50 protein-coding genes, 1 tRNA gene and 1 pseudogene (1 of these 52 cut by a window edge) are annotated in these 56,113 nt (G+C 73.1%); 20 read left to right on the forward strand and 32 right to left on the reverse strand.

Annotated elements, in window-relative coordinates; genetic code table 11:
* The 5 genes and pseudogenes from ACFO9I_RS13760 to ACFO9I_RS13780 form a co-directional block, all read right to left on the reverse strand.
* Positions 1–1,085, reverse strand: a pseudogene (locus ACFO9I_RS13760) (hypothetical protein); the annotation flags it as partial.
* Positions 1,082–1,540, reverse strand: a complete 459-nt coding sequence (locus tag ACFO9I_RS13765) for a hypothetical protein (RefSeq protein WP_379181753.1) — start codon at positions 1,538–1,540, stop codon at positions 1,082–1,084. The pseudogene ACFO9I_RS13760 and the gene ACFO9I_RS13765, both read right to left, overlap by 4 nt.
* 97 nt (positions 1,541–1,637) lie before the next feature.
* A complete protein-coding gene (locus tag ACFO9I_RS13770) occupies positions 1,638–1,934 on the reverse strand; it encodes a WXG100 family type VII secretion target (protein WP_379181755.1) in 297 nt (98 codons plus the stop codon).
* Between the two features lie 29 nt (positions 1,935–1,963).
* On the reverse strand, positions 1,964–2,287 hold the full coding sequence (locus ACFO9I_RS13775; RefSeq protein ID WP_379181757.1) for a WXG100 family type VII secretion target: 324 nt from the start codon (positions 2,285–2,287) through the stop codon (positions 1,964–1,966).
* 126 nt (positions 2,288–2,413) lie between these two features.
* Complete coding sequence (locus ACFO9I_RS13780; RefSeq protein WP_379181759.1) at positions 2,414–3,784, reverse strand: hypothetical protein; 1,371 nt, start codon at positions 3,782–3,784, stop codon at positions 2,414–2,416.
* 113 nt (positions 3,785–3,897) lie between these two features.
* Here ACFO9I_RS13780 and ACFO9I_RS13785 point away from each other — a divergent pair, with 113 nt between their 5' ends.
* The 3 genes from ACFO9I_RS13785 (at position 3,898) to ACFO9I_RS13795 (ending at position 8,822) form a co-directional block, all read left to right on the forward strand.
* A complete protein-coding gene (locus tag ACFO9I_RS13785; protein ID WP_379181761.1) occupies positions 3,898–4,497 on the forward strand; it encodes a hypothetical protein in 600 nt (199 codons plus the stop codon).
* A 67-nt stretch (positions 4,498–4,564) separates the two neighbouring features.
* Positions 4,565–8,545 carry a type VII secretion protein EccCa gene (eccCa, locus tag ACFO9I_RS13790; protein WP_379181763.1) on the forward strand — a complete coding sequence of 1,327 codons (3,981 nt, stop codon included), beginning with the start codon at positions 4,565–4,567 and terminating at the stop codon, positions 8,543–8,545.
* Between the two features lie 106 nt (positions 8,546–8,651).
* Entirely contained in the window at positions 8,652–8,822 is a 171-nt protein-coding gene (locus tag ACFO9I_RS13795) for a hypothetical protein (protein ID WP_379181765.1), read from the forward strand.
* A gap of 22 nt (positions 8,823–8,844) precedes the next feature.
* Here the strand turns inward: ACFO9I_RS13795 and ACFO9I_RS13800 are convergent, their stop codons facing one another.
* Positions 8,845–10,464: a helicase HerA-like domain-containing protein gene (locus tag ACFO9I_RS13800; RefSeq protein ID WP_379181767.1), complete on the reverse strand. Its 1,620-nt coding sequence runs from the start codon at positions 10,462–10,464 to the stop codon at positions 8,845–8,847.
* An 85-nt stretch (positions 10,465–10,549) separates the two neighbouring features.
* Between ACFO9I_RS13800 and ACFO9I_RS13805 the strand changes: the two genes are divergently transcribed.
* Both ACFO9I_RS13805 and ACFO9I_RS13810 read left to right on the forward strand, forming a co-directional pair.
* Positions 10,550–10,846 (forward strand): type II toxin-antitoxin system VapB family antitoxin, encoded by a 297-nt coding sequence (locus ACFO9I_RS13805; protein ID WP_379181769.1) that lies wholly within the window; start codon positions 10,550–10,552, stop codon positions 10,844–10,846.
* Positions 10,846–11,355, forward strand: coding sequence for a LytR C-terminal domain-containing protein (locus tag ACFO9I_RS13810; protein WP_379181771.1), 510 nt, complete (start codon positions 10,846–10,848; stop codon positions 11,353–11,355). Before ACFO9I_RS13805 ends, ACFO9I_RS13810 begins: the two co-directional genes overlap by 1 nt.
* 10 nt (positions 11,356–11,365) lie before the next feature.
* Here the strand turns inward: ACFO9I_RS13810 and ACFO9I_RS13815 are convergent, their stop codons facing one another.
* A complete protein-coding gene (locus ACFO9I_RS13815; protein ID WP_379181773.1) occupies positions 11,366–12,880 on the reverse strand; it encodes a potassium/proton antiporter in 1,515 nt (504 codons plus the stop codon).
* Positions 12,881–12,981: 101 nt separating this feature from the next.
* Here ACFO9I_RS13815 and ACFO9I_RS13820 point away from each other — a divergent pair, with 101 nt between their 5' ends.
* Positions 12,982–14,154, forward strand: a complete 1,173-nt coding sequence (locus ACFO9I_RS13820; RefSeq protein WP_379181775.1) for a pyridoxal phosphate-dependent aminotransferase — start codon at positions 12,982–12,984, stop codon at positions 14,152–14,154.
* A gap of 10 nt (positions 14,155–14,164) precedes the next feature.
* Here ACFO9I_RS13820 and ACFO9I_RS13825 read toward each other — a convergent pair whose 3' ends face one another.
* Entirely contained in the window at positions 14,165–15,421 is a 1,257-nt protein-coding gene (locus ACFO9I_RS13825) for a YncE family protein (protein WP_379181777.1), read from the reverse strand.
* 157 nt (positions 15,422–15,578) lie between these two features.
* On the opposite strand from ACFO9I_RS13825, the gene ACFO9I_RS13830 reads away from it, so the two are divergent.
* From ACFO9I_RS13830 to ACFO9I_RS13840, 3 genes are read left to right on the forward strand one after another with little or no spacing between them, the layout of a single operon-like run.
* Entirely contained in the window at positions 15,579–16,022 is a 444-nt protein-coding gene (locus ACFO9I_RS13830; protein WP_379181779.1) for a hypothetical protein, read from the forward strand.
* A gap of 1 nt (position 16,023) precedes the next feature.
* Positions 16,024–16,950: a hypothetical protein gene (locus ACFO9I_RS13835; RefSeq protein ID WP_379181781.1), complete on the forward strand. Its 927-nt coding sequence runs from the start codon at positions 16,024–16,026 to the stop codon at positions 16,948–16,950.
* Positions 16,947–18,281, forward strand: a complete 1,335-nt coding sequence (locus ACFO9I_RS13840; protein ID WP_379181783.1) for a hypothetical protein — start codon at positions 16,947–16,949, stop codon at positions 18,279–18,281. Before ACFO9I_RS13835 ends, ACFO9I_RS13840 begins: the two co-directional genes overlap by 4 nt.
* Positions 18,282–18,284: 3 nt before the next feature.
* Here the strand turns inward: ACFO9I_RS13840 and ACFO9I_RS13845 are convergent, their stop codons facing one another.
* On the reverse strand, positions 18,285–19,661 hold the full coding sequence (locus ACFO9I_RS13845; RefSeq protein ID WP_379181784.1) for a vWA domain-containing protein: 1,377 nt from the start codon (positions 19,659–19,661) through the stop codon (positions 18,285–18,287).
* 18 nt (positions 19,662–19,679) lie between these two features.
* On the reverse strand, positions 19,680–20,558 hold the full coding sequence (locus tag ACFO9I_RS13850) for an AAA family ATPase (RefSeq protein WP_379181786.1): 879 nt from the start codon (positions 20,556–20,558) through the stop codon (positions 19,680–19,682).
* Positions 20,559–20,659: 101 nt separating this feature from the next.
* Here ACFO9I_RS13850 and ACFO9I_RS13855 point away from each other — a divergent pair, with 101 nt between their 5' ends.
* Complete coding sequence (locus tag ACFO9I_RS13855) at positions 20,660–22,192, forward strand: hypothetical protein (RefSeq protein ID WP_379181788.1); 1,533 nt, start codon at positions 20,660–20,662, stop codon at positions 22,190–22,192.
* A 56-nt stretch (positions 22,193–22,248) separates the two neighbouring features.
* Positions 22,249–22,626 (forward strand): hypothetical protein, encoded by a 378-nt coding sequence (locus tag ACFO9I_RS13860; RefSeq protein WP_379181790.1) that lies wholly within the window; start codon positions 22,249–22,251, stop codon positions 22,624–22,626.
* A gap of 12 nt (positions 22,627–22,638) precedes the next feature.
* On the opposite strand, the gene ACFO9I_RS13865 is transcribed toward ACFO9I_RS13860, so the two are convergent.
* The gene (locus tag ACFO9I_RS13865) at positions 22,639–23,403 is read right to left on the reverse strand and encodes a crotonase/enoyl-CoA hydratase family protein (RefSeq protein WP_379181792.1); all 765 of its coding nucleotides are present in this window, start codon (positions 23,401–23,403) and stop codon (positions 22,639–22,641) included.
* Positions 23,404–23,708: 305 nt separating this feature from the next.
* Here ACFO9I_RS13865 and ACFO9I_RS13870 point away from each other — a divergent pair, with 305 nt between their 5' ends.
* From ACFO9I_RS13870 to ACFO9I_RS13890, 5 genes are all read left to right on the forward strand, one after another.
* The gene (locus ACFO9I_RS13870; RefSeq protein ID WP_379181794.1) at positions 23,709–24,614 is read left to right on the forward strand and encodes an ABC transporter ATP-binding protein; all 906 of its coding nucleotides are present in this window, start codon (positions 23,709–23,711) and stop codon (positions 24,612–24,614) included.
* Positions 24,611–25,447, forward strand: a complete 837-nt coding sequence (locus tag ACFO9I_RS13875) for an ABC transporter permease (RefSeq protein ID WP_379181796.1) — start codon at positions 24,611–24,613, stop codon at positions 25,445–25,447. Before ACFO9I_RS13870 ends, ACFO9I_RS13875 begins: the two co-directional genes overlap by 4 nt.
* 38 nt (positions 25,448–25,485) lie before the next feature.
* On the forward strand, positions 25,486–25,692 hold the full coding sequence (locus tag ACFO9I_RS13880; protein ID WP_379181798.1) for a DUF1918 domain-containing protein: 207 nt from the start codon (positions 25,486–25,488) through the stop codon (positions 25,690–25,692).
* Positions 25,655–28,225 carry a cation-translocating P-type ATPase gene (locus ACFO9I_RS13885; RefSeq protein WP_379181800.1) on the forward strand — a complete coding sequence of 857 codons (2,571 nt, stop codon included), beginning with the start codon at positions 25,655–25,657 and terminating at the stop codon, positions 28,223–28,225. Before ACFO9I_RS13880 ends, ACFO9I_RS13885 begins: the two co-directional genes overlap by 38 nt.
* 142 nt (positions 28,226–28,367) lie before the next feature.
* Complete coding sequence (locus ACFO9I_RS13890; protein WP_379181802.1) at positions 28,368–29,522, forward strand: alkaline phosphatase family protein; 1,155 nt, start codon at positions 28,368–28,370, stop codon at positions 29,520–29,522.
* 17 nt (positions 29,523–29,539) lie between these two features.
* Here the strand turns inward: ACFO9I_RS13890 and ACFO9I_RS13895 are convergent, their stop codons facing one another.
* Positions 29,540–29,809 (reverse strand): dsRBD fold-containing protein, encoded by a 270-nt coding sequence (locus ACFO9I_RS13895; protein ID WP_379181804.1) that lies wholly within the window; start codon positions 29,807–29,809, stop codon positions 29,540–29,542.
* A gap of 114 nt (positions 29,810–29,923) precedes the next feature.
* Here ACFO9I_RS13895 and ACFO9I_RS13900 point away from each other — a divergent pair, with 114 nt between their 5' ends.
* Positions 29,924–30,178, forward strand: a complete 255-nt coding sequence (locus ACFO9I_RS13900; protein WP_379181806.1) for a GlsB/YeaQ/YmgE family stress response membrane protein — start codon at positions 29,924–29,926, stop codon at positions 30,176–30,178.
* 12 nt (positions 30,179–30,190) lie between these two features.
* Here the strand turns inward: ACFO9I_RS13900 and ACFO9I_RS13905 are convergent, their stop codons facing one another.
* The 14 genes from ACFO9I_RS13905 to ACFO9I_RS13970 form a co-directional block, all read right to left on the reverse strand.
* Entirely contained in the window at positions 30,191–30,976 is a 786-nt protein-coding gene (locus ACFO9I_RS13905; protein ID WP_379181807.1) for an MBL fold metallo-hydrolase, read from the reverse strand.
* A gap of 41 nt (positions 30,977–31,017) precedes the next feature.
* Entirely contained in the window at positions 31,018–32,466 is a 1,449-nt protein-coding gene (locus tag ACFO9I_RS13910) for a glycoside hydrolase family 32 protein (protein WP_379181809.1), read from the reverse strand.
* Between the two features lie 68 nt (positions 32,467–32,534).
* Positions 32,535–32,624, reverse strand: a tRNA-Ser gene (locus ACFO9I_RS13915).
* A 50-nt stretch (positions 32,625–32,674) separates the two neighbouring features.
* Positions 32,675–34,597, reverse strand: a complete 1,923-nt coding sequence (locus ACFO9I_RS13920; RefSeq protein ID WP_379181811.1) for a CocE/NonD family hydrolase — start codon at positions 34,595–34,597, stop codon at positions 32,675–32,677.
* Between the two features lie 164 nt (positions 34,598–34,761).
* On the reverse strand, positions 34,762–35,820 hold the full coding sequence (locus ACFO9I_RS13925; RefSeq protein WP_379181813.1) for a PLP-dependent cysteine synthase family protein: 1,059 nt from the start codon (positions 35,818–35,820) through the stop codon (positions 34,762–34,764).
* Positions 35,821–35,856: 36 nt separating this feature from the next.
* Entirely contained in the window at positions 35,857–37,086 is a 1,230-nt protein-coding gene (locus ACFO9I_RS13930; RefSeq protein ID WP_379181815.1) for an alpha-hydroxy acid oxidase, read from the reverse strand.
* Entirely contained in the window at positions 37,083–38,609 is a 1,527-nt protein-coding gene (locus tag ACFO9I_RS13935; RefSeq protein WP_379181817.1) for a rhamnulokinase, read from the reverse strand. The genes ACFO9I_RS13930 and ACFO9I_RS13935 overlap by 4 nt, the downstream gene beginning before the upstream one ends.
* Positions 38,606–40,666 (reverse strand): bifunctional aldolase/short-chain dehydrogenase, encoded by a 2,061-nt coding sequence (locus tag ACFO9I_RS13940; RefSeq protein ID WP_379181819.1) that lies wholly within the window; start codon positions 40,664–40,666, stop codon positions 38,606–38,608. The genes ACFO9I_RS13935 and ACFO9I_RS13940 overlap by 4 nt, the downstream gene beginning before the upstream one ends.
* Positions 40,657–41,835: an L-rhamnose isomerase gene (gene rhaI / locus ACFO9I_RS13945; protein WP_379181821.1), complete on the reverse strand. Its 1,179-nt coding sequence runs from the start codon at positions 41,833–41,835 to the stop codon at positions 40,657–40,659. The genes ACFO9I_RS13940 and rhaI overlap by 10 nt, the downstream gene beginning before the upstream one ends.
* 6 nt (positions 41,836–41,841) lie before the next feature.
* The gene (locus tag ACFO9I_RS13950) at positions 41,842–42,228 is read right to left on the reverse strand and encodes an L-rhamnose mutarotase (protein WP_379181823.1); all 387 of its coding nucleotides are present in this window, start codon (positions 42,226–42,228) and stop codon (positions 41,842–41,844) included.
* 75 nt (positions 42,229–42,303) lie between these two features.
* A complete protein-coding gene (gene rhaS / locus ACFO9I_RS13955) occupies positions 42,304–43,329 on the reverse strand; it encodes a rhamnose ABC transporter substrate-binding protein (RefSeq protein WP_379181825.1) in 1,026 nt (341 codons plus the stop codon).
* Positions 43,330–43,333: 4 nt separating this feature from the next.
* Positions 43,334–44,440 (reverse strand): ABC transporter permease, encoded by a 1,107-nt coding sequence (locus ACFO9I_RS13960; protein WP_379181827.1) that lies wholly within the window; start codon positions 44,438–44,440, stop codon positions 43,334–43,336.
* Complete coding sequence (locus tag ACFO9I_RS13965) at positions 44,437–45,504, reverse strand: ABC transporter permease (protein ID WP_379181829.1); 1,068 nt, start codon at positions 45,502–45,504, stop codon at positions 44,437–44,439. Before ACFO9I_RS13965 ends, ACFO9I_RS13960 begins: the two co-directional genes overlap by 4 nt.
* Complete coding sequence (locus ACFO9I_RS13970; protein ID WP_379181831.1) at positions 45,501–47,051, reverse strand: sugar ABC transporter ATP-binding protein; 1,551 nt, start codon at positions 47,049–47,051, stop codon at positions 45,501–45,503. Before ACFO9I_RS13970 ends, ACFO9I_RS13965 begins: the two co-directional genes overlap by 4 nt.
* 183 nt (positions 47,052–47,234) lie before the next feature.
* Here ACFO9I_RS13970 and ACFO9I_RS13975 point away from each other — a divergent pair, with 183 nt between their 5' ends.
* Entirely contained in the window at positions 47,235–48,263 is a 1,029-nt protein-coding gene (locus ACFO9I_RS13975) for a LacI family DNA-binding transcriptional regulator (protein WP_379181833.1), read from the forward strand.
* Positions 48,264–48,364: 101 nt separating this feature from the next.
* Here the strand turns inward: ACFO9I_RS13975 and ACFO9I_RS13980 are convergent, their stop codons facing one another.
* From ACFO9I_RS13980 to ACFO9I_RS14005, 6 genes are all read right to left on the reverse strand, one after another.
* A complete protein-coding gene (locus tag ACFO9I_RS13980) occupies positions 48,365–48,958 on the reverse strand; it encodes a prolyl hydroxylase family protein (RefSeq protein WP_379181835.1) in 594 nt (197 codons plus the stop codon).
* Complete coding sequence (locus tag ACFO9I_RS13985) at positions 48,955–49,818, reverse strand: GlcNAc-transferase family protein (RefSeq protein WP_379181837.1); 864 nt, start codon at positions 49,816–49,818, stop codon at positions 48,955–48,957. Before ACFO9I_RS13985 ends, ACFO9I_RS13980 begins: the two co-directional genes overlap by 4 nt.
* A gap of 55 nt (positions 49,819–49,873) precedes the next feature.
* Complete coding sequence (locus ACFO9I_RS13990; RefSeq protein WP_379181839.1) at positions 49,874–50,632, reverse strand: hypothetical protein; 759 nt, start codon at positions 50,630–50,632, stop codon at positions 49,874–49,876.
* A gap of 12 nt (positions 50,633–50,644) precedes the next feature.
* Complete coding sequence (locus ACFO9I_RS13995; RefSeq protein ID WP_379181841.1) at positions 50,645–52,387, reverse strand: FG-GAP-like repeat-containing protein; 1,743 nt, start codon at positions 52,385–52,387, stop codon at positions 50,645–50,647.
* Between the two features lie 199 nt (positions 52,388–52,586).
* Positions 52,587–52,856, reverse strand: a complete 270-nt coding sequence (locus tag ACFO9I_RS14000; RefSeq protein ID WP_379181843.1) for a DUF2218 domain-containing protein — start codon at positions 52,854–52,856, stop codon at positions 52,587–52,589.
* Positions 52,857–52,908: 52 nt separating this feature from the next.
* Positions 52,909–54,060 (reverse strand): alpha/beta hydrolase family protein, encoded by a 1,152-nt coding sequence (locus ACFO9I_RS14005; RefSeq protein ID WP_379181844.1) that lies wholly within the window; start codon positions 54,058–54,060, stop codon positions 52,909–52,911.
* A 109-nt stretch (positions 54,061–54,169) separates the two neighbouring features.
* Between ACFO9I_RS14005 and ACFO9I_RS14010 the strand changes: the two genes are divergently transcribed.
* A complete protein-coding gene (locus ACFO9I_RS14010) occupies positions 54,170–55,429 on the forward strand; it encodes a glycoside hydrolase family 1 protein (RefSeq protein ID WP_379181846.1) in 1,260 nt (419 codons plus the stop codon).
* A 23-nt stretch (positions 55,430–55,452) separates the two neighbouring features.
* Positions 55,453–56,113, forward strand: the 5' portion of a protein-coding gene (locus tag ACFO9I_RS14015; protein ID WP_379181848.1) for a lipoate--protein ligase family protein. It continues 89 nt past the right edge of the window; only the first 661 of its 750 coding nucleotides appear in the window; the start codon lies at positions 55,453–55,455; the stop codon falls past the right edge of the window.

A 56,113-nucleotide genomic window follows, 5' to 3' on the forward strand; every position in this document is an offset into this window, starting at 1 on the left:
GTCCCGGTCGCCGATCGGCCCAGCGCGCCGCCGGAGGCGCCGGCGCGTGCGGTGCTGCCGAGCGCGCGACCGCCGGCTGCGGACGCCGAGCCGGCGCCGCCGGTCGGGACGCCGAGCGGACCGCGCACCGCACCGGAGATGCCGGTGAGCCCGCCGAGCGCACCACCCCCGACGGCGCCGGTCGGCCCGCCTGCGGCGGGCGCAGGGCCACCGGTCGTGGTCCCCCCAGCCGGGGTCCCGCCCGGGACTCCCGCCCCGGGCGTCGTCCCGGCCGGTGGCGTCGACGACCCCGTGGTCGAGGCCGTGCCGCCCTGCGAGCTTCCGGGCGGCAGCGAGTGGTCGACCGGCTCCGCTGTGCTGTGGGTCGTCGTGAGGCCGGTCGTCGTGTCGTCCGTCGTGTGGACGGTGGTGTGGTGCGTGCCCGTGGTCTGCGAGGTCGTCGCGGTGTGGTCGCTGCGACCGCCGGGCCCGGGGACGTAGCCGCCCCGACCTCCGCCCGAGGGGGTGCCACCGGTGCGGTCACCGCCGCCGTCCCCGCCGTCGACAGGCACCGGCGGCCGGTCGGGCTCGCCGTGCACCTTCTTCATGGTGGCCGTGGAGTCGTCGTACACCGCGTCCAGGTGGTCCGCCGCGGCCCGGGCCTGCGCCTCCCGGTCGGCCACCGCGGCGTCGTACGCCGCCTTGTCGGTGTCGTACTTCTGGCTGGCCTTCACGTCCTCGGGGCTGCTCGCCCCTGGTGCCGTCCTGGGTCGGGTGGGCTCGGAGAGCGGGTGGCTGTCGAACGTCGCCTGCAGCCGCTCGGCGTGGGCGAGCGCACCGTGTGCTGCCAGGAGCGCCGAACCCGCGTCGAGCATCTGCTGCGACCGGGTGTCGACCTTCGCGGACACCTTGCGGAAGGCGGCGGCAGCGGCCTTGCCCGTCTCGCCGATCTGGTCCTGGATGTTCGGGGCAGCGTCCTCGAGGGCCCGGGCCACGTTGGCGAGCAGCCGGGCTCCGGCCGCCCACTCCGCCCGGGCGGTGTCGACGAGCCCGCTGTTGGCGCCCTGCACCGACGCGCGGAGGCGCTCCTGCTGGGGCCCCGTCACGAGGACGCACCTCCGTCGCCGAGGAGCTGGTTGCGCGCCTCGTGGTTGCGGCGATCGCCCTGGGACCGGTGGGCGACGTCGACCAGGATGTCGGCGGCGCGCTTGCGGTCGAGGTCTGCTGCCGCGGACTCGTCCGCACCGCGCACGAGCTTCTCGGCCCTGACCAGGCCGTCCTTGAAGGCGTTGAGGTCGGCGAGCACCCCGTGCAGGGTCTCGCGGATCACCTCGTGGGCCTTGGCGTGGTGGTCACCGAGCTCCAGGCCCTTGCTCGAGGCGCCGAACGCCGACGTCGGCACGGACAGGCTGGTGAACCGACTGTGGTGGACGTCGATGGCGCGGTCGTCGAGCGTCGCCATCACGTTGTCGATCGCGGCCTGGTCGATCTTGAGCTCGAGCTGGTCGTTCAGCTCCTGCAGGGCGTTCCTGAGGTCGCCGTACAGATCCGGTAGTGCCATGACGTGCTACCTACCCCCGTGTGTGTCATGTCGCGAACAGCGTCGACGGGGCCGGGTGCATGGTGAGCACCCGACCCCGTCGCGGACGACCCTGTCGTCAGATGTCGAACGACGCCGCGCCGCGCTGGTCCGCGGCCTTGTACTCGGCGTTCGACTGGTAGACCGTCTTGCTGGTCTCGTCGAGCAGGTTGCGCATCTCCTGGATGGCGCCGTCCCACTTGGCCTTGGCCGTCTGGTACGCCTGCTGGGCGTTACCGGTCCAGTCGCTGCGCAGCGGCGCGAGCTCCTGCTCGAGGCGGTTCAGGCGGTCGTCGATGTCCTTGACCGTGCGGTACATGTCCTCGGCCGCGGTGTCGAGGCCGGCGTGGTTGACGCGAAGTCCGTCGAGGTTCATGGGTCTCTCCTCAGTCCTGGTCGTGGCGGTCAGCCGCCGAGGCGACCGGCGGTCCGGTTGTAGTTGGCCGACTGAGCCTCGTCGGTGTTGATGTTGTCCCGCTCGGTGGACGTGAGGGACGCCTCGAAGTCGTTCAGGGCGTTCGTGATGACCTTCTGCTTCTCGGTCCAGGCCTGGTGCAGCGCGAAGAACGCCGAGCCGCCGGCGCCGGCCCACTTGTTGCGCAGGCCGCCGATCTGGCCGTCGAGACGATTGCTCATCCCGTCGAAGTCCTTCTTCGCGTCCGAGACCATCCCGGCTGCGCGGGTGAGTGTCTTCTCACCCTGTCCCATCTCAGGAGAGCTGTTCGACATGTGCCATTCCTTCCCCCGTGGCGGCGGCATGTCGCCGCTCGAGTTTCGTGGTGTTTCTCTGCCCTGTCAGTCCGACCCGGTTCAGCGCGACTCGGACACGGTGGCGTTTACCCGACGGGTTTGCACCTAAACATCGAGATGGACCGATTCCCACAGGCTGCGGAAAACCCCGGCCGCGACCAGCAGGGTGGCCACCGCCGCGGACCCGCACAGCGCCTCGGCCACCTCTGCGCGACGCGACCACCAGGCCGAGCGCCAGCCGCGCCCCGTCGCGACCGCGACGACCACCAGCAGCACCGCGGCCACGACGGAGACGACGGCGACGACCAGCCCGGTCCGGCCGGAGAGGGTCGGCAGCACGGCGACCGCCAGCGTGACCCAGCACGCCAGCCCCGCGGTCCGCAGCAGGGCGCGCGCGGCGCTGTGCCGGTAGCTGCGCGCCGCCAGCAGCAGGCCACCCCCGCAGAAGAGGACCAGGCACCTCGCGCCGATCCTGTCGATCGGGAGGGTGACGGTCAGCAGGAGCAGCGGCGCCGACAGCGTCGCCACGACCAGGATCGCCACGCTGTAGGCCGTGACGATGCGGGTGCCCCGGGAGGCCACGGCGGCGACGGCGGACCTGGACACCACCGCCCGGCCCCGACGGCCAGGCCGCCGGTCCCGGGCCGACCACGCGGTGACCGCGAGCCGCTCGAGGTCGATGAGCACGTTGTCGGGGACGTCGATGGCGAAGCCCGGCACGAAGCGGGCGGCCAGCATGGTCGCCAGCAGCAGCACCGCCCACGGCACCTGCGGGGCGAGGCCCAGCAACGCGGCGACGGCGGTCAGGAGGAAGACGCCCACACCGACGGCGATCCACACCCGCAGGGCCTCCTCCGTCCGGCGGTCGAGCGCCCGGGCGACGGCGGCGGCGACGGCTGCGACCAGCGCAGCGACCCCGATCACGGTCGGGAGCCGCTCCGGGGCGGGGTCCCAGGCCACTGCGAACGCGGCCGCGCCGGCGAAGGCCGGGGCAGCGACGGCACGATGGGCCGCGAGCGGACCGACGGGCAGCACCCCGATGACGGCGGCGACGGCGAGCAGGGCCACGGCGACCTGGTGCAGCGACGAGGACTCGGTGCGCGCCGCGAACCAGCCGGAGAGCACGGCGGCACCGACCGCGAGGCAGAGCCAGAGGACCGCGACCGGTCCCGGCCCCCCGGCCACCGAGCGGACCCCAGCGCCGCGCTCGGTGGACACCTCCGCGGGTGGGGTCGCTGACGTGGTCGCGACCAGGAGGTCACCGGTCGAGATGCCCACGGTGGCCAGCGCCGTGTCGGCGCCGAGCGGACTGCCGAGGCTGGTGAACAGGAACGGGACGGTCTGGAGGCCGGACTGCTGGGCGTACTCCCGGGCGACGTCGACCGCGGCAGCACCGGCGGGGACCACGAGGTCCAGGACGCCCAGCGGCCCGTGGACACTCAGGGCCAGTCCGTCGGCCCCCGCACCAGCGACCACGCTGCCTCCCCCGATCGATGCCCGGGCGCCCGCCGCCCGCGGAGTGCAGGGTAGTCGGTGTCCTGGGCCACGCCTATCATCGAGCGACCACACGACGAGCGGGGAGTGGGGACGTGACATCTCGGGACCGGGCCGGTGCGACGCGCGCCGGCAGCGCCTCGATCGCGCTCGCGCTGGCAGCGCTGCTGCTGACCGGGTGCACCGGCTCCCAGGACTCCGCTGCCGGTGAGAGCGGCCGACCGCCGTCCTCCGCGACCGGCTCGCCGCAGTCCGGGCCGCCGACCCCGAGCGTGCCACCCGCCTCGGGCAAGGCCGTCGACACCAGCTACTTCACCGCGCACGTGCCCCGGGGCTTCACCGTGGACGTGACCGCCGAGGACTTCTCCATCTACACCTACGACCCCGGCGGCAGGACCGAGATCTCCTTCGGGATCACACCGACCTACGGCAAGCAGCCCACCCTCGACCAGCTCGCGCACAGCACCCTGCGTCACGGGCTGTGGGAGCGCGACCCCCGGATCGCAGACGAGACGACGCTGGCCGGTGAGCCGGCGTACCACCTCACCGGCCCGGTGGGCCTCGGACGGCACACCGAGACCTACGGTGCCGCCTACCGGGACCGGCACATCGACGTGACCATCGACAGCGTCCTGCCGGTCCCGGAGCTGCGTCGGCTCGCGGACTCCGTCCTCGCCAGCTGGCAGTGGAAGTGACGCGCACGGCCGGCACGGCGCCGGCCGCCTCTATCATCGGGCGACGGCGAGACCACAGGGGGACTTGGTGAGTACGACGCTTCGCGGGACCCGGCTCGACGAACCCGAGATGCCCACCGGGCAGATCGTGCTCCAGCCGCCACCGCAGATCGAGCCCAACGAGGGCGCCAGCGGCGTCCTGATGAACGCGATCCCGATGCTGGGCAGCCTCGGCTCGATCGTGCTGGTGGCGACGATGGGCAACGCGACCGGCGGGCGCAGCTACATCGCGGCCGGCATGTTCCTCTTCGCCACCCTCGGCTTCATCATCGTGCAGCTGGACCGGCAGCGTAAGCAGCGCACCCAGCAGGTCAGCGGGTCGCGCACGGAGTACCTCCGCTACCTCGCCAACGTCCGCAAGGTCGCGCGCGAGGCCGCCGACCAGCAGCGCCGCGCCCTGACCTGGCACCACCCCGAGCCCAGCGCGCTCCCGGCGCTGGCCGAGGAGCGGACCCGCGTGTGGGAGCACGGCAGCGCCGACGCCAACTTCCTGCACGTCCGGTACGGCGTGTGCGCCCAGCCGCTCTCGCTGGAGCTGGTCCCGCCGGAGAGCGCGCCCATCGACCAGGTCGACCCCGCTGCCGCCTCGGCGCTGCACCGGCTGCTGGTCGTGCACCGCCTGCAGCCGGACCTGCCGGCGTCGGTGGACCTGCGCGCCTTCGACCGGGTCGAGGTGTGCGGCCCGGAGGAGCCGGCCCGGTCCCTGGCCCGCGCGATGATCTGCTCGGCCACCACGTTCCACTCCCCCGAGCACCTCGTCGTCGCGGTGCTGTGCTCGGAGCAGAACCTCGCGCACTGGGACTGGATCAAGTGGCTGCCCCACGGCCTGAGCGCGCGCGCCTCCGACGCGGTCGGCCCGATGCGCATGGTCTCGACGTCGCTGACCGACCTCGCCGCGCTCCTGCCCCCGGACCTGAGCGACCGGCCGCGCTTCGGCGCCGCCGAGCGGCCGGCCACCCCCCACATCCTGCTCGTCACCGACGGCGCGGCCCTCCCGCCGGGCAACCACGTCATCCCGCCAGACGGGCTGCACGGCGTCACGCTGCTCGACCTGCCGGCCCGCTGGGACGAGCTCGACGACGCGACCCGCCTGCGGATCCAGTTCGAGGGCGAGGCCGCGTCCGACGGCCGCTTCCCGGTCCGGGCGCTGCGACTGCGCGAGGAGCCGATCCGCGCCCGGGTCGACCAGTGCGACCTGGCCACCGCCGAGGCGTTCGCCCGGCGGCTCACCCCGCTGCACACGATCGCGTCCGGTCCCAGCGAGGACACGTCCGGCGAGATCAACGGTCCCTCCGACTTCATGGAGCTCCTCGCGCTCGGCGACGTCCGCTCGTTCGACCCGGCGGCGGCCTGGCGCCCGCGTCCGGCACGCGACCGGCTGCGGGTGCCGATCGGGCTCGGCGAGGGTGGCTCGGTGGTCCACCTCGACATCAAGGAGTCGGCACAGCAGGGCATGGGCCCGCACGGCCTGGTCATCGGCGCGACCGGCTCCGGCAAGTCCGAGTTCCTGCGCACGCTGGTCCTCGGGCTGGCGCTGACCCACTCCCCCGAGCAGCTCAACATGGTGCTCGTCGACTTCAAGGGTGGCGCGACGTTCGCCGGCATGGCGGAGATGCCGCACGTCTCCGCGGTGATCACCAACCTCGCCCAGGAGCTCACGCTGGTCGACCGCATGCAGGACGCACTGTCCGGCGAGATGGTGCGGCGCCAGGAGCTGCTCCGCGAGGCCGGCAACTTCGCCTCGGTGCGGGACTACGAGAAGGCGCGTGCCGCCGGCGAGGACCTGGCGCCGCTGCCGTCGCTGTTCCTGGTGGTCGACGAGTTCTCCGAGATGCTGTCGGCCAAGCCGGAGTTCATCGACCTCTTCGTGGCCATCGGCCGCCTCGGCCGCTCGCTCGGCCTCCACCTGCTGCTCGCGTCGCAGCGGCTCGAGGAGGGTCGGCTGCGCGGCCTGGAGTCCCACCTGTCCTACCGGGTCGGCCTGCGCACGTTCAGCGCCGGCGAGTCCCGCTCGGTGCTCGGCGTCCCCGACGCCTACGAGCTGCCGGCCGTGCCGGGCCTGGGCTACCTCAAGCCCGACCCCTCCACGCTGCTGCGGTTCAAGGCGGCCTACGTGTCCGGTCCGCCGTCGGGCCGGGTGCGGGTACGTCGCGACGAGGGCGGCCACCTCAAGGGCATCCTGCCCTTCACGATCTCCGAGGTGCACACCCTCGAGACCTCCGAGCCGGAGCCCGAGCCGGTGGCGGCGCCCGACCACGGCGACCAGCAGTCGCTGCTCGACATCGCCGTCGACCACATGGTCGGCCAGGGTCCGGCGGCCCACCAGGTCTGGCTGCCGCCGCTGGACGTCCCCGACACGCTCGACGAGCTGATGGCTGACCTCACCGAGGACCCCCAGCTCGGCCTGGTCTCCCCGCAGTGGCGCGGCCTCGGCGGCCTGGTCATCCCGCTCGGGACCGTGGACCGGCCGCGTGAGCAGCGCCGCGACACCCTCACCGTGAACCTCAGCGGCGCCAGCGGGCACGTGGCCGTGGTGGGCGGCCCGCGCAGCGGCAAGAGCACCCTGCTGCGCACCATCGTCACCAGCCTGGCGCTGACCACGACCCCGCTGGAGACCCAGGTGTTCGTCCTGGACTTCGGCGGCGGCACCTTCGCGCCCCTGACCAAGCTGCCGCACGTCGCCGGCGTCGGCACCCGTTCCGAGCCCGACGTCGTCCGCCGCATCCTCGCGGAGGTGCAGGGCGTCGTCGACCGGCGCGAGGCCTACTTCCGGGCCCAGGGCATCGACTCGATCGAGACCTACCGCTCCCGTCGTGCCGCCGGCCGCGCGGACGACGGGTACGGCGACGTGTTCCTCGTCGTCGACGGGTGGAGCACCCTGCGCGCCGACTTCGACGACATCGAGATGGAGCTGCAGCAGCTGGCCACGCGGGGTCTCACCTTCGGCCTCCACATCGTGGCCGGCGCCGCGCGCTGGGCGGACTTCCGCGCGGCGATGCGCGACATGTTCGGCACCCGGCTCGAGCTGCGTCTCGGCGACCCGATGGACTCCGAGATCGACCGCAAGATCGCGGCGCTGGTGCCCAGCGGTCGGGCTGGTCGCGGCCTGGTCCCCGGCAAGCTGCACTTCCTCGCCGCGCTCCCGCGGGTCGACGGCGCCCCCGACGCCGACACCCTCGGCGACGGCGTGGACGACCTGATCAAGCGGGTCTCGGCCGCGTGGCACGGCCCGTCGGGCCCCAAGCTGCGCCTGCTGCCCGAGCGCATCGACCTCGCCGACGTGCTGGCGCAGGCCGGCCCCGCCGACACCGACAAGCGCCTGCTGCTCGGCATCAACGAGAAGGAGCTGGCGCCGGTCGGGCTGGACGCCGACAGCGAGCCGCACCTGCTGATCTTCGGTGACGGGCAGTCCGGGAAGAGCGCGGTGCTGCGGACCTACGTGCGCGAGATCATGCGCACGCGGACACCGCAGGAGGCGCAGATCGTCATCGTGGACTACCGCCGCTCGCTGCTGGGCGAGGTCCCCGACGAGTACCTCCTCAACTACCTGACCTCGGCCACCCAGGCCCAGCCCGCGATCCGCGACCTCGCCAGCTACCTCGAGAACCGCATCCCCGGACCCGACGTCACCCCGGAGCAGCTGCGCAACCGCGCGTGGTGGAAGGGCGCGGAGGTGTTCGTCGTCGTCGACGACTACGACCTGGTCGCCACCCAGCAGAGCTCGCCGGTGCAGGCGCTGCAGCCGCTGATGGCCCAGGCACGCGACGTCGGGCTCCACATCGCCGTCGCCCGCCGGTCCGGAGGCGCGTCTCGCGCGCTCTACGAGCCCGTGCTCCAGTCGATGCGCGACCTGGCCATGCCGGGGCTGCTGCTGTCCGGGTCCCCCGACGAGGGCCCGCTCATCGGCAACATCAAGCCGCTGCCGGCGCCGCCCGGCCGTGGCCGGCTCGTGTCGCGGGACCGCGGCATCGAGGTCGTGCAGATGGCCTGGACCGACCAGGCGCTGTGAGCCGGTCCGGCGAGACGTACTTGTAACTCCCAGTCAACCTCCCGGCGATCTGGACCCTGCAGGCTGGTGCCACGTCAACCGCACACGCACCACCCTGGGGGCCGACATGGAGAACAACGCCACGACCGGGCACGACGTCGACCGCGTCGCCGAGCAGCGCGACCTGCGCACGCGGCACGCGCAGGCGCTCACCAGCCTGATGGAGTCCCGCGCCGACCTGCGCGGCGTCAACGCCTGGGCCGACTTCGTCGACGACTCGGTGCGCTGGTCCGCCTGAGCGACGGGACCGGCCGGCGCCGTCAGCGCCGGCCGGTGCGGAACATCCCGCGCGCGATCTCGCGGGCGGCGGTGCGCACGAGATCCTTGAAGACCGGTGAGGTGACCACGTCCGTGACCAGGTCACCGGTGTCCTCGGGCGCCCGCGAGCCGCTCCTGCCGGTGCCCTTCCTCGCCGGCGGTCGCGGCGTCCGGGTCCGCGGCTGCCGACCGGCAGGCTCCCGGTCGGCCCGCTGCTCCTCGGCCTGCTTGCGGGCGCCCTCCTCGAGACGGGCGGCCAGCATCTCGCGGGCGGAGTCCCGGTCGACGGGCACGCCGTACCTCGCCTGGCCGGGGCTGGCCGCGACCGCGGCCTGCATCGCGGCGGCGTCGGCCGGGCCCATGAGGGACTCGGGCGCGCGCAGCCGGGTCCAGGCGACCGGGGTGGGGGCGCCACGTTCGTCCATCACGGTCACGACCGCCTCCCCGATCCCGAGTCCGGTGATGACCTCGCCGAGGTCGTCGTACGCCGACCGCGGGTAGGTGTCGACCGTCGCGCGCAGCGCCTTGGCGTCGTTGGGCGTGTGCGCCCGCAGCTGGTGCTGCACCCGCGAGCCGAGCTGCGCGAGCACGTCGTCGGGGACGTCGGTGGGGCTCTGCGTCACGAAGAAGACGCCCACGCCCTTGGACCTGATCAGCCGCACCGTCTGCGCGACCTGGTCGAGGAACTCCTCGGACGCGTCGTCGAAGAGCAGGTGGGCCTCGTCGAAGAAGAACACGAGCTTCGGCTTGTCGACGTCGCCGACCTCGGGGAGGTCGTGGAACAGGTCCGCGAGCAGCCACATGAGGAACGTCGAGAACACGGTCGGCCGGTCCTGCAGGTCCGGCAGCTCGACGAGGCTGATCACGCCACGCCCGTCGGCTGCCGTGCGCAGCAGGTCGGCGGTCTCGAATTCGGGCTCGCCGAAGAACGCGTCGGCGCCCTGGTCCGAGAACGCGATCAGCTCGCGCAGGATCACCCCGGCCGTCGCGGTGGAGAGCCCACCGAGACTCTTGAGCTCGGCCCGGCCCTCGTCGCTGACCAGGTGCGCCACCACCGCTCGCAGGTCGGCGAGGTCGAGCAGCGGGAGCCCGGCACCGTCGGCGTAGTGGAAGACCAGCCCGAGGCTGGAGGCCTGGGTGTCGTTGAGGCCGAGCACCTTGCTCAGCAGCACCGGGCCGAACGCGGACATCGTCACCCGCAGCGGGACGCCCGTGCCCCGCCCGCCCAGGGCGTAGAGCTCGACCGGGAACCCGGTGGCGCGCCACTCCTGGCCGACCGAGGCGGCCCGCTCCGCGACCTTCTCGCTCGGGGTGCCCGGAGTCATCAGGCCGGACAGGTCGCCCTTGACGTCGGCGGCGAACACGGGGACCCCTTGGGCGCTGAGCTGCTCGGCGAGCAGCTGCAGGGTCTTGGTCTTCCCCGTCCCCGTCGCGCCGGCCACGAGGCCGTGCCGGTTCACCATGGCCAGGGGGATCCGGATGCGTACGTCGCTGAGCCGGTCGGCGTCCAAGACCAGCCCGCCGAGGTCCAGCGCCGGCCCCTCGAACGCGTACCCGGGGGCGACCGCCGCGGCGATCGGGCTCTCACCTGCGGCGGCTGCGGGCGGCGGCATGTCGGTCATGGCCCCGAGACTACGAGCGTGCGTCCCCCGGCCGCGCGATCTCGCGCGACGGCGCCCGCACGGACGCGGTGGTTATAGTCGCGGCGTGATCTTCAAGCGCGTCGGCGAGGGGCGGCCGTACCCCGACCACGGGCTGTCCTCGCGGGCGTGGGCGGCCGTGCCGCCGCGCCAGGTGCGCCTCGACGAGCTGGTCACCACCAAGGACACGCTGCAGCTGGCCGCGCTGCTCGACGAGGACTCCACGTTCTACGGCGACCTGTTCGCCCACGTCGTGGAGTGGCGCGGCGAGTACTACCTCGAGGACGGCCTCCACCGGGCCCTGCGAGCCGCGCTGCAGCAGCGCAACGTCCTGCACGCCCGCGTCCACCTCGTGGAGGGCTGATGCGCGCGGGCGCCCGGTCTGCCGCCACCATCGGCGTCCTGGGTGTCCTGCTGCTGGTCGGCGCGCTGTGGGGCTGGTCGGCGATGACCGAGCCCTTCCCCGGCAAGGCCGACCCGGCGCTGTGCGAGGACCAGCCGGTGGCCGAGGGCGAGAAGGTCTTCCCCGAGCAGGTGGTCGTCAGCGTCTTCAACGCCGGTGACCGTCAGGGGCTGGCCGCGCAGACGATGGCGATGCTCCAGCGACGCGGCTTCCAGGTCGGCGAGAGCGGCAACACCTCGCGAGGTGAGGACGTGGCGAGGGTGCAGGTCTGGACCGACGACCGGCACAACCCCGCGGCGCTGCTGGTGGCCCGCCAGCTCGGGTCGCGGGTCCCGGTCGTCGAGAAGCGGAAGACGCCCGGCGCCGGGGTCGCCGTGATCGTGGGGGACGGCTTCGACAAGCTGGTCCGCGGTCCCAGGAAGATCGTGGCCCGCAGCGATGCCGAGATCTGCTCGCCTCCGGTGAGCTGAGCCGCGACCGTCACCCGCGCCGGCGCTCCTCCTCGCGCCCCAGCCACTGCGCCAGGCGACCGCCCTCGCTGACCTGGCGCAGCCGCTGCTCGGTCTGCACCCGCAGCTTGCGCGGCGTGACCACGAGCAGGTCGTCGCCGTGCCGCAGGACCGTACGCCGTTCGGGCACCAGGGTCTCCCCCTCCCGGATCACCATGCTCACCGAGGCACCCTTGGGCAGGCGCAGCTCGCCCACCTCGACGCCGTGCATGCGCGAGACCGGGCTGATCGAGACCTGCAGCAGGTCGGCGGCGATGCGCTCCAGGGGCGCCGCCTCGACCTCCAGGCCCCGGGGCTCGGAGCGGCGGGCGACCTTCAGCACCCGCGCGGCCCAGGGCAGCGTCGGCCCGGTCAGCAGCGTGTAGATCACGACCATCACGAACACCAGGTCGAACAGCCGGGTCGAGCCCTCCACCCCCTCGGCGAGCGGGATCGTGGTGAGCACGATGGGGACCGCACCGCGCAGCCCGGCCCAGGACAGGAACGACAGCTCGCGCCAGCCCATCCGCTGCACCACCGCGCTCACCACCACCGACACCGGCCGGGCCACGAACGTGAGCACCAGGCCGGCGACCACGGCCAGCCCCAGGGTGGACAGGCTGATGCGTGACGGCGTCAGCAGCAGTCCGAGCATCACGAACAGGCCGATCTGCGCCAGCCACGCCACGCCCTCGGCGAAGGAGCGGGTCGCGGCCCGGTGCGGGAGCTCCATGTTGCCCAGCACCAGCGCGGCGACGTACACCGCGGCGAAGCCGGAGCCGTGGACGGCGGCGGCGGTGCCGTACGCCAGGAACGTGAGGGTCAGGACCGCCAGGGGGTAGAGGCCCGAGGACGGCAGCGCGGCCCGGCGCATGATCCAGGCACCGCCGAACCCGCACACGAGACCGAGCACGGTGCCGGCCGCCAGCTCGTAGACCACGATCCCGGCGGTGCCGAGGAGGCCGTGGTCGGCGACGGCACCGGTGGAGACCAGGGTCACCAGGACCACGGTCGGCGCGTCGTTGAGCCCGGACTCCGCCTCGAGGGTGCCGACCAGCCGCCGCGGCAGCGGCACCACCCGGAGCACGGAGAACACCGCGGCCGCGTCGGTGGGCGACGTCACCGCCCCCAGCAGCACGGCCAGCTGCCACGGCAGGCCGAGGACGTAGTGGGCGGCGAGCGCCATGACCGCGACGGACACCGCAACGCCCACGGTCGCCAGCGAGAGACCCAACCTCATCGAGGGCCGGGCCTCGCTCCACCGGGTGGTGAGACCACCCTCGGCCAGGATCACCGCCAGCGCGGCGAAGCCCAGGGAGTGGGTCAGCTCGGCGTTCGAGAAGTGGATCCCGGCGCCGGACTCACCGAGCGCCACCCCCATCAGCAGGTAGATCAGCAGGCTGGGCAGGCCGGCCCGCGAGGAGAGCCGCACGGCCAGGATGGCCAGGAACGTGACCGCGGACCCCACCAGGACGAAGGTGTCGAGCTGGTGGACGTCAAAGGTCAAGGGTCACCTCGCGCAATCGCAGGGGCGGCGGACACGCAGTCTAGCGGGGCGGCTCGGCGGCCGATCGTGGACGCGCACGCGACGTCGTTAGGGTCGAACGGGTGAACCGCTTCGAAGCCGCCAGCCGGGCGAACGTGCCGCCGTTCCACGTGATGGACCTGTTGGCGGCCTCCGCCGAGCGACAGCGCACGCACGGTGACACGCTCAACCTGCTGGCGGGGCAGCCGAGCACGGGCGCGCCCGTCCCGGTGCTCGAGGAGGCGGTGCGCCTGCTCCGGTCGGGGGAGGCGCTCGGCTACACGCCCGCCACCGGGATCCTCGAGCTGCGCGAGGCGATCGCTGGCCACCACCGTCGCACGCACGGGATCGAGGTCGACCCCGACGAGGTCGTGGTCACCACCGGGTCCAGCGGCGGCTTCCTGCTCGCGTTCCTCGCGGCGTTCGAGGCCGGTGACCGCGTCGCGATGGCCCGCCCGGGCTACCCCTGCTACCGCAACGTGCTCACGGCGCTGGGCTGCGAGGTCGTGGAGATCCCGACCGGGCCGGCGACCCGCTTCCAGCCGACGGTCGAGCAGGTGGCCCGCATCCCGGACGTCAAGGGCCTGGTGCTGGCGAGCCCGGCCAACCCCACCGGCACCATGCTGCTGCCCGCGGAGCTGGCCGACCTCGCCGCGTGGTGCGACGAGAACCGCGTCCAGCTGATCTCGGACGAGATCTACCACGGCATCGAGTACGCCCCGCTCGACGGCGGCGCCCCGATGTCGCGCAGCGCGTGGGAGACCAGCCGCCGGGCGGTGGTGTTCAGCTCGTTCTCGAAGTACTTCTCGATGACGGGGTGGCGGATCGGCTGGATGCTGGCGCCGGCCCACCTGCGTCGTGCGGTCGACGTGCTGACCGGCAACTTCACGATTTGCCCGCCGGTGCTCGCCCAGCACGCGTCACTGGCCGCCTTCCAGGACGCGTCGTACGCCGAGCTGGACAGCCACGTCCGGAGGTACGCCCACAACCGGAAGCTGCTCCTCGAGGGCCTGCCCCGGCTGGGGATCACCGAGCTGGCCCCCGCCGACGGGGCGTTCTACGTGTACGCCGACGTCGGGCACCTCACCGACGACTCGATGACCTTCGCCCACGACCTGCTCGCCCGCACCGGCGTGGCGGTCGCGCCGGGCGTCGACTTCGACACCGTCGACGGCAACCGGTTCGTCCGGCTGAGCTTCGCCGGGCCCGGCAGCGACATCCAGCGGGCGCTGGACCGGCTGGCCGGCGCCCTCTGAACCGGCTGCGTCACAGTCCGGGGACCAGGGACCGGTCGACGTACCCGTTGCGCACCCGCTGCGGGTGGTCTCCGACCCGCGCGCTCTGCACGACCCGGCCGGTGCGGTAGGAGATCTTCGAGATCCGGTCCGACCCGCTCCACGAGACGTAGCACGTGCGGCCGTCCCAGCTCGGCGTCACCCAGTAGGGCTTGAGCCCGGCCTTCAGCAGCCGGCCGCGGTCGAAGGTGCGGGCGTCGACGACGGTCGCGTAGTCCGACATGGTGCCGGCGACGCAGAGCTTCGTGCCGGCCGGGTTCATCGCGATGCCGTGGTGGGCGGAGTCGAGGAGGTACTGCTCTCGCGGGGTGTCCTTCACGAGGTTCGGCAGGTGCTTCACCCGGGTGATCCGCCCGCTCGCGCGGTCCATCTCGAGGAAGCCGTGGAGGAACGAGACCTGGAAGTAGAAGGTCCGGTCGTCGGGGCTGAGGGTCAGCGGCCGCACGGCGGTGCTGGTCCGGGTCATGCCGCGCTCGTCGAGGGACTTGCGCAGGTCGTACCTCCGCAGCACCTCGAAGGTGCGCGCGTCCACGATCTCGAGCAGCCGCTCCTGCTTGGTGGCGTCGGCCTCCGGCTGGTCCAGCGGGCTGTAGACCATGCCGATGCTGGCGTGCAGGATCCGGCGGCCGCCGTCGATGAAGACGCTCTCGTGCGGGGAGCCACCCGAGGGGAACTGCCCGACCTCCTTGCCGTCGCGCACCCGCAGCACGTGCACGACACCGGCCGTCGAGGCGCTCACGACCACCCGCCGACCGTCCGGGGACATGGCCATGTGGTCGGAGCGGTACCCCGCGACCGGGAAGCGCCAGACGATCTTCTTCGTCTCCAGGCTGATCGCGACGACGTCCGCGAACGACGGCCGCGACACCACGAGCAGGCGCCCGTCGCGCGAGGAGTACATGTCGTCGACGAGCTGGTCGTGCCCCTCGCCGATCTCCTGGCGGATCGCGAGGAAGAAGGTCATCCGGACCGGGTTGGTGGCGATCTCCTGCATCCGCTCGTCGCGGTCCGGGACCACGTCGATCCGTCCCAGCCGCTCGAAGGAGCCGGGGGCGAGGACGTCGGCGGTGCCGTCCCAGTTGTTGCCGACGAACACCGCCCGCCGCACGTCCGGCTCCGGCGCGTCGCCCGCCGCCGCCGTCGCCCCGGGGGCCGCAGGCAGCACCGACGCCAGCACGGCGAGCAGGGCACCGGGGCCGATGAGACGGCGGACACGGAAGCGAGGCATGGCAGCTCCTGGGGGTGGCGGTCGCGGGTCGGACCCGTCGCGGTGGCCAACGACCCGCGCCGTCCGGGGGTTACGAGCCCTAGCCGGTTCCCGGGTTTCGTCGACCCGCTCCGCGGGAAAGCGGCCGGGTACCACCCTGAAAGGTTGTGAGTGACGGATGTACGGCGACTCGGGCGTCATGCGCAGGCGCGCCGCCCAGCTACGCGAGCAGGGAGTCGACCTGCGCGCCCTGGCCGACCAGCTCGTGGCCCGCACCGAGTCCATCGCGTGGACCGGCCGGGCCGCCGACTCGATGCGCCAGCGCATCCGCGACCGGGCGGCGCAGGTGCGCGAGGCCGCCGCGCGGCACGAGACCGCGGCCGAGTCGCTCGAGCGTCACCTGCTCGAGGTCGAGTCGCTCAAGGAGACCATCGCGAGCACCGAGCGCCGGGCCGACGCACTGGTCACCGAGGCGCGCACCCGCGTCGCCCGCGTGGAGGCACACGCCGACCCCGCCGGCCTACGCCGCTCCCCCGACCCTGCCGACGCCAGGCTCGCCGCGTTCACCCCACCGCCACGCGGCCACAAGGACTGGCTGACCGTCGAGATCCCGGGACTCTGACATGCCCACCATCGACCTGAGCACCCCGCCACCCGAGCCCTCCGGGCTCCTCGACGCGTTGCCCCGCCGGGCGGCGCTCACCCTGCCGGAGCTGCGCCTGGTCGCCGAGCGTGCCGGCGACGCGCCGCTCCCCTTCGACGTCGTGGATCCCGCCGGCACGACCACCCTGGACGGCCGCCTCGGCCAGAGCCGGGCGTCCACCGAGGACGAGGCGTGCGCCGCGGCACTCGCCGCGCTGCACGACCCGGCCACCAGCCTCGCCCGGCGCGGGCTCTTGGAGGGCGAAGTCGTCGACCCGGGCCTCGTCGGTGCGGTCGGCCTGCTGGCCACCCCGGCGATCGCCCTCGACCTCGACATCGGCGTGGGCAGCGTCCGCGCCAAGGCCTGGCACCGACAGGCCGACGACGCCGTGGCCACCCTCTCGACGGTCGACGGCATCGTCTTCGAGGTGGCGTGGTTCCCGGTCGCGCAGTGGCCGGGCGAGCTGGCCCGCGTGGCCGTGGTGCCCGAGGACCTCACCCTCCACGACTCCGCGTTCCCCCCGGTCGTCGACCTGCCGTACGAGCTGCTCGACGCAGCCGGCGAGGCGGCCCGCGGCGGCCGCTCCGACCTGGTGCCGGTGCTGGTGGCCCAGCACGCCGGCGCGGTCCGCGACGAGCAGGGGACGCCCCTGGCCGACGCCGACGTGGCCGGGCTGATGACCGCGCTCGGGACCGAGACCCGGGGCCGGCTGCGCGCCATGGTCGCGGACGTCTCCGGCAAGGACACGCTGGTGGCGGGCGTGGTCTCCTGGGTGCTGCTCGCCGACGGGTGGCACGCCCTGCGGCCGCGCCGCGAGGGGGACGAGCACCGGGTCGAGATCCGGCGCGTCGAGCCCGGCGACCTGGCCACCGGGCTGGCCCCCGTCCTCGCGGAGGTGACGTCATGACCGAGCGTGCCGGCTCCGACGAGGTGCGGGACACCCCGCTGACTGCGGTCGAGTCCGCCGACCTGGACGACAAGTACGACCGCATGCTGCGGCTCGCCGCGCTGTTCGACAGCGCCGGGGAGGAGATGCGCGGGCGGGCCCGCCTCGGGGCCGAGGTGCTCGGTGACCCCGCGGTCGCCGAGTCCGCGGAGCTCTCGCCGCCGACCTTCGCCGTGGCGGAGGACGACATCCGGGCCGCGACCACCGGCAAGCACGGCTTGCTGACCAGGTCGGTCGAGCTCGATGCGGACGCGCTCATCGTCCGCGCGACCGTGCTCACCTACCGCTGGATCGACGAGCTGCAGGACGCGGCGTACAAGACCCTGGGCGCGATCGCCGGGCGGGCCATCGGCTACCTCGCCCCCGAGGTCGCGCTCGGTGGCGCGATCGTCTCGGCCGGCCTGATCGAGACCGACGCGCTGGACCGGGACGGGGTCGCGGCCTACCTCAGCGAGCTCGCGGAGAACAACCCCGAGCTCATGGACCACGTCACCAGCGGCGGCGGCGGGCTGCTCGACGGCCTGCAGATGCGGTCGCTGCTGACCACCGGCGTGCTGGCCGGCGAGCGCGGCCGGCTGGCCGCCCGCGGCGGGCTCCGGGCCGCCGGCGTCGAGCCGTTCCCCGTCGACGCGGGCTCGGCGTTGCGCGACATCGCCGGCGGGCTCGTCGAGGTCCCTCCCGTCGAGGAGGCCGCCGACACCGCGCGGTCGGCGGCGCCGCGCAACCTCGAGGAGCTGATGACCACGCTGGCCGAGGCCCCGCGCAGCGTCGTCGTCCAGCAGGTCGACACGTCCCGCTTCATCGCCTACCTCTCCGGGCCCGACGGCGGCTCGGACCGCCGGCTGCGGCTCGTCGGGGGCGACCACTCGGCGTACACCCGTCAGGTGGTGCGCGCCCTCGAGGCCGCGGTCGAGGGCGTCCCGGACGCCCGGGTCATGCTGGTCGGGTCGGCCCGGGGCGGGGTCGCCGCGGCCGAGGTGGCCGCGACCCACACCTCGGAGACCTTCGCCGTCGAGCAGCTGGTCACGACGGGCGCCCCGTCCGCTGGTGTGCCCCGGATCCCCGAGGCCACGCGGGTCCTCGCGCTGGAGGACCGCTCGGACCCGGTGGCGCTGCTCGGCTCGCTGGTCAACGCGGGGGCGGGCAACCGGCTCACGGTGGTCTACGACGGCGCGGGCCAGCAGGGCCACGGCGCGTACGTCGCCGGTGGTCGCGCCGCCGACTCCGCCCCGCACCCTGAGGTGCGCGCGGAGATCCAGCGCATCCAGGAGCTGGGCTACCTGGCGGGATAGCGCTCACAGGAGGTCGTGCACGAACTCCCCGAGCTGCGTCAGGTTGCGGCACTCCACCATCGGCACCACGTCGCCGTAGGCACGGGCGGCCGAGTCGCCGGTGTCCCAGTGCCGCCGGTGCTCGGGGTTGAGCCACCAGGCGTGGCGCGCCGTCCCCGCCAGCTCGGCGAGCACCGGCAGGGAGAGGTCGCTGTAGTTCGAGCGGGCGTCGCCGAGCACCAGCAGCGACGACTTGGGGCCGAGCACGTCGGGGAAGCGCCCGGCGAACGTCGAGAACGCGCGACCGTAGTTGGTGCGCCCCCACAGGGCTGCGTGGGCGGTGCTGGCCGCGAGGTCCGCCATCACGTCCGCGACGTCGGCACCCGGCCGGAAGTGCCCGGTCACCTCGTGCACGTCGTCGACGAACGTGAAGGCGCGCAGGTTCTGGAACTGCTCGCGCAGCGCGAAGACCAGCAGCAGCGTGAACTGGGCGAAGCTCGCCACCGACCCGCTCACGTCGCAGAGCACCACCAGCTCGGTGCGGTGCGGGCGCTTCGGCTTGTGGTGGGTGACCAGCGGGACGCCGCCGGTCGAGATGGACGCCCGGACCGTGCGCCGGAAGTCGAGCGGCCCGCGGCGACGGGCGTGGTGCTCCCGGGTGAGCCTGGTCGCGAGCCGACGTGCGAGCGGGTAGATCTCGCGCCGCATCTCCTCGAGGTCCGCCCTGCGCGCGGAGGTGAAGTCGAGCCGGTCGATGGTCGGCCGCACGGCCACGTCGGCGACGTGGTCCGCACCCTTCTCCTCCGCGATCCGGCGCCGGGCGTCGTCCTCGACCATGCGGGTGAACGCGCCGACCCGGCGACCCGCCACCCGCGCCGCCTCCTCCTCGGTGCGGCCCTCGGCCAGCAGGGCCGCGACGATGCGGTCGGTCAGCTCGGCGGGCGACACCCGGTTCAGCGCGGTGTACGCGGACCACGAGGACAGCCCCGGCCCACGGCCGGGCATCGCACCGAACCGGCCGACCATCTCGACCGCCAGCCGCAGCTGCTCCTGCCGCTCCCCGGCCGCGTCGTCCGAGGTCAGGGCCTCGAGCAGTCGCTCCCGGAACGAGGCGAGCGCGGCCGCGTTGTCCCGGACACCGCCCTCGCCCTCGTCGGGCTCGGCGGCGACGCCCTCGCCGACCAGGCGGGGGAAGTAGAGGTCGAAGAGCGTGTCGAAGGTGGCGCGCTGGGAGTGCCGCTTGACCAGGGTGGCGGCGTACGCCTCCCGCACCGTCGAGCGGTCGTCCCACGGGAGCACCCGGAGAGCCGCCACGGCGTCGACCCCCTCGGCCAGCGAGACCGGCAGCCCGGCGCCGCGCAGCGCCTCGAGGAACGCGATGTGCGAGCCGGTCAGGGACATGGCGCCGTCAGCCTCGCGTCACGAGCGCCGGGCGAGCTTGAGCTCGCGCACCGCGCGGTCCTGGTCGGAGGCGTGCTTGAGGACGACGCCGAGTGTCTCGGCCACCGCCCGCTCGTCGAGGTCGCCGATCTCGAGGGCGATCAGCGTGCGCGCCCAGTCGACCGACTCGGCGATGGAGGGGGCCTTCTTCAGCTCCAGCTCGCGCAGCCGACCGACCGTGGCCACCAGCTGCTCGGCGACGCGCTGCTCGAGGTCGGGCACCTGCGAGGTGACGATCTCGCGCTCCCGCTCGGCGTCGGGATAGTCCAGGTGGAGGTAGAGGCAGCGCCGCTTGACGGCCTCGGAGAGCTCACGGGTGGCGTTGGAGGTGAGCACCACGAACGGCCGGCGCACGGCCGCGACGGTGCCGAGCTCGGGGATCGTGACCTGGAAGTCCGAGAGCACCTCCAGCAGCAGGCCCTCCACCTCGACGTCGGTCTTGTCGACCTCGTCGACCAGCAGCACCGTCGGCTCCGCGCGCCGGATCGCGGTCAGCAGCGGGCGGGTCAGCAGGAACTCGTCGGTGAAGATGTCGTCGTGGGTCTCCGACCACGTCCGGCTGTCGCCCTGCGAGGCCTGGATGCGGAGCAGCTGCTTCTTGTAGTTCCACTCGTAGAGCGCCCGCGCCTCGTCGAGTCCCTCGTAGCACTGCAGCCGGACCAGGTCGGCCCCGGTCGCCCGGGCCACCGCCTTGGCGAGCTCGGTCTTCCCCACACCGGCCGGCCCCTCGACGAGCAGCGGCTTCTCCAGCGCGCCGGCGAGGTACGCCGTCGTGGCGGTCGCCGGGTCGGCCAGGTAGCCGGCGCCCGCCAGGCGGTCGGCGGCGTCGGACGGGGAGGAGAACCAGGCGGAGGTCACGACGCGAGCCTAGGAGACCCGCGCCCGGCGGTGACTCCCGCCCGCTCTCGCGGGACCTTCGGTTCATCCGGGCTTCACGGATGCGACCTAGCGTCGGTGGCATGGGAGCGGTGCCGCTCCGGCTCGGGCGGACACTCCACGTGCTCGGCTCACCCGTGGTCGTGACCGCGGGCGCGGTGCTGCTGGCCCTCGGGCTGCGGCTCCCCTTCGTGCAGCACGTCGCCTACCCCGACGAGGGCGGGCTGATGCTCGTGGCGCGGCACTGGCGCGAGGGCGGTCCGACGCTCTACGGGCACCTCTTCGTCGACCGGCCCCCGGCGCTCGTCATGTTCTGGAGGCTCGCGGTCGACCTCGGTGGCCTCGAGGCCGCCCGGCTGCTGGCCCTGCTGACGACCGCGGTGCTGGTGGTCGCCGCCGCGGGCTGCGGCCACCTGCTCGCGGGACGACGGGGGACGACGTGGGCAGCGTTCGTCGGCGCCGCGCTCGCCGCCAACCCGCTGCTGGGCTCGGTGGAGGTGAACGGCGAGCTGCTCGGCGCCCCGCTGACCATGCTGGCCTGCCTGGCGCTGCTCGCCGCGCTGCGCAGCTTCCGGCCCGGCCGCGACGACCTGTTGCTGGTGCTCGCCGGAGTGCTGGCCGGCGGCGCGCTGCTGGTCAAGCAGAACCTCGCCGGCGCCCTGGTCCTCGGCCTGGTGCTCGCCCTGACCGGCGCCGCCACGGGCGCCTGGCCGTGGCGCCGGGCCGTGCGCGTCGTCGGAGTGGGCGCAGCGGGGGCCCTGCTCCCGCTGGCGGCGACGGCGCTCTGGGCCCAGACCGAGGGACCGGGCGCGGGGACGCTCTGGTTCACGCTGTACCAGTTCCGGCTCGACGCGGCGTCGGTCATGGTCGGCTACTCCTCGAGCGCCACCCACGACCGGGCGGTCTCCCTGCTCGCGCTCACCCTGCTCAGCGGCCTCGCCCTGGTCGTGGTCCCGGGACTGTGGTCGCTCCTCCCCGGCGTACGCCGCGGCGACCCGGTGACGGTGGCGGTCCTCGCGATGGTGGCGTTCGAGGCGGTCGGCGTGGTGCTCGGCGGGAGCTACTGGGCGCACTACCTGATCGGGCTCGTCCCGGGCGTGGTGCTGGTCGCCGCGCTGGCGGCCGGTGCCGGGCTGCGCCGCCGGCTCCCCGTGGTGCCCGGCATGGCGTTCGTGCTCGCCTCGGCGGTGGTCGTGACGGGCATGCGCGCCGCGGCGTACCAGCCTGCCGGGGAGCACCAGGGCAGCGCGGTGGCCGCGTGGCTGCACGCCGCCAGCCACCCCGGCGACAGCGGGCTGGTCACCTACGGGCGCGCCGACATCCTCGCCGCCTCCGGTCTGACCCCGGCCTACCCGTACCTGTGGAGCCTGCCGATGCGCACGCTCGACCCGGACCTGGTCCACCTGGTGCGCCGGCTGGAGGGCGGCCGGGCTCCGACCTGGGTGGTCGAGTCCTCGCCGCTCGACTCGTGGCACCTCGACCCGACCGGTCGGGTGGGGAACGCCCTGGCCGAGCACTACCGGGTGGTCGGCACGGTGTGCGGCGTCCCCGTCCTCCTGCACGACGGCGTGCACAGGTCGCTGCCCGCCGCTCCTGCGTGGTGCAGCGTCTCCTGAGCCCTCCAGCGGTCCGGTCGAGCGTGACCCTCCTGCCGTGCGCTCGTTGGGCCGTCATGGCACCGCAACCCCGCCGCCGCCCGCCCCGCCGCCTGCGCGACCACCTGGTCCAGGCCGCCGGCGTGACGGTCGTGGCCGCAGCGGTCGCGACGGCCCTGCTGCCCGGCGGCCTCGACGTCACCGGCATGAGCGACACCTCCGACCCGACGTCGCAGACCCGGGTGGAGACCCCGGAGACCGCCCAGGTGCGGTCCCTGATGGCGCGCTACGACTGCAGCACCGAGGGCTTCGGGCAGACGGCGATCCCTCGCTCGGCGATCATCCGCCGCCCGCAGGGCACCATCGAGCTGGTGTCGTTCGACCGGGGTTGGCAGGTCTTCAAGGACCACGGGCCCACCTCGCTGGTGGCCGTCTGCCTGCGCCCGCCGCGCTGACGGCGGCCCGGCTCAGTCCTCGAACGAGCCGTGCCGGCCCGCACCGGACGTGAAGCGCGCGGCACCGTCGAGGGCGCCGGCGGCCAGCGAGCGGAGCCCGTGCGCGAGCTCCCCGGCCATCGCGGCCGGCGCCGGGAGACCCTCCTGCTCCAGCACGGAGAGGCGGTCACCGCGCAGGCACTCCTGGGGGAACGCGGCGAGCGACGCCGCCAGCGCCTCGGCGGCCTCCCGGGCGGTGCCGGCGGGGACGACCCGGTTGACCAGGCCCATCCGCTCGGCCTCGTCCGCGCCGACCGGACGGCCGGTGAGGATCAGGTCGAGCGCCCGGCTGGTCCCGATCAACCGCGGCAGCCGGACCGTGCCGCCGTCGACCAGGGGCACCCCCCACCTGCGGCAGAACACCCCGAGGACCGCGTCGGCGGCGGCCACCCGCAGGTCGCACCAGGCGGCGAGCTCGAGACCGCCTGCGACCGCGTGGCCCTCGATCGCGGCCACGACCGGCTTGGACAGCCGCATCCGGGTCGGCCCCATCGGGCCGTCGCCGCCCTCCGCGACCCGGTTGCCGGTCGCGGTGCCGACGGCCTTGAGGTCAGCCCCGGCGCAGAAGGTGCCGCCGGCGCCGTACAGCACCGCGACCGCGGCGGACGGATCGGCGTCGAAGTCCCGGAACGCCTCGGCGAGCGCCCGTGCCGTGGGTCCGTCCACGGCGTTGCGGACCTCAGGACGGTCGAGGACCACGGTGGTGACGGGGCCTCGGCGCTCGACGCGGACGGTCATCGGGCCAGCGTAGGTGGGGACGTGGGTGGACGAGGAGAGCCTCATCCCGTTTGACACGGGTAATGGAGTCTCGGGCGTCGGTCCGGTCTCCCGGTCCTCGGTCCCGCAACCTTGGTCTGGCTCTCCTCGTCGCATCACCCAGTCAAGCCGCGGGGCGGGCGCGGCCCCAGGGGCCAAGGTCCCGATCCGGTCCCGGCCCGGGGCCGCGAGGTGGCGAAGCGCACCCCCGGCGCAGGACCTTGGCCCCTGAGGCGGCCACTCCCGGCGCTCTAGCGTCGCAGGCAGACGAGGGTGAGGAGACCCGGATGACGGCCGCCGTCGAGACCAGCGGGCTGCGCAAGGAGTTCCGCCGCGTCGTCGCGCTGCACGGCCTCGACCTGACCGTCCCGACCGGCTCGGTGTTCGGCTACCTCGGGCCCAACGGCGCCGGCAAGACCACCACGATCCGGCTGCTGACCGGGCTGCTGCGCCCCACGTCGGGCCGGGCGGAGGTGCTCGGCATGGACGTGGCGGACCGACCGGACGAGGTGCAGCGCCGGGTGGGCTACCTGCCCGGCCGGTTCGTGGCGTACCCCGACCTCACCGGCGCCGAGTACCTGCACTACCTGGCCGCGCTCCGCGGCGGCGTCGACTGGGCGGACGTCCAGCGGCTCGGCGACCGCTTCGACCTCGACCTGTCGCGGCGGATCGGCACCCTCTCGCACGGGAACCAGCAGAAGGTGGGCCTGGTCCAGGCGTTCATGCACCGGCCGGACCTGCTCGTCCTGGACGAGCCCACGACCGGCCTCGACCCGATCATGCAGCAGGAGTTCCTCACCCTGGTGAGCGAGGCGAGCCGGGCGGGAGCCACCGTGTTCCTGTCCTCGCACATCCTGTCCGAGGTCGAGGCCGTGGCCGACACGGTGGCGATCCTGCGCGAGGGCCGGCTGGTCCGGACCGCGACCATCCCCGAGCTGCGGGCGCAGGTGGTGCGGCGCTGGGACCTGACGTTCACCCACCAGGTGCCGCTCGAGGTGCTGCAGGGCTGCCCCCAGGTGAGCGAGGTCCGGGTGCACGACCGGACGGCGCACCTGGTGCTGGCCGGCTCGGCCGAGACCCTGCTGCGCGCCGTGGCGTCGTACGGCGTCGAGAACGTCGTGACCCACGAGGCCGACCTGACCGAGGTGTTCCTCCAGTACTACACGCGAGGTGAGCCGTGGCGAGCCGCGTGACCGCACCACCGACGGTGCCCGACCAGACGCCGTTCCTCCTGCGCAGCGTCTACCGCAAGAGCCTGCGCGACCATCGGCACGGGCTGGTCGGCTGGTCGGTCGGGATCGCGCTGCTCGTGGTCACCGAGTCGCTGATCTGGCCGTCGTTCAAGGACATGCCGGACATCGAGAAGCTCTTCGAGCAGTACCCGGACTACATGCAGCGGCTCTTCGACGTCAGCTCGATGACCAGCGGCCTGGGCTTCATCAACTCCGAGCTCTTCACGCTGATGCTGCCCGCGCTGTTCCTGGTCTATGCGATCGGGCGGGGCGGCCGGCTGGTGGCGGGCGAGGAGGAGGACGGCACGCTCGACGTGCTCCTGGTGACCCCGCTGTCGAGCGGCCGGATCCTGCTGGAGAAGGCGCTCGCGCTCGTCACGTGCGTGGCGCTGCTCGGGGTGGGGTTGTACGCCGTGACGCTCGGCTGCAGCGTGGCGATCGGCATGGGCATCGGCCCGCTGGACACGTTGTCCGGCTGCCTGGCGATGGTGCTGCTCGGCAGTGAGTTCGGCCTGCTGGCCCTCGGGGTGGGCGCGGCGACCGGGCGGCGGTCGCTGGCCGTGGGCGTGCCCGCCGCGCTCGCGGTGGCCGGCTACGTCCTCTACGTCGCCGGCCTGCTCGTGGAGGGCGTCGACCCGTGGCAGCACCTCTCGCCCCTCGAGCAGGCGCTCGCCAGCGGGCCGCTCGGCGGAGGCCTGCCCGTGGACTTCGTCTGGCTGGCCCTCGGCTGCGTCGTCGTGGCCGTCGCGACCCTGCCCCTGCTGGACCGCCGTGACATCGCCGCACCGGGCTGACCGGGGCGGCACCCACCCCACGACGAGAGGAGAACACGATGCACGCCACCAAGGGTGACCGCCTGGTCATCCGCAGCGCCCACGTCGACGAGGCCGTCCGCGACGGCGAGATCCTGGAGGTCCACGGCGAGGACGGCGCGCCGCCGTACCTGGTGCGCTGGTCGGACAACGGCCACGAGTCGCTGACCTTCCCGGGACCGGACGCATATGTCCAGCACTTCCCCCACGACGACTCCGACACCTGACCCGGACGGCACGACGTCGCGCGGGCTGACCTCGGACGAGGCCGCGCGGCGGCTGGCCGAGGCCGGCCCCAACGCGCTCCCCCGGCCGCGCCGGGTCGGCCCGCTCGGCCGGGTGGGCGCGCAGCTGCGCGACCCGATGATCCTGCTGCTGCTCGCGGCGGGTGTGGTCACGGTGCTGGTCGGCGACGCGGCCGACGCCGGCGTCATCGCGCTGGTCGTGGTGGTGAACACCGCGGTCGGCGTGACCCAGGACCTGCGGGCCGACCAGGCCATCGCCGAGCTCGACCAGCTGACCGCGCCGGTGGCCGAGGTGGTCCGCGACGGCCGCCGCGTCGAGGTCCCGGCGGCCGACGTGGTGCCCGGCGACCTGGTGCGGCTCGACGCCGGCGGCATCGTGCCTGCCGACCTGCGGCTGGTCGAGGCGGTCACCCTGACCGTCGACGAGTCGGCCATGACCGGGGAGTCCCAGCCGGTCGAGCGCGCCGCCGGGGACGAGGTGCTGGCCGGCACGGTCGCGACCCGGGGCCGCGGGCTGGGCGAGGTGCTGCGGACCGGGGCCGACAGCGGCCTGGGCCGGATCGCGGGCCTGATCACGACGGCGCGGGTGCGGGAGACCCCGCTGCAGCGCCGGCTGCGGCGCCTCTCGCGCGACCTGGTGCTCGCGGTGCTCGCGATCGGGGTGGTGGTGGTCGTGCTCGGACTGGTCCGCGGCGAGCCGCTGGTGCAGACCTCGATCCTCGCCGTCAGCCTGGCCGTGGCGGCCGTGCCGGAGTCGTTGCCCGCCGTCGTCACGATCTCGCTGGCGCTGGGCGCGCACCGGATGGCGCAGCGGCACGCCCTGGTGCGCCACCTGCCCGCGGTCGAGACGCTGGGCTCGGTCACCGTCCTGGCCTCCGACAAGACCGGCACGCTCACCGAGGGACGGATGGTCGCCGGGGCGGTCTGGCTGCCGCCCGGGCACCGGTACGACGTGTCCGGCACCGGGTACGCGCCCGACGGCGACGTGGTCCCCGACGGTCCGGCCGCCCCCGCGGCCGCGCTGGACCGGCTGCTGCGCGACTCCGTGCTCTGCAACGACGCCCGGCTGGTCGAGCCGACTCCGGACAGCGACTCGTGGGGAGCGGCCGGGGACACCCTCGAGGCGGCACTGCTCGCCCTCGCGGCCAAGGGCGGCACCAGCACGGCCGACGTCCACCGCGCCTGGCCCCGCGAGGACGAGGTGCCGTTCGAGGCCGAGCGGGGCTGGATGGCGACCACGCACCGCTCGGAGTCCGGCACGGGCCTGCGGGTCTGCAAGGGCGCGCCCGAGGTGCTGCTGGGGATGGTCACGGCCCCCGACGAGCTTCGTGGGCTCGCGGCCGCCGAGACCACCCGGCTGGCAGAGCAGGGCTTCCGGGTGATCGCCGTGGCCGACGCCGCGTCGTACGACGGCACCGATCCCGGCGACGTACCCCTGGAGCTGGTCGGCCTGGTCGGCATCGCCGACCCGCCCCGGGAGGTGTCGCGGGAGGTGGTCGCGGACTGCCACGCCGCAGGGATCACGGTCGTCCTGGTCACCGGTGACCACCCCGTCACCGCCGACGCGATCGCCGGCCGGCTCGGCATCACCGCGCAGGGCTCCACGACGGTCACCGGGCCGCAGCTGGAGGCCGGCGTCGACCCGGCGTCCCTGGCCGAGACCCGCGTCTACGCGCGCATCCGTCCCGAGGAGAAGGTGCAGATCGTGCAGGCCCTGCAGGAGCGGGGCGACGTCGTCGCGATGACCGGCGACGGGGTCAACGACGCGCCGGCGCTGCGCAACGCCGACATCGGCGTCGCCATGGGCCGGGGCGGGACCGAGGTGGCGCGCCAGGCGGCCGACCTGGTGCTCGCCGACGACGACCTGCGCACGGTGGTCGTCGCCGTCGAGGAGGGCCGGCGGATCTACACCAACATCCGCAACTTCCTCCGGTACGCCGTCTCCGGCGGCCTGGCCGAGGTCATCGTGGTCGTCCTCGGACCGCTGCTGGCCCTGGGCGTGCCGCTGCTGCCCGGCCAGATCCTGTGGATCAACATGCTCACGCACGGCCTGCCGGGGGTCGCGTTCGGCGCCGAGCCGGTCCGGGCCGAGTCGATGCGGCAACCACCCCGGTCGCCGGACGAGTCGGTGCTCGGTGCCGGCCTGGCCGCGGAGATCGGCTGGATCGGGGCCACCATCGGCGTGGTCACCCTGGGCGTCGGGCTGATGGCGCACCTGGTCGGCTGGCACGTGCAGTCCGCCGTGTTCCTGGCCCTCGGCTCGGCCCAGCTGGGGGTGGCGATGGCGCTGCGTGCGCCCGGTCGCCGGTGGGAGCGGCGCCCCCTCGACGTCGCGGTGGCGGGCGCGGCGCTCCTCCAGGTCGCCGGCGTGTACCTGCCGCCCCTCCAGCGCCTGCTCGGCACCGAGAGCCTGCCGCTGCCGGCCGCGCTCACCTGCGTCGGCCTCGCGCTGGTGCCGGGGCTGGCGGTGCTCCTGCGGGTCCGTCACCGGCGTCGTCGGCCCCCACCGTCCTGACCGCCCGGTGTGGGATGGGTCACGGCGGCCGTCACCGCCCGGCGGCTCCGTCGTTTGGTTTGGCGCCGGCCCATCGGGGAACCTTGTACGGCTACGGGGGCCGGTCAGGACATGTCGACGACCCCAGGAGTGACCCCGCCCCATGCTCTCCCGGAGCCCCCTCCACGATGCCGCGCGCCGCTTCGCAGCGCCCCTCGCCCTCGGCCTGCTGGCGCTGGCGTCGTCCACCGCGACCCCGCTGAGCCAGACGATCGACGCGGCCTACACGGTCGTGTCCGCGACGACGGGCGAGTCGACCACCCCCGCCGTCGGGCACGTGTTCGTGATCAACCTCGAGAACAAGGGCTACACCGAGACCTTCGGGCCCGGCTCGGCGGCGCCGTACCTCAGCGGGACGCTGCGCGACCAGGGCCAGCTGCTCACGCAGTACCACGGCACGGCGCACAACAGCCTGCCGAACTACGTCGCGCAGATCAGCGGCCAGGGCCCGAACGCCCAGACCCAGGCCGACTGCCAGGTCTACTCCGACTTCGTGCAGGTGGCGACGGTGGCGCCCGGCCAGGCAGTCGGCACCGGCTGCGTCTACCCCCGCTCGGTCACGACCGTCGCGGACCAGCTCGAGGCCGCGGGGCTGACGTGGCGCGGCTACATGGAGGACATGGGGACGCCGTGCCGCCACCCCGAGGCGAACACCGCGGACGACACCCAGCAGGCCGAGGTCGGCGACCAGTACGCCGCCCGGCACAACCCGTTCGTCTACTTCAGGAGCATCACGTCGTCACCGTCGTGCGCGACCCACGACGTGGACCTCTCCGAGCTGCCGGGCGACCTCGCGTCGGTCGCCTCGACGCCGAACCTCTCCTACATCACCCCGAACCTCTGCAACGACGGCCACGACAGCCCGTGCGTCGACGGCCGGCCCGGCGGCCTGGCCACCGCCGACGAGTGGCTGCGGACGTGGGTCCCGCGGATCCTGGCCTCGCCGGCGTTCCAGCAGGACGGGCTCCTGGTGGTCACGTTCGACGAGGCCGACACCGGCACCGCCGAGGGAGCCGAGGCGTGCTGCGGCGAGGGCCCTGCCCCCAACGCCCCGCTGCCCGGCATCTACGGCCTCGGCGGCGGCCGGACCGGCGCCGTGCTGCTCTCGCCGTTCATCACGCCCGGGTCCACCAACGACACCCCCTACAACCACTACTCGCTGCTGCGCACCGTCGAGGACACCTTCGACCTCGCGCCCCTGGGCTACGCCCGCGACGCGCGCGCCTTCGGCAGCGACGTGTACGCCGCGGCCGGCTGAGTGTCACCGGCTGACGATCACCGGTAGAGCCGCACGTGCTCCTCGGTCACCGCGCCGATGTCCTCGGCCGCGACGTCGAGGAGCCGGTGGGCCAGTGCCGACAGCGCGCGTGAGGCGGCGAGCTCGTCACCGATCTCCGGCACGTTCGCGTCGGTGGGGTTGAGCCGGGCGGTGCCCTCGCCGCTCAGCGGTCGCGCCGACTTCTCCGTGCTCAGCCGCGCCTCCGCGTGGGTGCGGCCTTCCTGCTCGCCGATGAAGATCTCCACGGTCCACGTCTTCGTGTGCATGTCTCCTCCTGAGGGGTGTCACCCTCATCGACCCACGCGCGGCAGGCGCCCGGCAGGGGCCAAGGTCACGAGGCGACGCTCCCGTGTCTGGGGTCGGCGGGCTACCGTGGCCGCATGATCGGATTCCTCGTCGCCGGCCTCGTCATCGGGGCCCTGGCACGGCTCATCAAGCCCGGCCGGCAGAACCTCGGCATCCTGGCCACCCTCGGCCTCGGCCTGGTGGGGTCGCTGATCGGCGGCGTCATCGCGCAGTTCTTCGGCACCGGCAGCATCTGGGAGCTCAACGTCCTCGGGTTCGTGCTGGCCGTGGTCGCCGCGGTCATGCTGATCGGCGTCGCCGAGAGCGTGGCCGGCAAGGACCGCGTCTGACCCTGCCGGCGCTCAGGCGTCGAGCGAGACGCGCTCCCCGGTGGCCGCGAGCAGCGGGCTCGCGCGGCCCGCGGCGCTGACGGCCGCGACGAACCTGTCCCCCGGCGTGAGGAAGAGGCGCTCATGGCGGCGCCTGGCCAGGCGTCGCAGGCCGACCGGCCAGAAGGTGCCCCAGTGCACCGGCACCGCCCAGGCGGCGCCGACCCGGTCCACCGCCTCGGCCGCCTCGGCCGGGTCCATGTGCTCCGGGCCGAGGCTCGGCCCCCACCCCCCGACCGGCACCAGCGCCAGCTCGACCGGCTCGACCTCGCGCATGTCCTCGCGCAGCCCGGTGTCGCCGGGGTACCAGAACGAGCGGCCCGCCCCCGCGACCCGGTAGCCCACGGCGGTGCCGGTGCTCCGCGGCAGGGGCAGCCGACGCCCGTCGTGCGTGGCCGCGAGGACCTGCACGTCGAACGACCCCGTCGACACCTCGATCCGCAGCTCCTCCCCGGGCTCGGCCACCACGACCCTCTCGAAGCCGAGCCGGCCGACCAGCCCGGCGCCGCCGGGCGCGACCACGACCGTGGCCGAGCGGGGCAGCAGCCGCAGGGACGGCAGGTGGCAGTGGTCGGCGTGCAGGTGGGAGATCATCACGACGTCGGCACGGGTGGCCGCACCCAGCGACGGCGTCGCGCCGTACCTCCTCAGGTGCAGGAGCCGATCGGTCAGCAGCGGATCCAGGACGATGCGCACGCCGCCGACCTCGACCGTCGTCGAGGCGTGCCCCCACCAGGTGAAGGCCAGGCTCCCTGTCATGGCCCCACGGTACGGAACAGCTGCTCGGGCGCCGGCGTGGTTCAGGTGATCGGTCGGTGCACGAGCTCGTGCACGAGGGTCGTGCCACCGGCGGAGACGAGCGCGAGTCCGGTGCTGTCCGGGTCCGGGAACACCAGCTGGGTCAGGCAGGCGGTGCCGCCCTGGGCGAAGACCTCCACCGAGCCGACGTCGACGTACACCTCCAGCCGCAGCCTCCCCTCCTCGAGGGCGACCGGGGCGCGGTCGACGGAGGCGAAGGACGGGCTGAACCCGGAGTCCCCCGAGGCACGACGGTCCAGGCTGAGCGTGCCGGTCCCGGGCTCGTAGCGCAGCCGGGTGACCTCGTCGCGACCGACGCACAGGTCCAGGCCGAGCTCCGTCGCGTCCACGTGGTCGAAGGTCACGTCGAGCCGGTAGCGCGGGCCGCCGGGGACGGCCAGCTCACCGGTCAGGACGAAAGGCCCCGGCGTCACGGGGCTCGGGGACCCCTCGAGCACGGCCAGCTCGGGCGCTGGTCGCTGCACCAGCGTGACCCTGTCGGCGACCGTCCGCAGCGAGAGCTCCCGGGGCAGGGACATGGCGCCCCGCCACGGTTCGGTCGGGACCACGTGGGCGTAGTCCCAGTTGCTCATCCAGCCGATCATGATCCGGCGACCGTCGGGCGCGTTGTCGAAGCTCACCGCCGCGTAGAAGTCGCGGCCCCAGTCCAGCCAGCGTCGCTCCTCGGGGACCGTCGTGTCGTCCGACAGGACCGTGAACGTGGTGCCGTCGAACTCACCGAGGTGGTAGCGGGTGCCGGACCCACCCGCCGGACTGCCGGGATTGACGCTGACCACGAGCACCCACAGCGACCGGTCGGCGTCACCGTCGATCGGCAGCTCGAACAGGTCCGGGCACTCCAGGAACCCCTCGGCGCCGTCGCCGGGGTCGAAGGTGCTGAGCGGTGTCCAGCTCGTGAGGTCGTCGGAGCGGTGGAGCAGGACGAGGCGGTCCTCGGCCTCGACCGCCACCATCACCCAGTGGCCCGCGTCCTGCCCCGTCGCGTGCCAGAAGACCTTCGGGTCGCGGAAGTGCCGGGAGCCGCGGTCCAGCACCGGGTTGGCGTCGTACGTCGTCCACGTGCTGCCCGCGTCCAGGCTGAAGGCCAGCGACTGGGCCTGGCGCCCGTCGGCGTAGACGCTCGTGTAGACGGCCACGAGGGGCGCCGGGCCCCCGGTCTCACCGAACCCGGACGTGTTGTGGTGGTCGACCACCACGCAGCCGGAGAAGATCTGCTCCTCCGGGCGGTGCACCAGGGCGACCGGGTGCTCCGTCCAGTGCACGAGGTCAGTGCTCGTGGCGTGGCCCCAGCTCATGTTGCCCCACTCGTTCGCCCGCGGGTTGTGCTGGAAGAAGAGGTGGTGGGTCCCGTCGAGGTGCACGAGGCCGTTCGGGTCGTTCATCCAGTGCTGCGCCGGCGTGAAGTGGTAGCCGGGTCGGCGGTCGCTCACGGTCGGGTCCCTCTCCGGTCAGGAACGACGAAGGACCGGACCCCGTGACGGGATCCGGTCCTTCGACATGGCGGTGGCGGTGGGATTTGAACCCACGGTGGGTTTGACCCCACACATCATTTCGAGTGATGCACCTTCGGCCGCTCGGACACGCCACCGCCGGAGAGAGTACCGGAGCGCGCCCGCGCGGTGAAATCGGCTCCCGGGGTCAGGGGGCTCCCACCCACGGGACGGTCAGCTCGGAGGGATACCTCCGCGAGGCGTGGATCGTCATCACCGCCAGGGTGCCCGGCAGGTCCGAGGCCGCCGGGGCCAGGTGGGGCACGTCGAAGGCCTGGACCGCGATCCGCAACCGGTGGCCGGGGCGGATGCTGGCCGCCGTCGGGAAGACCTCCACATCGACCGGGGCCACCTCCCCGTCCCCGAGCGGCTGCTTCGAGGCCCGGGTGAACGGGTGGAACGGCTGCAGCACCCTGCCGTCGAGGTACCGGGTCCTGTCCGCGTCCAGGGCCCGCTGGGAGAGCACCTGCCAGCCCCCGGTGAGCCGGGTGACGGTGCCATCGGGGGCGACGTCCTCGACCGCCACCGACAGCATGCCGTCGCCACTGGTGCTGGAGGTGAACAGGTGCGCGTTGATCGGGCCGGCGAACCGGACCGCCCGGGTCACCGGTGCGGTCTCGAACACGACCCCGGCCCGGTCGTTGGGAGCGTTGTCGGTGAAGCACGGGTTGTCGGCCAGCACGGCGTTCGGCAGGCCCGCCGTCCACTGGTCGGCCGACCGGGTGCACAGCCCGGCCACCGGGACCGGGAGCACGTCAGCGGTGCCGGGCTGCGGCGTACCCGTGGTCAGGGTGCCGGCCGCTCCACCGGTGGTGGCGTCGCCGGAGAGCAGGTAGCTGCGGGCCCGCGCGCCGGCCGGGAGCCAGGAGTCGGACGCGCGCCAGCGCCCGCTGCCCTGCTCGTAGCGGGTCACCGGCGGGACGTCCCGGGCCAGGCCCGGGTCGGGCCGGCCGCGCAGCCAGTGGTCGAACCAGCGCAGCTGCAGCTCGGCGAGGGTGCCGTGGCCGGCGTCGCCCACGTCGGCGCCGGAGGAGCCCTGCAGGTGGTCCCAGGGGCCGACGATCAGCCTCGTCGGGACGTCGTTGGCCTGCAGGTGCTCGAAGAGCATCGGCGTCCCGCGCTGGAACAGGTCGTGCTCGCCGCCCACGAGGAACGTCGGCACGCGCACCCGGTCGATCACCCGCAGCGGCGAGCGCTCGCGGTAGAAGGGCCCGTCGTACGCCGCGTCGCCGCCGAGCGCCGCGTCGAGCAACAGCGGCGCGGTGAACGAGCCGGCGGCGCCGAGATGGTCGAGCAGCGCGGCGACGCCCGACCGGCTGTCGCTGCCCAGTGTCGCCGGCGGGACGAGGCCCGTCGCCGTCACCAGGCCCAGCCAGAGCGGGATGAAACCGACGTCGATCTGGCCGCCGGAGGCGACGACGTCGCGGTAGACGTCACCCGCCGGCACCTGCGGGAAGATCGCGTCCAGGCCGGCGGGGTGCTGGGCGGCGGTGAAGATCTGGTTGATCCCCATGTACGACGGGCCGCTCATCCCGACGTGACCGTTGCTCCACGGCCGCCGGCGCGCGTGCGCCCACTCGACGACCTCCTTGCCGTCCCGGTTCTCGCGGCGGCCGAACGCGTTCCAGCTGCCCTCGGAGCTGCCGGTGCCGCGGGCGTCGACCGTGAGCTGGGCGTAGCCGCGACGGACCAGGTAGCCGGGGTCGGTGCCACCGAGGCCGCCGGACGAGCCGAGCGCGGTCTTGTTGTAGGCGGTGATCGTGACGACGACCGGGAACCGCCGCTCGACCGCCTCGCCGTCCGCGTCGGCCGGCAGGGTCAGGTCGCCGCGCAGCACCGTGCCGTCGGACATCGGGATCGCGAGGTCCTTCTCCACCACGGTGCCGGGGTAGCGGGCCGGCCGCGGCTCCCAGCCGCCGGACGGGCCGGCGGACCTCATGGCGCCCGGGTCGGCCGGCCTCATGGCGCGAGGGCCGGCGTACGACGTGGTGGTCGCTGCGAGCGTGCCCGCCACGAGGGCCGACGCGGTCAGGCCGGCGAGCAGGCGGACGGTGGAGCGGGCGTGGTTCACGGGGCCTCCCTGGTCTCCCCCGTCCAACGCCGGCTCCGGGGCGACGTCATGGGAGGTGATGCGGGTCACACCCGCTACGCCCCATGTAACGCGGTGTCCACGTCACTGGTGCGGTGCTGCACCACCGCACTGGAGGCGTGGACACCGCGTTACAAGGGGTCGGGTCAGGTCAGCTCGAGCAGGCGCTCCAGCCGGGCCAGGTGCGGGTCGAGGTCCCAGCCCTGGTCGGCCACCCAGGCGTCGTCCCAGTAGGTGCCGGAGTAGCGGTCGCCCCCGTCGCAGATCAGGGTCACGATGCTGCCCGCCTGGCCCGCGTCCCGCATGCGTACGGCGAGCTCCAGCGCCCCCACGAGGTTGGTGCCGGTCGAGGCACCGACCCGGCGCCCGATGACCCGCTCGACCACGCGCATCGCGGCGACCGAGGCGCCGTCCTCGACGGGGATCATCTCGTCGATCACGGTCGGCACGAAGGACGGCTCGACCCGGGGACGGCCGATCCCCTCGATCCGCGAGCCCCGGGCGACCACCTCGCAGCTGCGGGTGCGCCAGGCCTCCGCGAACGCCGAGCCCTCCGGGTCGACCACCGCGAGGCGGGTGTCGGTCCGTCGGTAGCGGCAGTAGCGGCCGATGGTGGCGCTGGTGCCGCCGGTTCCGGCGCCGACCACGATCCAGGCCGGCTCGGGGTGCCGCTCCATGGCCATCTGCTCGAAGATCGAGCACGCGATGTTGTTGTTGCCGCGCCAGTCCGTGACCACCGAGGCCCGTCCGAACTGGTCGAGGTAGTGGTGCCCCGGCTGCCGGCCCAGCCGCTCGGCCTCGGCGTACATCTCCTCGGCACGCTCGACCTTGTCGCAGCGACCACCGGCGCGCTCGATCAGGTCGAGCTTGGCCCGGGTGGTGCCGCGGGGCACGACGGCGACGAACTCCAGGCCCAGCATCGCGGCGAAGTACGCCTCCGAGATCGCCGTGGACCCGCTGGTGGCGTCGACCAGGGTGGTGCCGTCGGTGATGTCGCCGTTGGCGAGGCCGTAGAGGATCAGCGACCTGGCGAGCCGGTGCTTGAGCGAGCCGGTCGGGTGGACCGACTCGTCCTTGAGGTAGAGGTCGACGCCCCACGACCGCGGCAGCGGGAAGACGTGCAGGTGCGTGTCGGCGCTGCGGTTCGTGTCGGCCTCGATCCGGCGGATCGCCTCGGTCACCCAGGCGCGGTCGGAGTCCGTCATGCCCCGGAGCCTGCCAGATCGGCCGGCCGGCCGCCCTCAGGCCCGGGGCACCAGCCGCTGCAGCGCCGTCACGTGCGCAGGCTCGAGCTCGTCGAGGGTGCGCACCCCGAGCAGCCGCATGGTGCGCTCGATCTGCCCGCGGAGGATCTCGATGGTGCGGTCCACGCCCTCGCGGCCGCCGGCCATCAGGCCGTAGAGGTAGGCCCGGCCGATGAGGGTGAAGTCGGCCCCGTTGGCCACCGCGGCGACGATGTCCTGGCCGGACATGATGCCGGTGTCGAGGTGCACCTCGAGGTCGGCACCCACCTCCCTGACCACGTGGGGCAGCAGGTGGAACGGCACCGGCGCCCGGTCGAGCTGGCGGCCACCGTGGTTGGACAGCACGATGGCGTCCACCCCGGCGTCGGCGAGCCGGCGCGCGTCCGCGACGCTCTGGACGCCCTTGACCGAGACCTTGCCGGGCCACTGCTCGCGGATCCAGGCCAGGTCCTCGAAGGTCACGGTCGGGTCGAACATCGTGTCCAGCAGCTCGGCGACCGTCCCGGACCACGAGTCGAGGCTGGCGAACGCGAGCGGCTCGGTGGTCAGGAAGTTGATCCACCAGGCCGGCCGCGGGATCGCGTTGACCACCGTGCGCGGGGTCAGGGTGGGCGGGATCGTCATGCCGTTGCGCACGTCGCGCAGGCGGGCGCCGGCCACGGGGACGTCGACGGTCACCAGCAGCGTGTCGTAGCCGGCCTTCGCGGCCCGCTCGACCAGCGCCATCGAGCGGTCGCGGTCCTTCCACATGTAGAGCTGGAACCAGTTGCGCCCGAGCGGGTTCGCGGCGGCGACGTCCTCGATCGAGGTCGTCCCCATCGTCGAGAGCGAGAACGGGATGCCCGCCTCGCCGGCGGCCGTCGCGCCCGCGATCTCGCCCTCGGCCTGCATCATCCGCGTGAAGCCGGTCGGGGCGATGCCGAACGGCAGCGCGACCCGCTGGCCCAGCACCTCGCGGGAGGTGTCGACCGTGGACACGTCGCGCAGGATCGACGGCGTGAACTCCACGTCGGCGAACGCCTGCCGGGCGCGGGCCAGCGAGACCTCGCCGTCCGCAGCCCCGTCGGTGTAGTCGAAGGCCGCCTTGGGCGTACGCCGCTTGGCGATCCGGCGCAGGTCGTCGATGGTCAGCGCCCCGGCGAGCCGCCGTTCCTTCGGGGAGAGCGTCGGCTTCTTGAACTTCAGCAGGGGTGCGAGGTCGTGACGCTTCGGCAGCTGGCGCTTCATCGGTGAACTCCATCATGGATCGGGGAATCGTGGCCAGGGGTCAGCCGGTCCTCGGCCCGCCCCCAGTCGAGGTCGGTGCGGGGCTCGAACCTCCGCACCTGGTGCGTACCCCGAACCAGCGCGCGCATGGCCGCGAGGTCGGGCAGGTCGACGCCCAGCGCGCGGGCCTGCACCAGCACGTTGCCGAGCGCCGACGCCTCCGCCGGCCCGGCGAGCACCGGCAGGCCGCACGCGTCGGCCGTGAGCTGGCAGAGCAGGTCGTTGCGCGAGCCGCCGCCCACGACGTGGACGACCTCGACCGCCACACCGGCCAGCGCCGCCGCCTCGCGGACGTGACGGCGGTAGGCCAGGGCTAGGCTGTCCAGGACGCAGCGCGCGAGCTGGGCCGGCGTCCGTGGCGCCGGCTCGCCGGCGGCCGCCGCGAGCACGGCCACCCGCGCGGGCATCGGGTCGCTGCGGGTGCCCGGCCGGAGCAGGGACGGGTCGTTGATGTCGACGACGGTGCGCAGCGGCTCGGCCTCGGCAGCGGTCCGCAGCAGCGTGGCCAGGTCGGCGCCGGGAACAGCGTCGTCGGCCCAGGCGCGCAGCGACTCCGAGAGCACCCACAGGCCCATCACGTTCTTGAGGAAGCGGACGGTCCCGTCGACGCCGCCCTCGTTGGTGAAGTCCGCGGCCCGGGCCGCATCGGTGAGGACCGGCTCGTCGAGCTCCAGGCCGACCAGCGACCAGGTCCCCGAGGAGACGTACGCCGAGGGCTCGGCGCCGGCCGGCACGGCCACCACCGCGGACGCGGTGTCGTGCGACCCGACCGCGATCACCGGCACGTCGCCGTCGAGCCCCAGCTCCGCGGCGATCTCCGGCAGCAGCGTGCCGACCCGGTCACCCGCGGAGCGCAGCGGCGGCAGGATCGCGCCCGGGACGCCGACCCGGTCGGCCAGGTCGGTCGCCCAGCTGCGGCCGCGGACGTCGTACAGGCCGGTCGTGGAGGCGTTGGTGCGCTCGGCCCCGACCTGTCCGGTGAGCCAGAAGCCCAGCAGGTCCGGCAGCAGCAGCATCGTGGCCGCATCGTCGAGGGCGCCGCTGCGCGCCGACGCGACCAGCTGGTAGATCGTGTTGAACGGGAGCTGCTGCACGCCGGTGCGGTCGTAGAGCTCGGCGGCGTCGATCGTCTCGAGGACCTGCGCGGCGACCCCGTCGGTGCGCGGGTCCCGGTAGGAGTAGGGGCTGCCGAGCAGCCGCCGCCGCGCGTCGAGGAGGCCGTGGTCGACGGCCCACGAGTCGATGCCGATGCCGTGCACCGGGCCCGCGTCGGCCGCGAGCCGGATGCCGGTGAGGATCTCGCGGTGCAGCCTGCGGACGTCCCAGCGCAGCGAGCCGCCGACCTCCACCGCCCCGTTGGGGAAGCGGTGCACCTCGGTGAGGTCGAGCAGGTCCGGGCCGACCTCGGCCGCCATCACCCTGCCGGAGGTGGCGCCGAGGTCGACCGCGACCACGCGGACGGGGGTGGGCACAGGCCGGGTCATCGCAGGAAGGCTGCGGCCACGCCTGCGTCGACGGGGATGTGCAGGCCGGTCGTGTGCGTCATGTCCGGTCCGCACAGCGCGAAGACGGCGTTGGCGATGTGGTCGGGCAGCACCTCGCGCTTGAGGATCGTGCGCTGGGCGTAGAACTTGCCGAGGTCCTTCTCCTCCACGCCGTAGACCGCGGCGCGGTTGGCGCCCCAGCCGCTGGCGAAGATCCCCGAGCCCTGGACGACGCCGTCGGGGTTGACGCCGTTGACCTTCACGCCGTGCTCGCCGAGCTCGGCGGCCAGCAGCCGGACCTGGTGGGCCTGGTCGGCCTTGGTGGCGGAGTAGGCGATGTTGTTCGGGCCCGCGAAGACGGAGTTCTTCGAGGAGATGTAGACGATGTCGCCGCCCAGCCCCTGGTCGATGAGCACCCGGGCGGCCGCCTTGGACACGAGGAAGGACCCCTTGGCCATCACGTCGTGCTGCAGGTCCCAGTCGGCCGCGGTGGTCTCGAGCAGCGACTTGGACAGCGAGAGGCCGGCGTTGTTCACGACCAGGTCGAGGCCGCCGAACGCGAGCACGGTCGCGTCGACCATCGCCTGCACGGCGTCCTCGTCGGACACGTCGGCGGCCACGCCGACGGCCACATCGGGGCCACCGATCTCGGCGGCCGCGGCCCGGGCCTTCTCCAGCGACAGGTCGGCGATGACGACGCAGGCACCCTCGGCCGCGAGCCGCTTCGCGGTTGCCCTGCCGATGCCTCCGGCGGCGCCGGTGACCAGCGCGATCCGGGTCGCCAGCGGCTTGGGCTGGGGCATCCGCTGGAGCTTGGCCTCCTCCAGCGCCCAGTACTCGATACGGAACTTCTCCGCCTCGTCGATGGGGGCGTACGTCGACAGCCCCTCGGCGCCGCGCATCACGTTGATGGCGTTGACGTAGAACTCGCCGGCCACCCGGGCGGTCTGCTTGTCCTTGCCCCAGCTGAACATGCCGACGCCCGGCACCAGCACGATCAGCGGGTCGGCCCCGCGGATCGCCGGCGACTCCGGCGTGGCGTGCCGGTCGTAGTAGGCCTGGTAGTCCTCGCGGTAGGAGACCGCCAGCTCCTTCAGGCGGGCGACCGAGTCCTCGACCGACGCGGTGGCGGGCAGGTCGAGCACCAACGGCTTGACCTTGGTGCGCAGGAAGTGGTCGGGGCAGGAGGTGCCCAGGGCGGCCAGCCGCGGGTGCTCCGCGCTCGCCAGGAAGTCGAGCACCACGTCGGAGTCGGTGAAGTGACCCACCATCGGCCGGTCGGTCGAGGCGATGCCCCGGATGGTGGCGGCCAGCGCCGCGGCCTTGGCCCGGCGCTCGGCCTCCGGCAACGCGGCGTACCCCTCCAGCGGTGGGCCGAACGGCTCCGGCCTGCTGTGCTCGGCGATGTACGCCGCGGCCGTGTCGATGATCCACAGCGAGCTCTTCTCGGCCTCGTCGCTGGTGTCGCCCCAGGCGGTGATGCCGTGGCCGCCGAGGATGCAGCCGACCGCCTGCGGGTTGGCCTCCTTGATCGCGGCGATGTCGAGGCCGAGCTGGAAGCCGGGACGACGCCACGGGACCCACACGACCCGGTCGCCGAAGATCTCCTTCGTCAGCGCCTCGCCGTCGACGGCGGTCGCGATTGCGATCCCTGCGTCGGGATGCAGGTGGTCGACGTGCGCGGCGTCCACGAGGCCGTGCATCGCGGTGTCGATCGAGGGGGCCGCTCCGCCCTTGCCGTGCAGGCAGTAGTCGAACGCCGCCACCATCTCGTCCTCGCGCTCCACGCCCGGGTAGACGTCGACCAGCGCGCGCATCCGGTCCAGCCGGAGCACGGCGAGCCCGGACTCGGTCAGGGTGCCGAGGTCGCCGCCGGAGCCCTTCACCCAGAGGAGCTCCACGTCCTCCCCGGTGACCGGGTCGGTCGCGGTGCCCTTGGCGGAGGTGTTGCCGCCGGCGTAGTTGGTGTTCCTCGGGTCGGCGCCCAGCCGGTTGGACCGGGCGATCAGCTCTGCCGCTGCGCTGTTGCCTGCCGCGTTCATGGTGGTCAGCTCCATCCTGCCTGCGTCCCGCCCACGCGGTCCGCCTCGATCTGTTCCTGGTAGCCGCTGTCGAGGTAGGCCCGCATCGGGTTCGCCGGCAGCCCCCTCTCCTCGCGCCACTGCGCGAGGTCGGCGCGGACGTCGGTGTAGAAGGCGTCCATGAAGACCTCGTTGGCCAGCAGCACGTCGCCGTCCTCCTGGGCCTCGCGCAGCGAGTCGGTGTCGACCAGCAGCGCCCGCGCGGTCATCTCCTGGACGTTGAGCACCGAGCGGATCTGGCCGGGGATCTTGCGCTCGATGTTGTGGCACTGGTCGAGCATGAACGCCACGTCGCTGCGCCCGTCGGGGTTGGCCGGCCCGTAGCCCCCGCCCCGCACGACCTCGACGAGGATGCGGAACAGCTGGAAGGGATCGGCCGCCCCGACGATCAGGTCGTCGTCGGCGTAGAACCGGCTGTTGAAGTCGAAGGAGCCGAGCTTCCCGAGCCGCAGCAGCTGGGCGACGATGAACTCGATGTTGGTCCCCGGCGCGTGGTGCCCGGTGTCGAGGCAGACGAACGCCTTGTCCCCGAGGGCGGCCACCTGCGCGTACGCCGTACCCCAGTCCGGCACGTCGGTGTGGTAGAACGCCGGCTCGAAGAACTTGTACTCCAGCACCAGCCGCTGCTCGTCGCCGAGCCGGTCGTAGATGGCGGCGAGCGACTCCGCGAGCCGGTCCTGGCGGCCGCGCATGTCGGCCTGGCCCGGGTAGTTGGAGCCCTCGGCCAGCCAGATCTTCAGGTCCCGGGAGCCGGTCGCGTGCATGACGTCGATGCACTCGAAGTGATGGTCGATCGCCTTCTGCCGGATCTTGGCGTCGGTGTGCGTGAGCGCGCCGAGCTTGTAGTCGTCGTCCTGGAAGGTGTTGGAGTTGATCGTCCCGAGGCCGATGCCGAGGTCCTCGGCGTGGCGGCGCAGCGCGGCGTAGTCGTCGACGAGATCCCACGGGATGTGCAGCGCCACCGACGGTGCGAGCCCGGTGAAGCGGTGCACGGCCGCGGCGTCGGCGACCTTCTCCTCCACCGTCCTCGGGGTGCCGGGCGAGCCGAACACCTTGAACCGGGTGCCGGAGTTCCCGTAGGCCCATGACGGGACCTCGATGGCCTGCCCCTCCAGCAGCGGGGCGATCTGGCTGAACGTCGTCATCTCACATCACTTCTCGGTGTTCACGTCTCGGTGTTCGGGGTGCCCGTGGCCCCCGGCAGCGGCACAGAGCTGGTCCTCGAGGTGGAAGACCTCCTCCAGCACCAGGAACCCCCGGTCGGGCGCGGCGCCGTCGAGGTCCTCGAAGAGGTCGGACATCTCGGCCTGCCAGCGGGTGTTGACCTCGGTGCGGGCCATGCCCGCGAGCGCCTCCTCCAGCGACGGGGTCTCGACGTAGCCGATCAGCAGCCCGTCGGGACGCAGGAAGAGGGAGTAGTTGTGCCAGCCGTGTTCGGCCAGCGCGTGGAGCATCTCGGGCCAGACCGCGGCGTGCCGGGAGCGGTACTCCTCGAGCCGGTCGGCCCTGACCTGGAGCTGGAAGCAGACGCGCTGCATGGACCCGGCCTCTCCGTGGGGTGGGTTGGGGGACCACCCGGCCGGCGGTCTCGGACCGCCGGCCGGGCGGACGACTCAGAAGTCGAAGTCGTCGATGTTGCTCTTGTCGAAGACGAACGGGTCGCCGAGCAGGACGGTGCCGCCCTCCTCGACCGTGAAGGACCCGAGGTCGCCGGCGTCGAAGGTGTCGCCCGCCTTGCCCTCGATGTCGCCGCTGGCGAGCGCGTCGGCGGCGTACGCCGCCAGGTAGCCGAGGTCCTCGGGGTTCCACAGCGCGAACGACGTGACGGTGCCGTCCTTGACGTACTCCCGCATCTGGTTGGGCGTGCCGAGACCGGTCAGCGCGACCTTGCCCTTGTAGTCGGAGTCCGACAGGTAGCGGGCAGCCGCCGCGATGCCGACCGTGGTGGGCGAGACGATGCCCTTCAGGTTCGGGTGGGACTGCAGCAGCGCCGCGGTCTTGTCGAACGACGTCTGGTCGTCGTCGTCGCCGTAGACCACGTCGACGAGCTTGACGTCGGGGTGGTCGGCGGCGAGGTCCTTCTTCATGAGCTCGATCCAGGCGTTCTGGTTGGTCGCGTTGGCCGCGGCCGAGAGGATCGCGATCTCGCCGGAGTCGCCGATCTGCTCGGTGATCTGGTCGACCTGGGTCTTGGCGATGCCCTCGGCGGTCGCCTGGTTGATGAACAGGTCGCGGCACTCGGGGTCGGTGTCGGAGTCGAAGGTGACCACCTTGGTGCCGGCGTCACGTGCCTCGTCGAGCGCGTCGCAGATCGCCTTCGGGTCGTTGGCCGAGACCACGAGCGCGTTGACGCCCTGCTGCGCGGCGGTGTTGATGAACGGCACCTGGGCGTCCGGGGTCGCGGTGTCGGGGCCGACCTCGTCGTAGCTCCCGCCGAACTCCTTGACGGCCTTCTCGCCGCCGGAGTCGCTGGTGTCGAAGTAGGGGTTGCCGAGGTTCTTGGGCAGGAAGGTCACGGTGGTGTCGCCACCGCCGCCGCCCTCAGAGCCGTTGCTGTCCCCACCGCAAGCGGTCAGGCCCAGGCTGGCGGCCAGCGCGACCGCGGCGAACGCGGTGAGCCGTCGATTCTGGAACTTCATTGATCTACCTTTCCGTGGTGCTTTCCGTGGCAGCGACCGCTTGCCGGCGCTTCCCGGGGCCGGAGGACCGGCCCCGTCTTGCCCTGCCTGAGGACAGGGCCGAGACCCAGGCGAGGAGGCTGGTGGAGATCACCGAGAGCACGAGCAGCACCCCGATGACGATGTTGATGACGTTGACGGTGATGCTCTCCAGGCGCATCGCCGAGGACAGGACGCCGATGAGGACCACGCCGGCCAGGACGCCGTGCAGGGCGCCGCGGCCGCCGAAGATCGAGACCCCACCCAGCAGCACGGCCGCGATGACCTGCAGCTCCATGCCGGTGGCGTTGTCGCCGCGGGCGCTGCCGAAGCGCAGCGTGTAGTAGACGCCCGCGAACGCCGACACGGCGCCGGAGAGCACGAAGAGGACCAGCTTGGTGCGCTCGACGTTGACGCCGGCGAAGTGCGCCGCCTCGGAGTTGAGCCCGATCTCGAAGATCCCGCGGCCGAACGGCGAGAAGTGCAGCAGCAGCGCGAAGATCACGGCCAGCGCGGCGATCGGGACCAGGATCAGCGGGTAGCTGGACTCGCCGATGTGCTGCTTGGCCAGGTCGGTCCACTTCTCGGGGAAGTCGGTGACCGCGGTGGTGCCGAGCAGGCCGACGGCGATGCCGCGGTAGAGCGCGAGCGTGCCGATCGTGACCGCGAGCGACGGCAGTCCGACGTACGCCACGAGGAAGCCGTTGAACGCGCCGCACACGGCACCGACGAGGACCGCGACGGCCGCCGCCACCGGGATCGAGAGCCCCGCGTCGTGGTGGAGCTGACCGACCAGGACGCTGCTGAGCCCGACCACGCTGGCGACCGACAGGTCGATCTCGCCGGTGATGATCACCAGCGTCATCGGCAGCGCGATCAGCAGGATCGGCGCGATGTCGAGGAACAGGTAGTACGCCGTGAGCGGGCCGCTGAAGTTGGCCACGTTGCCGTTGGCGTAGACGACCACGGCGACCAGCAGGGCGATCACGGCGGTCTCGCGGGTGAGCAGCAGCCGGCGCCACAGGGGGTGGGCGTAGGAGGCGTAGCTGCGGGTGGCGCGGCCCTCCGGCCGGCTCAGGGTGGCGGTGCTCATGCCGGTGCTCCCTCGTTCCGGGCGTCGGTCCTGGTCTCGTCGCGGGCGGCCACGAGCCGGCGTTCCTGACGGGCCGCGAAGACCCGGTCGAGCACGACCGCGGCGATGATCAGGGCGCCGACCACGGCGCGCTGCCAGAAGTCGGAGATCCCGACGACGGGCAGGGCCCGGTTGATCGTGACCAGCAGGAAGGCGCCGATGGCGGCGCCCCAGACGGTGCCGCTGCCGCCGAAGATCGCGACGCCGCCGATCACGGCTGCCCCGACGGCCTGGAGCTCCATGCCGTAGCCGGCGTTGGAGCTCACCGTGCCGTAGCGGGCGGTGTAGAACACCCCGGCCAGGCCGGCGAGGGCGCCGCACAGCACGAACGCGGCGAGCACCCGGCGCTGCACCGGCAGGCCGTAGAGGCGGGCCGCGTCGGGGTCGGACCCGATCGCGTAGAGCTCGCGGCCGCCGCGGTGCGCGTAGAGGTAGTAGCCCACGACTCCGAGCACCACCAGGGCGATGATCGTGAGGACCGGGATCGACAGGATAGAGGCGGTGCCGAGCTTCAGGAAGCTGCGCGGCATGTCCGAGGCGTTGATCCGGTCGCTGCCGGCCCAGCTCAGGAAGATGCCGCGGTAGATGTAGAGCGTGCCCAGCGTGATGACCAGGGCCGGCACCTTCCCGAACGCCACCAGCACGCCGTTGACCAGCCCCAGCAGGGCGCCCATCAGCAGGCCGAGCACGAACACCGCGACGATCGGGATGCCCGGGTGGTCGACGAAGAGCCGGCCGGTGAAGTACGCCGTGAGGCCGAGCGTCGACCCGACCGAGAGGTCCACGTTGCGGGTGATGATGACGACGGTCTGCCCGACCGCGAGCAGCAGCAGGAGCGCCGGCGTCAGCAGCAGGTCGCGCCAGCTGTCGCCGTCGAGCAGGAAGCCGTGGCTCTTCATGGTCGTGAGCAGGATCAGGGCCAGCAGCACGCCCGCGACCGAGATCTCGCGGGAGCGGAGCACGACCCCGACCGCGCGTCGGGTCGGGGAGACGGCGCTGGGCTCGACGAGCAGCGTGTCGCTCATGCCGTCACCTCCGCCGGCTCGGCCGTGGCGGGCGCTGGGTGGGAGACGGACGCGGTGGCGGCATGCATGACGGCCTCGGGGGTTGCCTCGGTTCGGTCGAGCTCGGCGGTGATCCGCCCCTCGCAGACGACCAGCACGCGGTCGGCCATCCCGAGGATCTCGGGCAGCTCGGAGGAGATCATCAGGATCGCCAGCCCCTGGCCGGCGAGGTCGGACAGCAGGCGGTGGACCTCGGCCTTGGTGCCGACGTCGATGCCACGGGTCGGCTCGTCGATGATCAGCAGCCGCGGCTGGGTGGCCAGCCACTTGGCGAGGACGACCTTCTGCTGGTTGCCACCGCTCATCGTGGTGGCCTTCATGTCCAGGGCCGCGGTCTTGACCTCGAGCCGGGCCGCCCAGGGCCCGGTCGCGCGGTTCTCGTCGCGGGTGGTGAGCAGACCGGCGTGCGTGAGCCCGCGGCGGATGACGCCGGCGATGTTGCGGGCCACCGAGCCCTCGGTCACCAGGCCCTGCTTGCGGCGGTCCTCGGGCACGAAGGCCATGCCCGCCCGGATCGCGGCGCGGGGCCGGTGCCGGTGCACGTCGCGGCCGGCCACCCGCACCGAGCCGGCGTCGTACCGGTCGACGCCGAAGACCGCGCGGGCGATCTCGCTGCGCCCGGCGCCGACGAGACCGGCGAGCCCGACGATCTCGCCGGCCCGCACCGAGAACGAGACGTCGTGGAAGGTGCCGGTGGAGCTGAGGCCGTCGACCTCGAGGACGACGTCGCCGATCTCGGCCGGCGTCTTGGGGAAGAGCTCGGCGACCTCACGGCCGACCATGCGGGCGACGATCAGCTCGACGGAGGTGTCGGCGATCGCGTCGGTGGAGACGTAGTCGCCGTCGCGCATCACGGTGACGGTGTCGCAGAGGTCGAAGACCTCGTCGAAGCGGTGGGAGATGAACACCAGGGCCCGGCCCTCGTCGCGCAGGCTTCGGGCGACAGCGAACAGCCGGTCGACCTCGACGCCGCTCAGCGCTGCGGTCGGCTCGTCCATGATCAGCACACTGGCGTCCAGCGAGATGGCCTTGGCGATCTCGATGATCTGCTGGTCGGCGATGGACAGGCCCTGCGCCGGGCGGCGCGGGTCGATGGCCACGCCGAGCCGGGCGAAGAGCGACTGCGCCTCGGCGTACATCGCGGCGCGGTCGATCCGCCGGCCGCTGCCCAGCGGCTGGCGGCCCATGAAGATGTTCTCGGTCACCGAGAGGTCCGGGAACAGCGTGGGCTCCTGGTAGATGACCGCCACGCCGGCCGCCTTGGACTCGGCGGTCGACCCGAAGTCGACGTCCGCGCCGTGCAGCCGGAACACCCCGGCGTCGCGGCGGTGGACGCCCGCCACGATCTTGACCAGCGTGGACTTGCCGGCGCCGTTCTCCCCCACCAGGGCGTGGATCGAGCCGGGGCTCACCACGAGGCTGCCGGACCTCAGGGCCACGACGGAACCGAAGGACTTGGCGACGTCGCGCAGCTCGAGCGCCGCGCCTCCGCTTGCCGGTCCTGCCATCAGGAGCTCCTTTTGAAAGGTTTCAATCGAGTGGCTCGACGGTAGGTGACCACGGTCACAACCGTCAAGAGGTCTCTGCCAACTTCTCGTCAACAGAGCGCGTTTCACGCCCGAGCCGGGGACCTGGCCGTTGACGCCGACCGGTTTGGACGTTTCAATTCATCACCGAGAGGGGGTGGGGAGATGGTCGAGATCCGCGGCCCGCGCAGCGCGTCGGTCAAGGACGTCGCCGCGCACGCCGGTGTCTCCCTCGGGACGGTCTCCAACGTCCTCAACCGCCCCGACCGGGTGAGCCCCGCGACCCGGGAGCGGGTCGAGCGCGCGATGAGCGAGCTCGGCTTCGTGCGCAACGAGTCGGCCCGCCAGCTGCGGGCGGGGCACAGCCGGATCCTCGCGTACGTGATGCTCGACGCCGGCAACCCGTTCTTCACCGACGTCGCGCAGGGCATCGAGCTCGCCGCGGAGGCGGCGGACCTGTCGATGTTCATCTGCACCAGCAACCACGACGCCGCCCGCGAGCGGACCCACCTCGACCTGCTGGAGCAGCAGCGGGTCCAGGGGGTGCTCATCACACCCGTCGACCCCGACGACAGCTCCCTCGACGAGCTCGCGCGGCGCGGGACGCCCTTGGTCATCGTCGACCGCACCCGGCGCGGCGAGGCCTTCTGCTCGGTCGCCGTGGACGACGTCCTCGGCGGGCGGATGGCCGTCGAGCACCTCGTCGACCGCGGCCACACCCGGGTGGCCTTCGTCGGTGGTCCGCTCTCGATCGGCCAGGTCGCGGACCGCTACGAGGGCGCCCGCCGGGCGTGGGCCGAGGCGGGCCTGCCGGAGGAGGACCTCGTCCTCCTGTCCTGCCACGCACTGACCGTCGCCGAGGGACGCTCGGCGGGCGAACGGCTCGCGGGAATCCCCAGCCGTCGCCGTCCCACGGCCGCGTTCTGCGCCAACGACCTGATCGCGCTGGGCCTGCTCCAGCAGTCGATCTCGGGCGGCCGGAAGGTGCCCGAGGACCTCGCGATCGTGGGCTACGACGACATCGAGTTCGCCGCGGCAGCCGCCGTCCCCCTCACCTCGGTGCGCCAGCCGCGCCAGGAGCTCGGCCGGACGGCCGCCGAGCTGGTGATGGACGAGGCCACCAACCCGCGGCACGCCCACCAGCAGGTGACGTTCACCCCCGAGCTGGTGGCGCGCGCGTCCACGCTCGGCTGACGGCCGCGAGCCGACCCGCCCTTGTAACGCGGTGTCCACGTCCCTGGTGCGGTGCTGCGACACCGCACCAGACGCGTGGACACCGCGTTACATGCGCCTGGTCAGGCACCCCCGCGCGCCGGTCGCTGTCGCGACCACGTCGTCAGGACCGTCTTGGCCCCGGCGCGCGTCGGTGTCGCGGCGTGGAGGAATCGGGGGTCCGCGGTCTGGTCCGCCAGCAGGTTGCGCCAGACGACAAGGCGCCCGGCGACCGGCTCGACGAGCCTCCCGAGGCGGGGGAAGTACGTCTCGCCGCCGGCCTCCGGCGCCTCCACGCAGGCGAGGAACGTCAGGACGCGCTCGCCGGCGGGGTCGTCGCGGAACGCACCGCCGTCGGTGTGCAGGCCGAAGCGCCCGCCCGGTGCGTAGCGCACCGCCTGCCAGTGCTCGAGGTAGGCCGTGGGTGGGCCGAAGTCGGCCTCGATCCTGGCCTCCAGCTCGCCGATCTCGGCGTTCAGCGCGTCGCCGAACCACTTCTGGGTCGTGGACCGGCTCGTCCGCTCCTCGGACTGGAACGTGACCAGGTTGCCGTGGCCGTCCGCCCGCACGACCGCGCTGTCGCGCCAGAGGACGTAGTCGAGCTCGGCCACGATGCGCACGCACGCCGACGCGTCGAGGTAGCCGTCGACGACCAGCACGTCGTCTGTGGGGATCACGCGGTCGATGGCTGCACCAGCCTCGTCATGATGTGCCGCTCGTAGTCGCCCATGGAGCGCACGCGGCCACGCCACTGGTCCAGCACCGGGTCCCCCGTGAACAGCCCGTGCAGCCGACCGAGGGTGCTGCGGTGCAGGTCTCCCCACTCGGGGTGGTCGTCCCAGTGCGGGGTCCGCGAGGCACGGTCGTACGCGTGCCAGCCCACCACCCGGTGCGGGTGGAAGAGGTCCCAGCCGTGCGTGAACGCCCGCGCGCCGTACGCGACCTCGTCGCCGAAGAAGTAGATCTCGGGGTCGTGCGGCACCTCCGCCACGATCGCGCCGGGAGCGAGCGCGAAGTGCAGCGAGAGGTACTCGGCCGGGATCGGCGCCTCGAGCCGCTCCCAGCCCGAGAGCGGGAAGCTCGTCAGCCTGGTCAGCACGCCGCCCTGGCGACCGTACGGATAGATCTTGTACGGCGACCGGGCGACCTGGCGGGGGCTCCCGGGGCGGTACGCCGGCAGGTACGCCGTGAGCACCGGCGCCTCGCAGTGGCTGCGCAGCTGCTCGAGCATCGTGACGGCGATCCGGTCCCACCCCGGGACGAACCGCAGGTGCGAGTCGATGAGCAGTGCGTACTCCTCGCCGTCGTAGCGAGCCTGGAGGCACCGGCGCGCCCAGTTCGGGCCGCGGCTGTCGTCGGCGGCGACGTGCAGGACCTCCACGGCGCCGGCCCGCGCCGGCGGGACCCGGACCGCAGGGTCGTCGGCGGCGCGCTGGCTGAGCACGGCGACCCGCAGCCGCTCCGGCCGGGACGCCTTCGCAAACAGGTCCTCCAGCGTCGGGTCGAGCTCACGGTCCCGGTACTCGGGGACCTGCACGAAGATCCGCCCGTCCGACGACGCCGGCGGGGAGGGCCCGACGTGCGACCGGTCCCTAGCGTTCGAGACGGCCACGGAGCTCGGCTATCTCCCCGGTTGCCTGGGCCAGGCGACGGGAGAGGTTCAGCACCTCGGCCATGACGTCGTCGAGGGTCGCCTCGCTGGCCTGCAGGCTCGTCGGCCCGGGCGGGGGCGGGGGCGGGGATGGCGTCCCGCCCGGCGGCAGGCCGCCGTCCGGCGACAGGTCGACCGTGGCGGCGCGGACGACGTCGATGAAGTCCTGCGGGTTCGTGCGCAGGTCGATGACGGGCCCGAACCGGGCGATGGTGCGCTCGATGATCTCGTCGTCGGACGGCATGGACGTCTCCTCACTGCCGGCGAGGTCGCCGGCACTCTGCCGCAACGCGTCGACGGCGTCGTACTCCCTGATGCGCGCGAGCGCCGCGCGGACGGGCGCCCGCTGTGTCACCGGAGCCGCGGCCCGGATGGCCAGCTTGCGCACGGACGGGTCGGCGTCGTCGAGCATGATCGGCACCAGCTGCTCGGCCTCCGAGGTGGAGACCCCGACGGCGGCCGCGGCCGCGGCCACGCGCACGACGCCGTGGGGCGAACGTGCTGCCATCTCGAGGGTCCGCAGCCGGTCGTCGCTCTCGAGCAGACCGGCGAGCGAGGCAGCCTTGGCTGCGATGTCCACGCGCTCGCCGGCGATGAGCTCCGGCAGGTACGCGCTCGCCTCGGAACCGATGAGGCGCACGATCCGCTCGTAGTCGACCTCGTCGGGCTCGAGCGCTGCGATGAGTTCTTCGCGGGTCACCACGGCAGGCTCCTAGAGGTTGTGGGTGAGTCGCTCGTGCCGCAGGCGGTTGGCCTCGGTGGCGACGATGTCGGCCGGCGGGTTCTGCACGTTCCACGTGCCGCGGCCCGTCATCAGCCGGTCGAGGAGCGCCGGCGGCGCTGCGGGGTCGGGCGGAGGCGGGTCGTCCACGTGCGGCAGCCCGAGCACGTGGCCCATCTCGTGGGCGAGGGTCCAGGGCGAGGCGATCTGCGCGATCACCGCTCCCGGCTGGCCTGCGGGGAACGTCGCGCAGCCGTTGTACGACGTCGGTGTCGTGGCCTGCACGAAGTAGGCGACCACGTCGCTGGGCCCGGCGAAGTTCCGGTTCCCGAACAGCTGGACCTGCTCTGCGGTGGTCATCCCCGAGCAGGTGCCGACGTCGACGGCGTTGAGCGTCGGCAGGTTGAGGTTCTCAGAGCTCACGACCTGCACGGAGATTCCCTGCATGCCGTAGACCTGCCGCATCGACGCGATCATCGTCGCCAGTGGCGTGGACGTGGGCGCGGTGAGCGTCTTGACGTGCAGGCGCAGCAGCTGCGGGCTGAAGCCGACGTCGTTGTCGGCCGTGTTGAGCAGCCAGCCGCCGCCGAACCGGGTGCCGTTGGGCGCCAGCATCAGCCCCCGCATGGCCCCGCCGCCGTACTGCAGGATGCCGATGCCCCAGGGACTGGTCACGACGATCTCGTCGCGCCCGTCGCCGTCGACGTCAGCCACGACGTCGACCCAGTTGTCGGCGGTGTTCAGCAGCCAGCCGTCGAAGCGGGAGCCGTTCGGCGCCAGCCAGGGGTTCTGCCAGGAGCCGTTCGTCACCTCGAGGACCCCCATGCCCCACGGGCTCACCACGAGCAGCTCGGGACGCCCGTCGCCGTCGAGGTCGCCGACCGGTGCGAACCGGTTGTCGAGCGTGTTGAGCAGCCAACCCCCGATCCGGGTTCCGTTGGCCACCATCGCCCGCGACGTCAGCGCACCCCCGACGAGGGTGAGGATGCCCATGCCCCACGGACTGGTCACGAGGAGGTCCTCGCGGCCGTCCCCGAGGTAGTCGGCCGCGGGCCAGAAGAAGTTGTCGTCCGGGTTGAGGAGCCAGTCACCGATTCGTGACCCGGTGGCCGCCTGCGCCACGGTGGTGAACGAACCGCTGCTCAGCTTCAGCAGCGCGACACCTCCCGGCCCGACCACCAGGAACTCGTCCCGTCCGTCGCCGTCGAAGTCGCCCACGGGACCGAACCTGTCGACCGAGGTGTCGAGCACCCAGCCTCCGAGGTTGGTGCCGTTGGGCTGCAGCCCGAGGCACGCGAACGTGTTGCCCTTCTGCTCCAGCACCCCGATGCCCCACGGACTGATCGCCAGCCACTCGTCGCGCCCGTCGCCGTCGAAGTCGCCGACCGGGCCGAGCCGGTTGTCGGCGGTGTTGAGCAGCCAGCCGTCGAAGCGCGTGCCGTTCGGTTGCAGCGCCGGGCACCAGAACGTGTCCCCGCTGCGCTCGAGGATGCCGATGCCCCAAGGACTCGAGACCAGGATCTCGGCGCGGCCGTCGCCGTCGAAGTCACCCGTCTCGCGGAGCAGGTTGTCGCCGGAGTTCAGCAGCCACTCGCCGAACCGGGTGCCGTTGGGCTTGAGCACGGGGCTCGTCAGGGACCCGCCACCGTAGGCGAGCAGGCCGATGCCCCAGGGACTGGAGATCGGGACGGACGCTCGTCGCGTCCCGTCGAAGTCGAACCGTTGCGCGACCATCGGGGCCTCCGCCCGTTCGTCGATGGTGGGAGAGCTGGATCGACGACCGAGGAGTGTCGCGCCCCCGCCGCCGAGCATGTGAGTCGAGTGGACGCTCTCTCGACGCTCCTCCCGCCGCCCGGTGCTGTCAATCGCCACATTGAGGCATTCCCTCGAGGGGGCACGGCGTCCCCCGCCGGCACCCCCACGCGCGACAGGCTCAGGCGGGCGCCTGCCAGACGACCTCGAGCTCCTCGCGGGTGCCGAAGCGCTCGAGGTGCGCCTTGACCACCTCCGCGAACCGGTCGGGGTCGCCGCCCTCGGGGACGGACGCCTCGACGCGGAGAGTGCCGGGCTCGCTGCGGAGCACCACCACCTGGCCGCTGTCGAAGCGGATGACGGTCGCGCCGTCCTCCTCGCCCGCGCTGCCCTTGCGGGCCCAGTGCCCGGCGAGCTGCTTGGCGTAGCGCTCGGGTCGGTCGGTGGTCATCGTGCCGTGTCTCGTCTGCATGGAGTCCTTCATGGCTCGGTGGGGTCGTTGGTCAGGCCAGCTCGGCGAACGAGTCCTCGACCCAGTCGGCGATGAACGCGTTGATGTGCGGCATGTGGTCGAGGCCGACGTGCTCGGTGGCGCCCTCCTCGGGCGTGAAGACGCGCAGCTCCCGCTTGGGCGAGGCGACGGCCTGGTCGTAGGACCGGTGCGCGTACTCCACGGGGATCTGGCGGTCGTGGGCACCGTGGGCGATCAGGAAGGGGCAGGTGATCTGCTCGACCACGCCGTCGAGGTGGACGCCGTCGGCGTACGCGACGAACTTGTCGACGTCCTCGAAGCCCCAGACCCACAGGACGTGCTCCCAGTAGTGCGGGACCGGGTTCTCGCCCTCGCGCTGCAGCCGCCTCCGCTGCACCTCGCCCCAGTTGTGGTTGGCCCCCCAGACGGCGACGAGCTTCAGCCGCTTCTCGAAGGCGGCCGCCCGGGGCGCGTAGTAGCCGCCCAGCGACCACGCGGCCAGGCCGATCCGGTCGGGGTCGACGTCGCTGCGCGTCTCGAGGTGGTCGACGCAGGCCGCCGCCCAGCCCTCGGTCTCGATGCGGGCCTTGAGGTCCTGGAAGCGCAGCGCCTCCCCGGATCCGGGGCAGTCGACCATGAGCACCGAGATCCCGCGCTCGCGCATCTCCTGCGGCCAGCCGGACGTGTACATGTGCTCCTTGGTGGAGTCCAGGCCGTTCCACATGATCACGCAGGGCACCGGCTCGCCGTCGCGGCTGGCGTTCGAGAAGTACGCCGGCAGCGTCGTGCCCTCGAAGGGGACCTCGACCCGGCTGGTCGCCGGGTCGGCGAGCTCGAAGACCTTAGTGAACGCGTCCAGCGCCTGCTGGTAGAAGTCCCGCCGGACGGGGTCCGAGCTGCTCATCATGCGCTCGGCCTGGCAGACGTACAGGCCGGACCGGTACCACTGCTGGCCCGCCGTGCGCAGGTGACCGGCGGCCTCCGAGGCGCGCGCCTGGTCGGCCAGCTGGTCGGCGACCGCCTTCCACGACTGCATGAACAGCCGGCTCCCCGAGTCGACGTCCGGCGCCTCGCGCGCCGGACGGCAGGCACGGTCGACCTCGTCGATCGCGCCGCCGTTGTTGAGCGTGGCGCACACGCCCAGGTTCCAGACGTACTTGGGGCCCGTGAAGTACTCGAACATGACCGCCACTGAACCGGTCGACGCGGCGCCGGGGAAGCCGGAAGTGCTGATGCGAGGTATCACCAGCACCCGCCTTCCCTCGCGGTCCGATCTCGCCTTGGCTGGCCGCATGAGCGAGCGATCCTTCCCCGGCGACTTCCTGTGGGGCGTGGCCGGCTCCGGCCACCAGACCGAGGGCGACAACGTCGACAGCGACACGTGGTTCGCCGAGCAGGTCACCCCCACCGTGTTCAAGGAGCGGTCGCACCGGGCGTGCAACAGCTGGGAGCTGTGGCGCGAGGACATCGATCTCGCGGCCGGGCTGGGCCTGAACGCCTACCGGTTCTCGGTCGAGTGGGCCCGCGTCGAGCCGGTCGAGGGAACGGTCTCGGAGGAGGCCCTCGACCACTACGAGGCGATCGTCGACGAGTGCCTGGCCCGAGGTCTCGCGCCGGTCGTGACCTTCAACCACTTCACCTCGCCGCACTGGTTCGCGATGCGCGGTGGGTGGCTCGACGCCGAGGCGCCGTCGCTGTTCGCGCGCTACTGCGACCTGCTGATGTCCCGCTTCGGCGACCGGATCGCCGTCGCGGTCACCATGAACGAGCCCAACCTGGCCCGGCTGCTCACCTGGCTGCAGCTGCCCGACTTCGTGCGCGACCTCGAGCGCGCCACGCTGGTCGCGGCGAGCGAGGCGACCGGGGTGCCGCGCTACCGGCTCTCGAACGTGATGCTGCCCGAGGAGATGGACGCCATCGCCGACGGCATGACCGCCGGCCACCTCGCCGCCCGGGCCGCCATCAAGGCCCGGCGGCCCGACCTTCCGGTCGGCCTGTCGATCGCGATCGTCGACGACGTCGTGGTCGGCGACGACCCATCGGTCCGCGACCGCAAGCGGGCCGAGGTCTACCAGCGCTGGCTGGAGCTGGCGCGCGGCGACGACTTCGTGGGCGTGCAGAACTACGAGCGGGTGCCGTACGACGGCCACGGGGCCGTCCCGCCGCCCGCCGGCGTACCGCTCAACCAGATGGGCACCGCGATCGAGCCTCTCTCCCTGGCCGGGGCGGTCCGCCATGCCCACGAGGTCGCGGGCGTGCCGGTGCTGGTCACCGAGCACGGCATGGCGTCGGGCGACGACGGGCTGCGCGCCGCGTTCATCCCGCCGGCACTGGACGGGCTGCGCGACGTGATGGACGAGGGCGTCCCGGTCCTCGGCTACTGCCACTGGACGCTGCTGGACAACTTCGAGTGGATCTTCGGCTACGACTTCCACTACGGGCTGCACGCGGTGGACCGCGAGACGTTCGCGCGGACGCCGAAGCCGAGTGCGGGCGTGTACGCCGCGTACGTGCGGGCGAACGCCGGTCACCCGGCTCCCGCGTCGACCTGAGACGGGTCGGCGATGATGGCGCCATGCGGTTGCTGCGCGGTGCCCTCGTCGACAGCGAGCCTGCGCTCGAGCTCGCCCTGGCCCGCGCCCTGGTGGTCGAGGCCGGCAGCGGACGGGTCGAGGAGACGTTGCGCGTCTACCGGCCTGCCGCGCCCGTGGTCGTCTTCGGTCGCCGCGACACCCGGCTGCCGGGGTTCGGTGCGGCGGTGGACGCCGCCCGGGCCGCCGGCTTCGAGCCGGTGGTGCGCGCGACCGGCGGACGGGCGGTGGCCTACACCTCGAACGCCCTGGTGATCGACCACGTCCGGCACGAGCCGGGCTCGACCGGGGGCCAGGACGACCGGTTCCGGCAGTTCGGCGAACGGTTCGTTGACCTGTTCCGCGGGCTCGGCGTCGACGCCCGGCTGGGCGCCGTGCCGGGCGAGTACTGCCCCGGCGCGCACAGCGTGAACGCCCGGGGCGTGGAGAAGCTGGTCGGCACCGCACAGCGGATGGTGCCCCGGGCGTGGCTCTTCAGCTCGCTGGTCGTGGTCGGCGACGAGGAGCGGCTGCGCCCGCTGCTCGCGGAGGTCTACGGGTGCCTGGGCCAGGACTTCGACGAGACCTCGGTGGGCTCGGTGTCCCGCGAGGTCCCCGGTGTCGACGTCGACGCGCTCGAGGTGTCCGTCGTCGACGCCTGGGCGG

Origin of the sequence: Nocardioides sp. GCM10023255, assembly GCF_042653125.1 — a bacterium.
Lineage (GTDB): Bacteria > Actinomycetota > Actinomycetes > Propionibacteriales > Nocardioidaceae > Nocardioides.

Bases quoted from the DNA above. Each gene is read 5' to 3' on its own strand.
- ACFO9I_RS13940 (WP_379181819.1), bottom strand. From the start codon at position 40,666: ATGGAGCTGACCACCATGAACGCGGCAGGCAACAGCGCAGCGGCAGAG.
- ACFO9I_RS14000 (WP_379181843.1), bottom strand. From the start codon at position 52,856: ATGACCACCGACCGACCCGAGCGCTACGCCAAGCAGCTCGCCGGGCAC.
- ACFO9I_RS13995 (WP_379181841.1), bottom strand. From the start codon at position 52,387: ATGGTCGCGCAACGGTTCGACTTCGACGGGACGCGACGAGCGTCCGTC.
- ACFO9I_RS13930 (WP_379181815.1), bottom strand. From the start codon at position 37,086: ATGAAGCGCCAGCTGCCGAAGCGTCACGACCTCGCACCCCTGCTGAAG.
- ACFO9I_RS13935 (WP_379181817.1), bottom strand. From the start codon at position 38,609: ATGACCCGGCCTGTGCCCACCCCCGTCCGCGTGGTCGCGGTCGACCTC.
- rhaS (WP_379181825.1), bottom strand. From the start codon at position 43,329: ATGAAGTTCCAGAATCGACGGCTCACCGCGTTCGCCGCGGTCGCGCTG.
- ACFO9I_RS13840 (WP_379181783.1), top strand. From the start codon at position 16,947: ATGACCGAGCGTGCCGGCTCCGACGAGGTGCGGGACACCCCGCTGACT.
- ACFO9I_RS13895 (WP_379181804.1), bottom strand. From the start codon at position 29,809: ATGCACACGAAGACGTGGACCGTGGAGATCTTCATCGGCGAGCAGGAA.
- ACFO9I_RS13885 (WP_379181800.1), top strand. From the start codon at position 25,655: ATGTCCAGCACTTCCCCCACGACGACTCCGACACCTGACCCGGACGGC.
- ACFO9I_RS13975 (WP_379181833.1), top strand. From the start codon at position 47,235: ATGGTCGAGATCCGCGGCCCGCGCAGCGCGTCGGTCAAGGACGTCGCC.
- ACFO9I_RS13855 (WP_379181788.1), top strand. From the start codon at position 20,660: ATGGGAGCGGTGCCGCTCCGGCTCGGGCGGACACTCCACGTGCTCGGC.
- ACFO9I_RS13800 (WP_379181767.1), bottom strand. From the start codon at position 10,464: ATGACCGACATGCCGCCGCCCGCAGCCGCCGCAGGTGAGAGCCCGATC.
- ACFO9I_RS13775 (WP_379181757.1), bottom strand. From the start codon at position 2,287: ATGTCGAACAGCTCTCCTGAGATGGGACAGGGTGAGAAGACACTCACC.
- ACFO9I_RS13950 (WP_379181823.1), bottom strand. From the start codon at position 42,228: ATGCAGCGCGTCTGCTTCCAGCTCCAGGTCAGGGCCGACCGGCTCGAG.
- ACFO9I_RS13835 (WP_379181781.1), top strand. From the start codon at position 16,024: ATGCCCACCATCGACCTGAGCACCCCGCCACCCGAGCCCTCCGGGCTC.
- ACFO9I_RS13845 (WP_379181784.1), bottom strand. From the start codon at position 19,661: ATGTCCCTGACCGGCTCGCACATCGCGTTCCTCGAGGCGCTGCGCGGC.
- ACFO9I_RS13900 (WP_379181806.1), top strand. From the start codon at position 29,924: ATGATCGGATTCCTCGTCGCCGGCCTCGTCATCGGGGCCCTGGCACGG.
- ACFO9I_RS13830 (WP_379181779.1), top strand. From the start codon at position 15,579: ATGTACGGCGACTCGGGCGTCATGCGCAGGCGCGCCGCCCAGCTACGC.
- ACFO9I_RS13890 (WP_379181802.1), top strand. From the start codon at position 28,368: ATGCTCTCCCGGAGCCCCCTCCACGATGCCGCGCGCCGCTTCGCAGCG.
- ACFO9I_RS13880 (WP_379181798.1), top strand. From the start codon at position 25,486: ATGCACGCCACCAAGGGTGACCGCCTGGTCATCCGCAGCGCCCACGTC.
- ACFO9I_RS13770 (WP_379181755.1), bottom strand. From the start codon at position 1,934: ATGAACCTCGACGGACTTCGCGTCAACCACGCCGGCCTCGACACCGCG.
- ACFO9I_RS13870 (WP_379181794.1), top strand. From the start codon at position 23,709: ATGACGGCCGCCGTCGAGACCAGCGGGCTGCGCAAGGAGTTCCGCCGC.
- ACFO9I_RS13960 (WP_379181827.1), bottom strand. From the start codon at position 44,440: ATGAGCACCGCCACCCTGAGCCGGCCGGAGGGCCGCGCCACCCGCAGC.
- ACFO9I_RS13905 (WP_379181807.1), bottom strand. From the start codon at position 30,976: ATGACAGGGAGCCTGGCCTTCACCTGGTGGGGGCACGCCTCGACGACG.
- ACFO9I_RS13970 (WP_379181831.1), bottom strand. From the start codon at position 47,051: ATGGCAGGACCGGCAAGCGGAGGCGCGGCGCTCGAGCTGCGCGACGTC.
- rhaI (WP_379181821.1), bottom strand. From the start codon at position 41,835: ATGACGACGTTCAGCCAGATCGCCCCGCTGCTGGAGGGGCAGGCCATC.
- ACFO9I_RS14010 (WP_379181846.1), top strand. From the start codon at position 54,170: ATGAGCGAGCGATCCTTCCCCGGCGACTTCCTGTGGGGCGTGGCCGGC.
- ACFO9I_RS13795 (WP_379181765.1), top strand. From the start codon at position 8,652: ATGGAGAACAACGCCACGACCGGGCACGACGTCGACCGCGTCGCCGAG.
- ACFO9I_RS13925 (WP_379181813.1), bottom strand. From the start codon at position 35,820: ATGACGGACTCCGACCGCGCCTGGGTGACCGAGGCGATCCGCCGGATC.
- ACFO9I_RS14005 (WP_379181844.1), bottom strand. From the start codon at position 54,060: ATGTTCGAGTACTTCACGGGCCCCAAGTACGTCTGGAACCTGGGCGTG.
- ACFO9I_RS13860 (WP_379181790.1), top strand. From the start codon at position 22,249: ATGGCACCGCAACCCCGCCGCCGCCCGCCCCGCCGCCTGCGCGACCAC.
- ACFO9I_RS13810 (WP_379181771.1), top strand. From the start codon at position 10,846: ATGCGCGCGGGCGCCCGGTCTGCCGCCACCATCGGCGTCCTGGGTGTC.
- ACFO9I_RS13765 (WP_379181753.1), bottom strand. From the start codon at position 1,540: ATGGCACTACCGGATCTGTACGGCGACCTCAGGAACGCCCTGCAGGAG.
- ACFO9I_RS13825 (WP_379181777.1), bottom strand. From the start codon at position 15,421: ATGCCTCGCTTCCGTGTCCGCCGTCTCATCGGCCCCGGTGCCCTGCTC.
- ACFO9I_RS13965 (WP_379181829.1), bottom strand. From the start codon at position 45,504: ATGAGCGACACGCTGCTCGTCGAGCCCAGCGCCGTCTCCCCGACCCGA.
- ACFO9I_RS13865 (WP_379181792.1), bottom strand. From the start codon at position 23,403: ATGACCGTCCGCGTCGAGCGCCGAGGCCCCGTCACCACCGTGGTCCTC.